Origin of the sequence: Crocosphaera sp. XPORK-15E, from assembly GCF_034931425.1 — a bacterium.
Lineage (GTDB): Bacteria > Cyanobacteriota > Cyanobacteriia > Cyanobacteriales > Microcystaceae > UHCC-0190.
In genome coordinates this window covers 168,931-223,945 of record NZ_JAYGHQ010000009.1, presented here as the reverse complement: position 1 = coordinate 223,945, position 55,015 = coordinate 168,931, and the positions used below count along the sequence as shown (strand labels likewise).

At 39.8% G+C, this 55,015-nt stretch carries 70 protein-coding genes (2 of these 70 running past the window's edge); 20 read left to right on the top strand and 50 right to left on the bottom strand.

Going from position 1 to position 55,015, the window contains the following annotated elements:
• Positions 1-375 carry the 3' end of a DNA mismatch repair endonuclease MutL gene (gene mutL, locus VB691_RS11785; RefSeq protein ID WP_323291685.1) on the top strand. The gene continues 1,278 nt to the left of window position 1, outside the view, so 375 of the gene's 1,653 nt are visible here — the last part of the coding sequence; its start codon lies beyond the left edge, outside the window; it ends in the stop codon at positions 373-375.
• A gap of 216 nt (positions 376-591) precedes the next feature.
• On the opposite strand, the gene VB691_RS11780 is transcribed toward mutL, so the two are convergent.
• Both VB691_RS11780 and VB691_RS11775 read right to left on the bottom strand, forming a co-directional pair.
• Positions 592-810: a hypothetical protein gene (locus VB691_RS11780; protein WP_323291684.1), complete on the bottom strand. Its 219-nt coding sequence runs from the start codon at positions 808-810 to the stop codon at positions 592-594.
• Between the two features lie 19 nt (positions 811-829).
• Positions 830-1,879, bottom strand: a complete 1,050-nt coding sequence (locus VB691_RS11775) for a DUF3474 domain-containing protein (protein WP_323291683.1) — start codon at positions 1,877-1,879, stop codon at positions 830-832.
• 223 nt (positions 1,880-2,102) lie between these two features.
• On the opposite strand from VB691_RS11775, the gene VB691_RS11770 reads away from it, so the two are divergent.
• The 3 genes from VB691_RS11770 to VB691_RS11760 all read left to right on the top strand — a co-directional run bounded on the left by VB691_RS11770 (position 2,103) and on the right by VB691_RS11760 (position 2,895).
• Positions 2,103-2,300 carry a hypothetical protein gene (locus VB691_RS11770; protein WP_323291682.1) on the top strand — a complete coding sequence of 66 codons (198 nt, stop codon included), beginning with the start codon at positions 2,103-2,105 and terminating at the stop codon, positions 2,298-2,300.
• Between the two features lie 84 nt (positions 2,301-2,384).
• The gene (locus VB691_RS11765) at positions 2,385-2,717 is read left to right on the top strand and encodes a type II toxin-antitoxin system RelE/ParE family toxin (protein WP_323291681.1); all 333 of its coding nucleotides are present in this window, start codon (positions 2,385-2,387) and stop codon (positions 2,715-2,717) included.
• Positions 2,707-2,895, top strand: a complete 189-nt coding sequence (locus tag VB691_RS11760; RefSeq protein ID WP_323291680.1) for a hypothetical protein — start codon at positions 2,707-2,709, stop codon at positions 2,893-2,895. Before VB691_RS11765 ends, VB691_RS11760 begins: the two co-directional genes overlap by 11 nt.
• A 76-nt stretch (positions 2,896-2,971) precedes the next feature.
• Here VB691_RS11760 and VB691_RS11755 read toward each other — a convergent pair whose 3' ends face one another.
• The 12 genes from VB691_RS11755 to VB691_RS11700 all read right to left on the bottom strand — a co-directional run bounded on the left by VB691_RS11755 (position 2,972) and on the right by VB691_RS11700 (position 12,608).
• The gene (locus VB691_RS11755) at positions 2,972-3,220 is read right to left on the bottom strand and encodes a hemolysin XhlA family protein (protein ID WP_323291679.1); all 249 of its coding nucleotides are present in this window, start codon (positions 3,218-3,220) and stop codon (positions 2,972-2,974) included.
• 111 nt (positions 3,221-3,331) lie between these two features.
• Positions 3,332-4,381, bottom strand: coding sequence for a Rieske 2Fe-2S domain-containing protein (locus tag VB691_RS11750; protein ID WP_323291678.1), 1,050 nt, complete (start codon positions 4,379-4,381; stop codon positions 3,332-3,334).
• Positions 4,382-4,568: 187 nt separating this feature from the next.
• On the bottom strand, positions 4,569-5,165 hold the full coding sequence (locus VB691_RS11745; RefSeq protein WP_323291677.1) for a Uma2 family endonuclease: 597 nt from the start codon (positions 5,163-5,165) through the stop codon (positions 4,569-4,571).
• A 42-nt stretch (positions 5,166-5,207) separates the two neighbouring features.
• Positions 5,208-5,651: an SRPBCC family protein gene (locus VB691_RS11740; RefSeq protein WP_323291676.1), complete on the bottom strand. Its 444-nt coding sequence runs from the start codon at positions 5,649-5,651 to the stop codon at positions 5,208-5,210.
• 57 nt (positions 5,652-5,708) lie between these two features.
• Positions 5,709-7,181, bottom strand: coding sequence for a 9,9'-di-cis-zeta-carotene desaturase (gene zds / locus VB691_RS11735; protein ID WP_323291675.1), 1,473 nt, complete (start codon positions 7,179-7,181; stop codon positions 5,709-5,711).
• A gap of 141 nt (positions 7,182-7,322) precedes the next feature.
• The gene (locus VB691_RS11730) at positions 7,323-8,069 is read right to left on the bottom strand and encodes a DUF6920 family protein (protein ID WP_323291674.1); all 747 of its coding nucleotides are present in this window, start codon (positions 8,067-8,069) and stop codon (positions 7,323-7,325) included.
• Between the two features lie 48 nt (positions 8,070-8,117).
• On the bottom strand, positions 8,118-8,933 hold the full coding sequence (locus tag VB691_RS11725) for a type II CAAX endopeptidase family protein (protein ID WP_323291673.1): 816 nt from the start codon (positions 8,931-8,933) through the stop codon (positions 8,118-8,120).
• A complete protein-coding gene (locus tag VB691_RS11720; protein ID WP_323291672.1) occupies positions 8,930-9,067 on the bottom strand; it encodes a hypothetical protein in 138 nt (45 codons plus the stop codon). The genes VB691_RS11725 and VB691_RS11720 overlap by 4 nt, the downstream gene beginning before the upstream one ends.
• 15 nt (positions 9,068-9,082) lie before the next feature.
• On the bottom strand, positions 9,083-10,654 hold the full coding sequence (locus tag VB691_RS11715) for an oleate hydratase (RefSeq protein WP_323291671.1): 1,572 nt from the start codon (positions 10,652-10,654) through the stop codon (positions 9,083-9,085).
• 87 nt (positions 10,655-10,741) lie between these two features.
• Positions 10,742-11,695, bottom strand: coding sequence for a polyphosphate kinase 2 family protein (locus tag VB691_RS11710; RefSeq protein ID WP_323291670.1), 954 nt, complete (start codon positions 11,693-11,695; stop codon positions 10,742-10,744).
• A gap of 299 nt (positions 11,696-11,994) precedes the next feature.
• On the bottom strand, positions 11,995-12,309 hold the full coding sequence (locus tag VB691_RS11705) for a HigA family addiction module antitoxin (RefSeq protein ID WP_323291669.1): 315 nt from the start codon (positions 12,307-12,309) through the stop codon (positions 11,995-11,997).
• Between the two features lie 14 nt (positions 12,310-12,323).
• Entirely contained in the window at positions 12,324-12,608 is a 285-nt protein-coding gene (locus VB691_RS11700) for a type II toxin-antitoxin system RelE/ParE family toxin (RefSeq protein ID WP_323291668.1), read from the bottom strand.
• A gap of 115 nt (positions 12,609-12,723) precedes the next feature.
• On the opposite strand from VB691_RS11700, the gene VB691_RS11695 reads away from it, so the two are divergent.
• Positions 12,724-12,849, top strand: coding sequence for a hypothetical protein (locus VB691_RS11695; protein ID WP_323291667.1), 126 nt, complete (start codon positions 12,724-12,726; stop codon positions 12,847-12,849).
• A gap of 117 nt (positions 12,850-12,966) precedes the next feature.
• Here the strand turns inward: VB691_RS11695 and VB691_RS11690 are convergent, their stop codons facing one another.
• A complete protein-coding gene (locus VB691_RS11690) occupies positions 12,967-13,974 on the bottom strand; it encodes a helix-turn-helix domain-containing protein (RefSeq protein WP_323291666.1) in 1,008 nt (335 codons plus the stop codon).
• A gap of 298 nt (positions 13,975-14,272) precedes the next feature.
• Between VB691_RS11690 and VB691_RS11685 the strand changes: the two genes are divergently transcribed.
• The 6 genes from VB691_RS11685 to VB691_RS11660 all read left to right on the top strand — a co-directional run bounded on the left by VB691_RS11685 (position 14,273) and on the right by VB691_RS11660 (position 20,584).
• Entirely contained in the window at positions 14,273-16,114 is a 1,842-nt protein-coding gene (locus VB691_RS11685; protein WP_323291665.1) for a sulfatase-like hydrolase/transferase, read from the top strand.
• Positions 16,115-16,699: 585 nt separating this feature from the next.
• The gene (locus VB691_RS11680; RefSeq protein ID WP_323291664.1) at positions 16,700-17,464 is read left to right on the top strand and encodes a hypothetical protein; all 765 of its coding nucleotides are present in this window, start codon (positions 16,700-16,702) and stop codon (positions 17,462-17,464) included.
• 197 nt (positions 17,465-17,661) lie between these two features.
• Positions 17,662-18,678, top strand: a complete 1,017-nt coding sequence (locus VB691_RS11675; protein WP_323291663.1) for an actin family protein — start codon at positions 17,662-17,664, stop codon at positions 18,676-18,678.
• A 53-nt stretch (positions 18,679-18,731) separates the two neighbouring features.
• Positions 18,732-19,082, top strand: a complete 351-nt coding sequence (locus VB691_RS11670) for an SCP2 sterol-binding domain-containing protein (RefSeq protein ID WP_323291662.1) — start codon at positions 18,732-18,734, stop codon at positions 19,080-19,082.
• A gap of 162 nt (positions 19,083-19,244) precedes the next feature.
• Positions 19,245-19,475, top strand: coding sequence for a tail fiber protein (locus tag VB691_RS11665; protein WP_323291661.1), 231 nt, complete (start codon positions 19,245-19,247; stop codon positions 19,473-19,475).
• 125 nt (positions 19,476-19,600) lie between these two features.
• A complete protein-coding gene (locus tag VB691_RS11660; protein ID WP_323291660.1) occupies positions 19,601-20,584 on the top strand; it encodes a formylglycine-generating enzyme family protein in 984 nt (327 codons plus the stop codon).
• Positions 20,585-20,670: 86 nt separating this feature from the next.
• On the opposite strand, the gene VB691_RS11655 is transcribed toward VB691_RS11660, so the two are convergent.
• The 29 genes from VB691_RS11655 to crcB all read right to left on the bottom strand — a co-directional run bounded on the left by VB691_RS11655 (position 20,671) and on the right by crcB (position 41,454).
• On the bottom strand, positions 20,671-21,246 hold the full coding sequence (locus tag VB691_RS11655; protein ID WP_323291659.1) for an HAD-IC family P-type ATPase: 576 nt from the start codon (positions 21,244-21,246) through the stop codon (positions 20,671-20,673).
• Between the two features lie 83 nt (positions 21,247-21,329).
• Positions 21,330-21,647: a hypothetical protein gene (locus VB691_RS11650; protein WP_323291658.1), complete on the bottom strand. Its 318-nt coding sequence runs from the start codon at positions 21,645-21,647 to the stop codon at positions 21,330-21,332.
• A gap of 199 nt (positions 21,648-21,846) precedes the next feature.
• Positions 21,847-22,383 (bottom strand): Dps family protein, encoded by a 537-nt coding sequence (locus VB691_RS11645; RefSeq protein ID WP_323291657.1) that lies wholly within the window; start codon positions 22,381-22,383, stop codon positions 21,847-21,849.
• A gap of 238 nt (positions 22,384-22,621) precedes the next feature.
• Positions 22,622-22,777, bottom strand: coding sequence for a lmo0937 family membrane protein (locus VB691_RS11640; protein ID WP_323291656.1), 156 nt, complete (start codon positions 22,775-22,777; stop codon positions 22,622-22,624).
• 133 nt (positions 22,778-22,910) lie between these two features.
• On the bottom strand, positions 22,911-23,411 hold the full coding sequence (locus tag VB691_RS11635) for a CsbD family protein (protein WP_323291655.1): 501 nt from the start codon (positions 23,409-23,411) through the stop codon (positions 22,911-22,913).
• 190 nt (positions 23,412-23,601) lie between these two features.
• Complete coding sequence (locus tag VB691_RS11630) at positions 23,602-24,066, bottom strand: BON domain-containing protein (protein WP_323291654.1); 465 nt, start codon at positions 24,064-24,066, stop codon at positions 23,602-23,604.
• A gap of 42 nt (positions 24,067-24,108) precedes the next feature.
• The gene (locus tag VB691_RS11625) at positions 24,109-24,729 is read right to left on the bottom strand and encodes a general stress protein (RefSeq protein ID WP_323291653.1); all 621 of its coding nucleotides are present in this window, start codon (positions 24,727-24,729) and stop codon (positions 24,109-24,111) included.
• A gap of 78 nt (positions 24,730-24,807) precedes the next feature.
• A complete protein-coding gene (locus VB691_RS11620; RefSeq protein ID WP_323291652.1) occupies positions 24,808-25,218 on the bottom strand; it encodes a CsbD family protein in 411 nt (136 codons plus the stop codon).
• A 237-nt stretch (positions 25,219-25,455) separates the two neighbouring features.
• Positions 25,456-25,638, bottom strand: coding sequence for a CsbD family protein (locus tag VB691_RS11615; RefSeq protein WP_323291651.1), 183 nt, complete (start codon positions 25,636-25,638; stop codon positions 25,456-25,458).
• A 654-nt stretch (positions 25,639-26,292) separates the two neighbouring features.
• Positions 26,293-27,945, bottom strand: coding sequence for an alpha-amylase family glycosyl hydrolase (locus tag VB691_RS11610; protein ID WP_323291650.1), 1,653 nt, complete (start codon positions 27,943-27,945; stop codon positions 26,293-26,295).
• A gap of 123 nt (positions 27,946-28,068) precedes the next feature.
• Positions 28,069-28,221 carry a lmo0937 family membrane protein gene (locus VB691_RS11605; protein WP_323291649.1) on the bottom strand — a complete coding sequence of 51 codons (153 nt, stop codon included), beginning with the start codon at positions 28,219-28,221 and terminating at the stop codon, positions 28,069-28,071.
• Positions 28,222-28,300: 79 nt separating this feature from the next.
• Positions 28,301-28,918: a general stress protein gene (locus VB691_RS11600; RefSeq protein WP_323291648.1), complete on the bottom strand. Its 618-nt coding sequence runs from the start codon at positions 28,916-28,918 to the stop codon at positions 28,301-28,303.
• A gap of 401 nt (positions 28,919-29,319) precedes the next feature.
• On the bottom strand, positions 29,320-29,475 hold the full coding sequence (locus tag VB691_RS11595; RefSeq protein WP_323291647.1) for a lmo0937 family membrane protein: 156 nt from the start codon (positions 29,473-29,475) through the stop codon (positions 29,320-29,322).
• 40 nt (positions 29,476-29,515) lie between these two features.
• The gene (locus tag VB691_RS11590) at positions 29,516-30,016 is read right to left on the bottom strand and encodes a CsbD family protein (RefSeq protein ID WP_323291646.1); all 501 of its coding nucleotides are present in this window, start codon (positions 30,014-30,016) and stop codon (positions 29,516-29,518) included.
• 243 nt (positions 30,017-30,259) lie between these two features.
• Positions 30,260-31,537 carry a PRC-barrel domain-containing protein gene (locus VB691_RS11585; protein WP_323291645.1) on the bottom strand — a complete coding sequence of 426 codons (1,278 nt, stop codon included), beginning with the start codon at positions 31,535-31,537 and terminating at the stop codon, positions 30,260-30,262.
• Positions 31,473-31,622 (bottom strand): PRC-barrel domain-containing protein, encoded by a 150-nt coding sequence (locus VB691_RS25845; RefSeq protein ID WP_416245012.1) that lies wholly within the window; start codon positions 31,620-31,622, stop codon positions 31,473-31,475. Before VB691_RS25845 ends, VB691_RS11585 begins: the two co-directional genes overlap by 65 nt.
• A gap of 33 nt (positions 31,623-31,655) precedes the next feature.
• Entirely contained in the window at positions 31,656-31,838 is a 183-nt protein-coding gene (locus tag VB691_RS11580) for a hypothetical protein (RefSeq protein ID WP_323291644.1), read from the bottom strand.
• A gap of 38 nt (positions 31,839-31,876) precedes the next feature.
• Positions 31,877-32,269 (bottom strand): phage holin family protein, encoded by a 393-nt coding sequence (locus VB691_RS11575; RefSeq protein WP_323291643.1) that lies wholly within the window; start codon positions 32,267-32,269, stop codon positions 31,877-31,879.
• 55 nt (positions 32,270-32,324) lie between these two features.
• On the bottom strand, positions 32,325-32,513 hold the full coding sequence (locus VB691_RS11570; protein ID WP_323291642.1) for a YqaE/Pmp3 family membrane protein: 189 nt from the start codon (positions 32,511-32,513) through the stop codon (positions 32,325-32,327).
• 68 nt (positions 32,514-32,581) lie between these two features.
• On the bottom strand, positions 32,582-33,427 hold the full coding sequence (locus VB691_RS11565; protein ID WP_323291641.1) for a hypothetical protein: 846 nt from the start codon (positions 33,425-33,427) through the stop codon (positions 32,582-32,584).
• A gap of 190 nt (positions 33,428-33,617) precedes the next feature.
• Complete coding sequence (locus VB691_RS11560) at positions 33,618-33,800, bottom strand: CsbD family protein (RefSeq protein WP_323291640.1); 183 nt, start codon at positions 33,798-33,800, stop codon at positions 33,618-33,620.
• Positions 33,801-34,350: 550 nt separating this feature from the next.
• Complete coding sequence (locus tag VB691_RS11555; RefSeq protein ID WP_323291639.1) at positions 34,351-35,124, bottom strand: sterol desaturase family protein; 774 nt, start codon at positions 35,122-35,124, stop codon at positions 34,351-34,353.
• 277 nt (positions 35,125-35,401) lie between these two features.
• Positions 35,402-36,454, bottom strand: coding sequence for a BON domain-containing protein (locus tag VB691_RS11550; RefSeq protein WP_323291638.1), 1,053 nt, complete (start codon positions 36,452-36,454; stop codon positions 35,402-35,404).
• A gap of 107 nt (positions 36,455-36,561) precedes the next feature.
• On the bottom strand, positions 36,562-36,978 hold the full coding sequence (locus VB691_RS11545; protein ID WP_323291637.1) for a YggT family protein: 417 nt from the start codon (positions 36,976-36,978) through the stop codon (positions 36,562-36,564).
• Positions 36,979-36,998: 20 nt separating this feature from the next.
• Entirely contained in the window at positions 36,999-37,181 is a 183-nt protein-coding gene (locus tag VB691_RS11540; RefSeq protein WP_323291636.1) for a CsbD family protein, read from the bottom strand.
• Positions 37,182-37,270: 89 nt separating this feature from the next.
• Complete coding sequence (locus tag VB691_RS11535; RefSeq protein WP_323291635.1) at positions 37,271-38,122, bottom strand: cyanophycinase; 852 nt, start codon at positions 38,120-38,122, stop codon at positions 37,271-37,273.
• Positions 38,123-38,407: 285 nt separating this feature from the next.
• Complete coding sequence (locus tag VB691_RS11530; protein WP_323291634.1) at positions 38,408-38,563, bottom strand: hypothetical protein; 156 nt, start codon at positions 38,561-38,563, stop codon at positions 38,408-38,410.
• Between the two features lie 545 nt (positions 38,564-39,108).
• Entirely contained in the window at positions 39,109-40,716 is a 1,608-nt protein-coding gene (locus VB691_RS11525; RefSeq protein WP_323291633.1) for a radical SAM protein, read from the bottom strand.
• Between the two features lie 360 nt (positions 40,717-41,076).
• Complete coding sequence (gene crcB, locus VB691_RS11520; RefSeq protein ID WP_323291632.1) at positions 41,077-41,454, bottom strand: fluoride efflux transporter CrcB; 378 nt, start codon at positions 41,452-41,454, stop codon at positions 41,077-41,079.
• Positions 41,455-41,611: 157 nt separating this feature from the next.
• Here crcB and VB691_RS11515 point away from each other — a divergent pair, with 157 nt between their 5' ends.
• The 4 genes from VB691_RS11515 to psb29 all read left to right on the top strand — a co-directional run bounded on the left by VB691_RS11515 (position 41,612) and on the right by psb29 (position 46,283).
• Positions 41,612-42,889 (top strand): cyclic nucleotide-binding domain-containing protein, encoded by a 1,278-nt coding sequence (locus tag VB691_RS11515; protein ID WP_323291631.1) that lies wholly within the window; start codon positions 41,612-41,614, stop codon positions 42,887-42,889.
• A gap of 37 nt (positions 42,890-42,926) precedes the next feature.
• Positions 42,927-43,586: a phycobilisome degradation protein NblB gene (gene nblB, locus VB691_RS11510; RefSeq protein ID WP_323291630.1), complete on the top strand. Its 660-nt coding sequence runs from the start codon at positions 42,927-42,929 to the stop codon at positions 43,584-43,586.
• A gap of 594 nt (positions 43,587-44,180) precedes the next feature.
• A complete protein-coding gene (locus VB691_RS11505; protein WP_323291629.1) occupies positions 44,181-45,254 on the top strand; it encodes a GTP-binding protein in 1,074 nt (357 codons plus the stop codon).
• 315 nt (positions 45,255-45,569) lie between these two features.
• Entirely contained in the window at positions 45,570-46,283 is a 714-nt protein-coding gene (gene psb29, locus VB691_RS11500; protein WP_323291628.1) for a photosystem II biogenesis protein Psp29, read from the top strand.
• Positions 46,284-46,375: 92 nt separating this feature from the next.
• On the opposite strand, the gene VB691_RS11495 is transcribed toward psb29, so the two are convergent.
• A complete protein-coding gene (locus VB691_RS11495; RefSeq protein ID WP_323291627.1) occupies positions 46,376-46,750 on the bottom strand; it encodes a hypothetical protein in 375 nt (124 codons plus the stop codon).
• Between the two features lie 200 nt (positions 46,751-46,950).
• Between VB691_RS11495 and VB691_RS11490 the strand changes: the two genes are divergently transcribed.
• On the top strand, positions 46,951-47,589 hold the full coding sequence (locus tag VB691_RS11490) for a M23 family metallopeptidase (RefSeq protein WP_323291783.1): 639 nt from the start codon (positions 46,951-46,953) through the stop codon (positions 47,587-47,589).
• Between the two features lie 9 nt (positions 47,590-47,598).
• Here VB691_RS11490 and VB691_RS11485 read toward each other — a convergent pair whose 3' ends face one another.
• Positions 47,599-47,859, bottom strand: a complete 261-nt coding sequence (locus VB691_RS11485; protein ID WP_323291626.1) for a MoaD/ThiS family protein — start codon at positions 47,857-47,859, stop codon at positions 47,599-47,601.
• 136 nt (positions 47,860-47,995) lie between these two features.
• Between VB691_RS11485 and VB691_RS11480 the strand changes: the two genes are divergently transcribed.
• Positions 47,996-48,532 carry a universal stress protein gene (locus tag VB691_RS11480; protein WP_323291625.1) on the top strand — a complete coding sequence of 179 codons (537 nt, stop codon included), beginning with the start codon at positions 47,996-47,998 and terminating at the stop codon, positions 48,530-48,532.
• A 101-nt stretch (positions 48,533-48,633) separates the two neighbouring features.
• Here the strand turns inward: VB691_RS11480 and VB691_RS11475 are convergent, their stop codons facing one another.
• The gene (locus VB691_RS11475) at positions 48,634-49,632 is read right to left on the bottom strand and encodes a 30S ribosomal protein S1 (protein WP_323291624.1); all 999 of its coding nucleotides are present in this window, start codon (positions 49,630-49,632) and stop codon (positions 48,634-48,636) included.
• 367 nt (positions 49,633-49,999) lie between these two features.
• Between VB691_RS11475 and VB691_RS11470 the strand changes: the two genes are divergently transcribed.
• A complete protein-coding gene (locus VB691_RS11470; RefSeq protein WP_323291623.1) occupies positions 50,000-50,377 on the top strand; it encodes a hypothetical protein in 378 nt (125 codons plus the stop codon).
• Between the two features lie 58 nt (positions 50,378-50,435).
• Here VB691_RS11470 and VB691_RS11465 read toward each other — a convergent pair whose 3' ends face one another.
• From VB691_RS11465 to VB691_RS11455, 3 genes are all read right to left on the bottom strand, one after another.
• Positions 50,436-51,593 (bottom strand): HEAT repeat domain-containing protein, encoded by a 1,158-nt coding sequence (locus tag VB691_RS11465; RefSeq protein ID WP_323291622.1) that lies wholly within the window; start codon positions 51,591-51,593, stop codon positions 50,436-50,438.
• An 87-nt stretch (positions 51,594-51,680) separates the two neighbouring features.
• A complete protein-coding gene (locus VB691_RS11460) occupies positions 51,681-52,097 on the bottom strand; it encodes a type II toxin-antitoxin system HicB family antitoxin (protein ID WP_323291621.1) in 417 nt (138 codons plus the stop codon).
• Between the two features lie 84 nt (positions 52,098-52,181).
• Positions 52,182-52,496 (bottom strand): type II toxin-antitoxin system HicA family toxin, encoded by a 315-nt coding sequence (locus tag VB691_RS11455; RefSeq protein WP_323291620.1) that lies wholly within the window; start codon positions 52,494-52,496, stop codon positions 52,182-52,184.
• Positions 52,497-52,749: 253 nt separating this feature from the next.
• Here VB691_RS11455 and VB691_RS11450 point away from each other — a divergent pair, with 253 nt between their 5' ends.
• Together VB691_RS11450 and VB691_RS11445 are read left to right on the top strand one after the other, a co-directional pair.
• Positions 52,750-54,309 carry a ferredoxin--nitrite reductase gene (locus VB691_RS11450; RefSeq protein WP_416245040.1) on the top strand — a complete coding sequence of 520 codons (1,560 nt, stop codon included), beginning with the start codon at positions 52,750-52,752 and terminating at the stop codon, positions 54,307-54,309.
• Between the two features lie 112 nt (positions 54,310-54,421).
• Positions 54,422-55,015: the start of an MFS transporter gene (locus tag VB691_RS11445; RefSeq protein WP_323291619.1), read on the top strand. Its footprint extends 990 nt past the window's final position; only the first 594 of its 1,584 coding nucleotides appear in the window; its start codon is at positions 54,422-54,424; its stop codon lies beyond the right edge, outside the window.

Here is a 55,015-nt window from a genome sequence, read left to right as displayed (position 1 = left end):
CAATTATCTCAATCTCAAGTGGAACAATTACAACGCATAGGCTTAGAAATTGACTTATTTGGGGAACAAATGTGGACAGTAAGGACGGTTCCTCAAATTTTATCACAACGGGAGGATTGTTCAGCAGCTTTGCTAGAATTAAGTTTAGGAGGAGATTTAGAAACTGCCCAAGTTGCCACTGCTTGTCGGAGTGCCATTCGTAACGGTACACCTTTAAATTTAGCTGAAATGCAAGACCTTTTAGATAGTTGGAAAAAAACCCGTAATCCTCGCACTTGTCCTCATGGTAGGCCAATTTATTTATCTTTGGAAGAATCTTCTTTGTCTCGCTTTTTTCGTCGTCATTGGGTAATTGGGAAAAGTCATGGCATTTAATAATGAATAATTAATAATTAATAATTACTTCTCTCTCAAATGAGAAGATTGACAGAATTGCATATTTTATTATGATAAATAGAGGGCGGGGGCATAGCATTAGTAATCTTACTCTTAAAACCATTAACTTATTATCGCCATGCCCGTTATCTTTGGTATCAGGGTTTAACATTGTCGGGTTTAATATGAGGATTAGGGTTTAACGGTGTTAAACCCCTACAGGTAACAATTAATATTCGTCTTCAATTGACATAATATCTGATTATTCAGGCAAGCAATCACTTGATTATCTTGCCAACTAAACTCTGCCATTTCTTTCGGTAAACCCCATATTTCTTGTCCCCCTACCACAGAGTCAGGATGATAAACATCAATATTAGATATCCAACTTCCTACTATTTTATTGTGACTCACTAAAGCAGGAGGATAGACCATGGGGTTAACCGAAATTCAACTAAAACTGCCGAGGTTCATAATAAACTTTGCCACCATCATCAGGGACAACATGACAATTGTCATAGCCCCGAATAAAGGCATCAACAATGGAGCGATCCGACTTACGATAATAGTCTCCTAAAATCGGTTTAATGGCTTCTGTCGCTTCTTTTAAGTGATAATGAGGCATGGTTAAAAAGATATGATGAGCCACATGGGTTCCGATATTATGATGAATATCATTGATCAACCCATAATCATGATCAACCGTAGATAAAGCACCTTTCAAGAAATACCAATCTTGACCACGATACCAAGGAATATCAGGATCACTATGGTGTAAAAAGGTCACTAAATCTAACCACATTACAAAGACAATGTATGGGCCAAGATAGTATTTAAGCAACCATAAAAAGCCCCATTGATAGGTCAAAAATCCTAATAACCCAACCATACCAATTAAGCAGAAGGTACTGGTGAGAATATCCCATTTTTCGGAGGGACGGAATAAATCACTATTAGGGTCAAAATGACTACCTTTTCGCCCAGGGGAACGCTTAAACAAGTAGAGAGGATAAACAAATAAAACCAGTTTAAAACGGGCGAATTTTTCTAACCATCCCATCTCATTATATTTGGCTTCAGTAATAGGATACCAACTTTCATCGGTGTCAATATTTCCCGTATTTTTATGATGGGTACGGTGACTAATACGCCAACCATGAAAGGGAACTAAAATGGGAGTATGGGATAAATGTCCGATCAGATTATTTAACCATTTGTAGCGAGAAAATGAACCATGGCCGCAATCATGTCCGACTACAAATAATGCCCAAAACATGGTTCCTTGCATCACCCAAAAGATGGGCCAAAAAAACCAAGAATCTAAACTATGGGCGATCGCATAAAGGACACAAACAATAAAAATGTCCCAAACAAAATAAGAGAGGGACTTCAGAGGAGAAGATTCAAAACAATGGGGGGGAATTGCTTCTTTGACATCTTGTAAGGTAAAAGGAAGGTCAACGACTTTGGGTTGCGGCTTATCCGCAATCATAGGTTGCTGCATTCGGTTCTGGATCTCCTGTTTAAAGAGTGTTTGAGGAAAAAGGCTTAATTTTTCTTAACCTGGTTCATTATATTACATTAAGGACTGACGCTTTTTAAGCTAAATCTAATATATAATTTTGTTAAAGTCAGAACAATCACGCCTTTCTTGGACTAATCAAGCAGTACAAAATGCTTGACCAAAGTAAAATACTTGTCAAAATTTAGAGTGGGGCATTACCCAAGTGAAGCCAGAGTTAAACCCAAAATCTTTACAATTGACTGCCGAGGAGTGGTTTAATCTTGGTTATGACAAATGGCAATCAGGAGACAAGCAAGGTGCGATCGCTGACTACAATCAAGCAGCACAACTTTACTCGCAGCAAAACAATATGGAATGGTACCTTAAAGCCCTCGAAAATATCAAAAAACTTGAAAAATGATTTTGGAGAAGTTTATTCTCATGACTATTCGCCAAACTACAATCCCTAAATTACAAGAACTACGTACAAAAAAAATTAAATCTCATGGTATGGAGGATTGAGTATTACAATGAAGTTATCGAGGAATCAGTCCTCAATTTACCATCTGGTCTGCTTGCTCGATATTTAAGGCTAACTGATTTAATGATAGAGTTCGGGCCGAATCTTGGTATACCTCATACCCGCGCTATGACAGAAGGACTTTTTGAGTTGCGTGTCAAAGGGAAAGAAGGGATCGCCAGAGTTTTTTATTGTACCATTGTTCAAAGACGGATCGTTATGCTTCATGTCTTTATCAAAAAATCGCAGAAGACACCCAAAAAGGAACTAGAAATAGCTAAACGAAGATTGAAAGAGGTTTTAAGAAATGACTCATGATGAATTGAAAAAAACTGCACTGCAAAAACCAGAAGTGAAAGCTGAATATGAAGCATTGGGTACTGAATTTGAACGCTTGCACCAAATTTTACAGGAACGCCAAGATGCCAAACTTACTCAAACACAGATTGATGAGTATATAGAAATGAAACCGCCTCAAGAAACAGTATTGCCCTGACTGGCTATAACAAGAAAAACTTAGGAGACAAGCAAGGGGCGATCGCAGACTATAATCAAAATTAAGTGATATTAGGTTAAGGATTACCTGAAAAAAAGAACCTCAGCACAAAACCACCAACTGCTGTTAGTAAAATGCCTATAAGAGTCCAAATTTGCGCTCTAGTTGACCCTTTGAGTTCCTTGACATCTTCTTTGAGGTTTTTTACTTCTGTCTTGATTTCTGCCAGTTCCACTTCAATGGTATTAAGTTTCTCTAACTTTTCGTTGATCTGCTTTAAAATTTCCTCTAAAGAGTAAGTTACTGTGATGGGGGTTTGACTCATAGCTTAAACTCCTATTAGATAAATTTTATGGTGGGTTACGGTGGATAATTAATTAACAAATTAGCTGCATAGCTTATCACCACCTAACCAACCCTACACAATGATTTAATATTAACTTCTCCACCGTAATATTGTAGGTTCAACCGGATTTTTAAAAGGTCGATTTTCTGCTTGAGCTTTTTGATATTCTTGTTTTAGACGAAAATACCATTTTGCTTGAGTATCCGCATCATCAATTAACATTAAAGCAGGATCGTACATCAACCCTTCTTGTTGTTGAATGACCACATCCCGATCTTGATAGAGAAATTTACGAGTTAAAAAGCTTAATAAAGGTTTGAATGCACCCATCCAAGGAATCGTCCAATACATACTTTGAAACGCCTCACATTGGGTTTCATCAATGGGGGTAATAGTCGTTAATAAACAAGCAGAATAGCGATCGCCTCTTAAAATTTCTGTTCGTACACTGGGCAACTCAAAGACAATTTCAATCGAGACTTTATTGCCTAAAATCTTATAAGGACGCGCACTGACGGGCATATCATAAGGAACAAGACGAAACCCTTGGGGTACAGGTTCATAATTCTTCTCTTTTACCGTAAACTTACGGCGGCCACTACGCCACCACCAAGAACTATGGATATAGGGGCCGTGGGCCGGGTCCATTAATCCAATGATGGCATGATCTATATGACAATCAAAATGGATAATTTCCGAGATTCCTGGCTCAACTTTACCAAAATCAGGAATAGTCGGTACTGGGGGAATAGTTGCGGGGTCAATTTCTTTTTTGGTGTCTTCCGCAAAATAAACCCAAATATTACCTTGAACTTCTCGACAGGGATAAGTCGGAACCCGAATGCGACTAATATCTAAGTCATCATATTCTGTTAAGGAAGGAATTACGCTACAACGTCCGTCATTGGTACTAAATTGCCAACCATGATAACGACAACATACGTCATCCCCATCCATCCATCCATATTGTAGGGGAATGCCTCGATGGGGGCAAATATCGCGCATGGCAAACACTTCCCCATCTTTACGCCGTCCAACTAAAACGGGTTCACCAAGCATCTTTTTATGTACCATTTTACCTGGTTTCAGTTGTTGGCTAGGTAAGGCGACATACCAACAGTTACGCAATAGGGTTGTCATGCAGCAGTTTTCCTCCTTTCAAGGCTGTTGACGGCGTTGGCTTGGATTTTGTGCCAAGTCAACTAAGGTCAGATCATACAGGATTTAACGGGGTTTAACCCCTACCACAATTGATTGTAGGGACATAATACCATTATGTCCTCATCCCAGGGGAAAAGGGGACATTTACGATATCTCGGATAAATTCTTAACTTTCTTCTTGGTCTAATAATTCAAAATTCACTCGTTTATATAAATCCTGTAAGGAAATTTCCCACTCAACAGAGGCAAATTTTAAAATAGCATTTTCTCCTGTATAAAAGTTTAATGACCATTCATTTTCTGATTTCTTAACATATTGGTCTACGGAATAACTATATTGCTCAATTAAAATATATTCTTGAAAAGTGGGAAGAGAACGATAATATTGAAATTTATCTCCTCGATCATAACCTTTCGTTGATTTTGATAACACTTCAATAATAACTTGAGGATTGATTATATTTGAAGTTCCCTTTCCATGATAAATCGGTTCGCCTTTAATTACCATGACATCAGGATAGGTATAAAAATTATGTTCAGATAACCATAAACGTACTCCCTCCATATAAATGTCATAATCTTGATTATTAATAGTTAAAGGAAATTGTCGGCAAAAATTCAAACAAATTTTGTTATGATTCGTTGTTCCACCTACCATTGGTATAATTTCTCCATTATGATATTCGTTTTTATATTCAGCAGTTTCTTCTAATTTCAAATATTCTTCTGGAGTGTAATATTTTTTCTCAGTTTCCACTAGCATTTTCTCTGTCTCCTTGGTTATTATCTATTAACAAATAATCCTTTACTGTTGTTTTGCTTTCATAGCATAATCCCTAAATCTTTCTAAGTCTGCCATAATAGTTGACTCAACAATTCTCCCTAAAAATAAATTGTCCATTAACTTACCTAACCACCCTGGAATACCATAAGCAACACTTAAACGAACAATACTACTACCTTGTCGATCATAAAAGCGAATTGCCCCACGATTCGGTAATCCATCAACAGATTCCCATTGTATAATTTGGTTAGGAGTTACTTTTAAAATCTTCGATAACCAAGTAAATTCAAAGCCACTACTGGCTAATTTCCAACGGGATAATTCGGGATTTTCCTCTAATATTTGAACAGAATCAATCCATTTCATCCATTTAGGCATTTGTTCAAGATCTGACCATAAACTCCAAACTAAATCTATGGGAGCATCAACTTCAATTTGTACGCTATGTTCTAACCAATTAGACATATTATTACCGAGTTATTATGATAGGGTAGGGTGGGCATTGCCCACCATCTTAGTATTTTAGCGAATTGTTGAAACTTGGGGGGAAGTTTTCAGATTTTCAGCTTGCGCTAAGATCACTTTAGCCGCTTGTTTCCCTGAAATGGTTGCTCCTTCCATACTATCAATATAATCCTGTTGGGTGTAACTTCCTGCTAAGAAGAAATTAGCGATCGGGGTTGCTTGAGAAGGGCGATAAACGTCCATTCCTGGGGCTTCTCGATAGAGAGATTGAGCTAATTTTACCACACTATACCAGGTCATATTTAGTTCCCGTGATGATGGAAAAAGTTCCTGAACTTGTTTTAAAACATGGTTAGCAATATCCTCATTTTTGGCTTTAATAAATGGATCACCAGGAGTTAAAACTAATTGTAAAAGCGATCCCTGTCCTTCTTTGTAATAATTCCCAGGACTACTTAAGGCTAAATCAGAAAAACAGGAAAAATCAGCATCCGCAGTATACAATAAATTATCAATTCCTGCTGCTTCTTTTAATTGCTTCCGTTTCGCTTCATCTTGTAATTCTGTGACCCAACCATCAAAGCGCAATTGTACCGTTGCCACCGGAACAGCTTCTAATTTATAAATGTTATCGAAGGTCGCCCATTTACGCCAACCATCGGGAATTAATCGCTGAATTCCTGGTACATCACAAGCACAAACATAAGCATCTGCGGTAATAGTTTCTTCTCTTTCTCCCTCAGCCACAATTATGCCATTTACTTCAGTTTTATCCCCAGTTTCTTGATATAAAATCTCTCTAACTCGTCGCCTTGTATGAATTTTCACCCCACGACTTTCTAAATAATTAACAATTGGTTTATGGAGATATTCATGGGGAGAACCCTCTAACATTCTTAAGATAGATGCTTCTGTTTTGGTAGCAAAAAATAGGAAAATTGTCAACATACAACGGGCAGAAATATTTTCCGTATCAATAAACCCTAACGCATAAGCGATGGGGTTCCACATTTTTTGCAAACTGCCATCATTTCCCCCATGATTCCTAAACCAATCAGCAAAACTGATAGAATCAAGATCGCGGATGGTTTTCATGGCCCCTTCAAAGTCAATTAACCCTCGAACAATAGGACTTGTCCCTAATGCCAAAGAATTAGCCATTTTATCAATAGTAGACAGTTGAGAGGTGGTAAAAAAGGCTTTTAAGCCATGAAATGGCGCACCGGTGAGGAAGCGAAAATCTAATTCTCCTACTTTACCCCCACGATTAATAAAAATGTGAGTATGTTCCTTTAAGCGTAAATTATCGATCGCCCCGACTTTTTCCATCAGGGCAAAAAGATTATAATAACAACCAAAAAAGACGTGCAACCCCATTTCGATGTGATTACCGTCATTATCCACCCAACTACCGACTTTTCCGCCTACAAAGGGACGAGATTCAAAGATTTCCACTTCGCACCCTGCATCTACTAACTCGATAGCTGTGGCCATTCCTGCTAAACCTGCACCAACGATCGCAACTCGCATTCTATCTTCCTTGTCTCATTTTCTTTACATATTGTAATAGACAAGGAACAATCTCTCCTGGTGATTTACTGGATCATACTTTGTAAATTTTGTCAAGAAGCAAAACTCATTTAAACGGCCAAAACTTAATTAAAGAGGCGATCACCGATAGATTGCGTCATCAATGGTGACTCGGAAAAACTCACCCTCCGACTCAAATCGCTCAGTGCCAAAGTACCACCCAATGCGTAGACGAGTCGGAATGGTGTAGCCGCAAAATGTGCCTTCCCCCTCTACAATGCCACCGAAGTCCAGATAATGAAACTCAGCACCTTCTGGATTGCCCCACCGTGGTAATTTAAGAGTATTGAGCCGACCTGTTTGATCAAGGGTTAAATCAAGTTCCCCTCTCTCGCCCTGCACGACAAAACTCGAATGTAGGTGCGATGAATCCATTTTTGTCCATGAGACATCATCACCACAGAAAACAGACGGCAATAACGTTGATTCTGTCTGGAGACGACCAACAGTAGACAGGGTAATATCAGAACCAGTCGCCGTCATAACTGGAAATAGCCCTAAAAGCTTCCACTGCATAGCCCCTACGCCGTCTATGATGCGATCTGATCCCCAAATTGGGAAACCGTTCAGCCATGCCGTAGCACTCCAAATCAGCCCACGTTCCCAGCAAATGACTTGCTCTGCTTTGAAGGGAATCCATTTCTTTAATTTTATCTCGCCGTGCATAAGTAATCGAACCGCAGAAGCGATCGCGGTTCCAGGAGCGATCGCGTGTTCGAGATACTGTCTTGCTGTTTCTGGTAGGTGAGAAAATTCATAAGAGTGGAATACACGATCTTTAGATATGGCTGAATTCCAAAGCGTATTGAGAGAAATTTGTTTAGTCATTATTGCCTCTAGTATTTTAAATTCAGAAGACAAATCTAGATCATTTATCTATTTTCTGGTGTTAAACAGAAGGTATTTCTTACGAGTATATGCTATTCCCAAAATGACAGATACTATTAGCTCAAAGGAGAAAACTATAATTACTTTCCAATTCAAATTTAGCTGCAAGGCTCCATTATTACCTATATATAAAGCTAACCCAATACATCCATTAAACCAGGCATGACTTAATATACAGAAAAATAAGTTATTTGTGTATTTATATAGAGTTGTAAAGCTTGAACTTACAATTATTACTGAAAATAGATACAATCCAAATGGGAATGAAGTTTGAACTGTCCCTTTGATAAACCATAATGGCAAATGCCATATACTCCATATAATTCCCACAATAAGGACAGAAGGTAAATAATTAACTACCTTTTCTAATTTAGGTTGCAAAATCCCACGCCAACCTAATTCTTCTAATCCACCTCCAATTATAAGGAGTGGTAAATTAATAACCAGAGAGAGAATGGATATAGGATTCTTGATTCCAAAAGAAATCCAAATCATAAATAAACGCCAGAATGAGAATAATCCAAATATCAGCCACACTTTTCTATCTAGTTTTTTACCAAAGACAAACCCAACAAAAGATTCTTCACAAAAATCTTCCTTGAACTGTCGATAAATAATATAAGAACTAATTGCTGGACCCAACCCACCAATTAAGTTCGGTATCCAAAATAAAGGCTCACCATACCAAAGAGCATTAAAATATCTATTCCCGATGATAATAATTAGCCAGCATAACCATGTTATAGAAAAAGTGTAAAGTAGAAAAAGTCCGATTTGCTTTAGCGATCGCCTCTTTGGTTTCATGTTTTTATTGTTAAATGAAGTTCTTTTTTAAGTATGACATCTCCGTCAAAAGCGATCGCAGTATCCAAAACGCTGGCATTAGGGGATACCGTCACATTCCCCCCAAAAGCCAGAATTAATTGTGGCCATTTCATCGATTTCATCCTTACTCAATTAAACGCTTTGATCAAAGCCTCAAACTCCACTCGCAGTGATTTGTCATGAGCCGAGATGGGAGGAATCTGGTGATCTATACTTAGAAATTGATAGACTGCTATCTGAGCAGCCCGCACCGAATACTCAACCGTAAAGACTACATCATTAGGAATTTCCACAAACTGGCTGATCAAAGCTAGGTTTTTCGAGCTATGAGGAATCGGCAAGGGCCGATCCTTCCGTAAACGAGGCATAAACATACTGGTGATGTAGGGCATTCTGCAAGGAATACAATTAGCCGATTCCAGCACATCAAGATCGAATCGTAAATGACCGCAGAGTTCTTGAAGAATTTCTTGACCGTTGCAGTCGCTCATTGGTTTAGGAACAAAATTACCTACTTTATCGGGGAAAAGAGCATATCCCCAAAATACCTGGATATCGGCCGGCTGATTGGCAAAATGGGGTTGATATGCTGATACAATAGACATGAGCCAATTTGAGTCTTTAAAAGTTACGAGTCCGCCAGTTCCCGGTTCGTTGCCACTAAATTTGGTGATCTTGTCAAAGAATGAGGGATTTTTAAGGGTGACAGTGAAAGATTCCCAACAAGACTCAGCAATACTACTATTAAAAGCCGAAGGATTCCCGAAATCTGGGTTTTCCGCCGCCAGTTTTTCCCACACACTCCAACTTTTGCAATCCTGTTTGGTCAGCTTTTTGGGTGCATTCGTCATTGACCCCAAACTTGAAGCATCGGTCATCGAACCGTTTTGCAGAAAAACAAGATCCCCGTCTTTAACCGGGAGGGTTTTACTTTGACCATTCTGCTGATAATGAATACCTGTCACCACCAACTTACCCTTTTCGGTGTTGTGATCAAGCTCCGTCACCTGAGAATCTAGGATAAAATGAACATCTTGGGCTGCCAGCCAACTCTGGATCGGCAGAACTAAAGAATCATACTGATTATAAATGGTTCGCTTAACCCCCGCGAGGGTTTCAATGCGAGAGAATTCAAGCATAAAGCGATGCAAGTAACGCTTAAATTCAATGGCACTATGCCAGGGCTGGAATGCAAACGTAGTAGACCACATATACCAGAATTCTGTCTCGAAAAATTCAGGGGAAAGCCAATCTGTGATACAACTGGCCCCCAATTCATCCTCATCAGCAAGGCTTAGTTTCAGCAATTCTCGACGATTTTGCATGGAAAAGCCCATCGAACCCACAGCAACTATTGCTCTGCGACTGTCCACCAGACGCGCCAGACAATTTGACTGGTGCTGCTCATTAAACTCCATCGTTTCGTCAAATACCGTTTTACCCGGTGAATTTAGAGAGGGAATCGACTTGAAAAGATCCCAAGTACATTCGTAATTGTCAGTCGTAAACATCCGCCCCCCCCGCATCGAATAACCGTCTACAGGGTTTCCTATTCCATCCAAACTCCCTCCTAGGATGGGTTTTGCTTCTAGAATAAAAATATTTTCGCCCCTGATGCCGCCGTCTCGAATCATGAAGGCTGCGGCCGCTAATGAGCCGATACCACCGCCCAACAAATAGGCCTTAGATTCCTTATTCATGTCAATTAATTCTCCGATGAGTTTGGTTTAATTTAGAGCTTGTATCTGATGTTAAAAACCCGATCTTTAGGTAAAAAGCAGCAATCTTTACTCATTACTTTCAAGTATTGCCTTCGCTTGCAAAAGCTCTTGATATTGTTCGTCGCTGACATCTGGATACTTGAGGTTTAGTTCCTTTAACTGGGTGTAAATGATGCCAGCTACAACTAGACGAGTAAACCATTTGTGATCGGCGGGGATAATATACCAAGGAGCATATTCTGTACTGGTGTGATTGAACATATCCTCATAGACACTCATATAGTCATCCCAAAAGCTACGCTCTTTCGCATCATTTACAGAGAATTTCCAATTCTTTTCAGGGCGATTAATCCGTTCTAGAAAACGTTCTTTCTGCTCCTCTTTGGATACATTGAGGAAAAATTTAAGGATGATCGTCCCGTTATTAACCAGATGCTTCTCAAAGTTGTTGATTTCTTCAAAGCGACGCTTCCAAATATCATTATCAACTAAACTAACAGAGAGCGGTCGCTGCTCTAGGATTTCTGGATGTACTCTTGTTACTAATATTTCTTCGTAATAAGATCGATTAAAAATGCCAATTCGTCCTCTTTCGGGTAAAGCCTTAGAACATCGCCACAAATAGTCATGATTTAACTCTTTTGTAGATGGTGCTTTAAAGCTATGCACCTGACATCCTTGAGGATTAATACCCGACATAACGTGTTTAATGGTACTGTCTTTACCAGCCGCATCCATAGCCTGAAAGATGATTAGCACAGCATGGGTGTTTTCGGCATAGAGAATATCCTGATATTTAGCTAACGCCTTAATACCTTCCTTTAAATGACCTTTAGCTTTTGACTTTTTGAGGTAATCAGCTTTGTAGCCTGGATCATAGTCTTTTGCAAGAGAAATTTTCCGTTTTTGTGGCACAAAAATCTGTTCTGGTGGCACAATAAAAGGACGAATCAAATCATCAAGTTTTTTGATAGGAAATGGGTTTAAGGATGAATCAGTGTGATTATGTTTATCGGTCATGATTTTAACTCTCAAATATTAAGTTAATATCTGGGGTAAGCGATCAAGAATCTTTATCTATGCTATCGAAATTCTAACATAGTTTTTTCAGAAATAGATTAAATTTACTTTCTGTTGATTTTCGAGACTTTAATACTTACCGCCAGAAAAATCGTCATCCTTTTGAGAATTTGATGTCTATTAACTAAAGTAATGTTAGAAATTGGCGATCGCCTAAAAATCACAACTCACAGGAATAGCGATCGCCCTTTAATATTCACAACCAGCGATCGCATTCCCCATACCCAAAATTTAGCTATCTAAACTTGAACTAACGGCTGATTGTTTATAGATGAACGAGGTTGAATCGTCTTTTGAATTTCTTCTCCTGCTAACTCTTCGGCTAGGCGTAATTCATAGGCTTTTTGCAAATTAAGCCATAGTTCTCCACCAGTGCCAAACCATCGTCCTAGACGTAGTGCCGTGTCAGCAGTAATACCTCTTTGCCCTTTGAGAATTTGCGTAATCCGATTTGTGGGTATATGGAGCGATCTCGCTAGTTCTGACGCACTAATTCCAAGTTCTTCTAATTCATCAGATAAGATTTCGCCAGCGTGAATTGCAGGTCTTGCCATAGTTGTTTTCTCCTTTAGTGATAATCGACAATTTCGATATTAAATGGGCGATTTTCTGTTTCTGTCCACTCAAAACAAATACGCCATTTGTCATTTATGCGGATGCTGTACTGCCCTTTTCTATCTCCGCCTAATACCTCAAAACGGTTACTTGGTAAAGCCATTAAAGATTCTTTGTTAGGTGCGGCTTCTAGGATTTCTAGGCGTTTGTATGCTTGTCTTTCAAATGCCTGAAATTCTTTGACACGATCGCCAGTAGCAAATTTGGCTGTGCGTTTGTCTTTATATTTTTGAGGCATAGGCAAGCGTTATGTGTTACGTCAAGCATAACATTTATATCGCAATTTCGCAAAAAATCAACCAGCGATCACAATACTGCAAAACATACAATTGATCGGCGATCGCCTAAAAATCATGACTCACAGTAATAGCGATCGCAACTTTACCTCTTCACCTCCCAAAAACGATCGCCTAAAAACCACGAATCACAAAAATAGCGATCGCCACCTACAATCAATAAACACCCCAAAAATCGGATAAGTACGGTGAATAATAATCAATTTGGTGCGTTGCATTCCTTAATCCAACCGACAGATCGGCGATCGCTATTCCTTTAATTATTGTCGAAGTTCTTTCTAAATCAATTTTTAAACAACTCTAAAATATTTTTGAAGGAAGTTTTCCAAATAGCTTCTGATAATCTCTTGCTAATTGCCCTCGATGAAAAAAGCCTAATTTTTCAGCAATTTCATAAATTAATGGGGGGTGATAATTTTGATTAAGACATTGATGTAAAGCATTGAGACGAAGTTGTTTGAAATACTGCTTCGGAGAAATTTGATAAAAGTCTTTAAAAACATATTCTAAGGTTCGTTGACTCACCTCTAATGCTTGACAAATATCTGAAGTGGTTAGGTCAGAATACAGACTATTTTTCATCATTTCTTCTGTTTGTTTCAAAATAGAGGTTCGTCTGATAGTATTTTTTTTCGGCTTAACATCTTGGGCTTCTGCTAAAGTTAAAAGAAAATTTTTGACGATTTCTTCTTTTAATTGTTGTTTGATAAATTTTAGACTTATTGCTTTTCTTCGCAAGGCTATTTGTTGAGATTCTAAGTCAAAAGATAGTTGATAAAGCTGATGACAGGATTGTTGTAAACTACGAATTTTTTCAGGTGAGCAAGTCAGTATCGAACACTGAGAATAATTTAAAAAGTTTTTCGCTTCTGGTAAATCTAAAGTTTGACAGGATTGATTGAGATAATCCTCATGTACATAAAGCTGAAACCGATGAGAAAAAGGGGTTTGAAGCACCTCAAATTCTTTTTTAGGGGGGATAATTCCAATATAATTATTTTCTACTTGATACAAATTTTGGAAAAAAACACGTTTAGCCTGAACAGGAATCCCAAATAACCACATATTGGCATGGATGAGTCCCTCCTGCTTATTTAAACAATTACGTTGAGACAACTCTAACATAACCTGCTCTGTGATTAACTTTGAAATATAGCCTTCAAAATTCCCCCCACTGAGTTGTAAAGCATCCATTTCTAAGAATTCTCGCATCTTACAAAAGTCAAAAAAGTCACAATAATATTCACTTTTAAAAGTGATCTCATTAGACTCAATCAAAATATTGGTTTTGTTGTCAAAAAGAAACATTGGACATAACTCCTTGTTATCAAGTAAACTAACTTTTTTTCTCATCAATCGCAAAACTTGCGTTTTTTAGATCATCTGGGCAAAGGGGGTGAGGTAACATGGCTTGCAGGAAAGTTGCTTGACCAAATTTTGCCCAAAATCCTGGGGAAACTTCCTCTAGTGTGCATGATCAAGTTTCTATATCATTCACGACGAAGATACAGCAGAGGATTAAAGATTCTCCCCATAATTTCACTATTGTCAGTGATCTTAGTTGTAATTTGATTTTTCTTTACCTTTTAGACAGAGGAGACTCACCGTGGCAAAAAAATTTAATGGTACAATCGCCCTCGACATTCGGGATTCCGTACCCGACTGGGAACCTTACGCAGAACCAAAAGCCCCAGAAGGCTCACCGAACATTCTTTACCTCGTCATTGACGATACTGGCTTCGGTGCTTGGGAGATGTTTGGCGGCAAGATTAAAATGCCGAATTTAGACCGTATTGCCAAAAAAGGCTTAATTTATACCAATTTCCATACTACCGCCCTCTGTTCTCCCACCCGCTCATCTTTACTGAATGGGCGTAATGCTACCAGTAACGGGATGTCCTGTATCGAAGAAGCGACTACGGGTTTCCCCGGCAATAATGGACGTATTCCTTTTGAAAATGCCATGATTCCAGCCGTATTGAGTGAAAGGGGTTGGTGTACCTTCGCCTTGGGTAAATGGCATTTACTCCCCGAAGAAGAAGCAAATATGGCAGCGAGTAAGCGTCATTGGCCCCTCGGTCGTGGTTTTGAACGCTATTATGGCTTTTTAGGCGGAGAAACGGATCAATGGTATCCGGACCTTGTTTATGATAATCATCTCATTGAACCCCCCTATGGTCCTGATATGGAGGACACCGAGAACGGCTATCATCTCTCCAAAGACTTAGTAGATAAGGCGATTTCCTTTATCCAAGATACAACAGCGATCGCCCCTAATAAACCTTGGATGATGTATTTCTCACCGGGTGCGAATCATGCCCCCCATCAAATTTGGCCGCAGAAAATTCTCGATTACGAATATAACACGATTTTAGATTACTCTGATAATCCCAAGGATGTCTCTTTTGAGATCACTAGCGTCTTTTCAGAAGGTTATGAGAAATATCGGGAAGATGTTCTCGCCAAAATGAAAGAATTGGGCATTTTTGGGGATGAAGTCACCGAACCCTCAAAGATTAATCCTCATGGTGAGGGAGAGCTTGCACAAGATAACCCTGACCACACTAAGATCGAAGGAGTTCCAGAAGGTAAGAAGTGGCCTCAGACTGACTGGGTAAGACCTTGGGACGGCTTAGAGAAACAAGAAAAAGCTTTATTTGTGCGGATGGCAGAGATTTATGCCGCTTTTTCCACCTATACCGATGAGCAAATTGGTCGTTTACTAGACTTTCTCGAAGAAACGGGTCAAATGGATAACACTATCATTATTGCAGTAGCAGATAATGGTGCAAGTGCAGAAGGGGGACCCAACGGTTCAGTCAATGAAAACCTGTTCTTTAACGATGTTCCTGATGATTTTGACAAGAACTTTGCACTTCTCCAAGATTTAGGCACACTCAAGACCTATAATCACTATCCTAGCGGTTGGGCTTGGGGATTTGATACGCCTTTCAAATACTGGAAACGTTGGTCTGGTTACGAAGGAGGTGCAGCCACTCCCTTTATGATATGTGGCCCTGGAATTAAGGAGTCGCGGGTAGCAGATACAGGCATTCGCAAACAATACATCCATGCAGTGGATTTGGTCCCAACCCTTTACGAAATGTGTGGTGTTGAACCCCCAGATGTCGTTAAAGGTTATACTCAAAACCCCATTGAGGGTATTAGCTTTGCCTATACTTTCGATCCGCAATATGCTCAACCTGAGTATCAATTTGCTTACAAACTCTCTGACGAGCAAAAACCCAAAGACGAACAGGGAAAACCCAAGAAAGTGCGAGAAACTCAGTTCTACTCTATGTTAGGCACACGGGGAGTCTGGTATAAAGGTTGGCACGCTAACACTGTCCACGCTCCTGCACCCTCTGATTGGAGTAATTTTGAGAAGGATATCTGGGAATTGTACTGTATGGATGGGGATGAAGAAGTGACATACTCCCGACGCTGACCGAAGCGGTACAGCGCGGGCTTCTCAACCGTTCGGCTGACGCTCACGGCGAAGCCTCACGGCGAGAGATTTCCTGCTTCATTGGTCGCATCTAGATATCATGTAGAACACAACACCCCCGATAACGATACCTCCACAGGCAGATTTACTTGACGTGATATCCCACCGCCAAGAAACAGAACGATTCATTATCCTGTTGCCTTTGTACTACGAGAATTTTACTCGTTGATAGTAGACAAAAATACTTGTCATTTCTCAACAAAACCCCATATTCTCAGTTTTCAAGGCTTCGGCCGTGAGATCAGCGTTCGACTGAGCGCTCACGCCGAAGTCCGAACGGTACAAAACAATTCCCCTAGCTATGCACTGTTCACCTGTTACCAGTTCGTTTGTGTCATCGGGCGGGCTGTTGACCAATTCCATTATAAACCACCTAGCTTCGTTGTCAATCTCGGCCCCTGCTCTCATCCCGACCCCAACAAGTTCGCTATGGGGCGGGGCTTCTCGCAGGGAAAGCTAAATTTAGAACCAGATCCCACTCAATCTCGCAACTTAGCTGAAGACTACCCCAACAAGCTCGAACAAATGAAGAATCGGTGGTTCGTGCAAGCAGGATTATACAATGGTGCGCCCCTAGACGATCGCTCTGCGGCTCAGGTATTGGGTGGAGAACGTCCTCAATTACGTCCCCCGGCATTTTCTGAAACAGACGGAAAAGATGCTACCTTCAGCTATACCTATTATCCCGGTGGCTCAGAAATTCCTGAAGCGGTTGCCCCTAATATTCGCACTCGTTCCTATGCGATCGAAGCTACTGTCTCCAATGCAGGAGCAGAGATCAAAGGGGTTCTCATGGCTCATGGAGGACGTTTTGGTGGCCATAGTTTCTATATCCATGAGGGCAAACTCTGTTATGTTTATAACTGGTTAGGACAACAGCAACAGAAGATCACTTGTCCACTCCCCAGTCTTAATAGCCAGGAGATGACACTCAAAGTTGAATTTGCCAAAGAAAAAACAATCGCTCCTCCTGATGAAAATTTGGGTAGCAGTACAGTAGGAAACGTAAAACTGTATATCAATAACATAGAGCAAACTACCACTCTTCTTGAAGGAACATTCACTGGCTATTTTGATAAATTCCTAACTCAACCGGGTAAGTTTGCCTTATCTGGTGAAGGCTTCAATATTGGTCGAGATGCAGGTCAACCTGTGTCAACAGACTACGAAAACGACGTACCTTATGAGTTTGAAGGAGCAAAACTGAAAAAAGTAATCGTCACGATTCAAAATGATGCAGGTGCGATCGATTACGAAAAAGAACTCAGAGGAATGTTAATGCGCGATTAATTCTATCTAGTAGGGGCATAACCGTGTTATGCCCTTTCTTGAAACATTTTCCAAAAGGAACAAATACCATGAAACCAGATGCCAATGTTGTCGGTACAGTTGGCTAATTTTTCAACCCGAACTGAGGTTATCTTAGGTCAGTGTTTGCTCGTTCGTTCATCCTTAAACATCATCCATTAATTATTGAGACTCAAAAAATGCAAACACCAATTGTTATCCACAATGAAAGCGGTTACATCCGTGCTGGACTTTCCAGTGACGATACCCCTAAAGTGATCTTTCGTCCCAATTCTGTTACAGGGACAAATCCCTTAGAAAAAGATGTCATTGTTAACTGGGAAGCCATGAAACAAGTCTGGAAACATACATTTGATCAGTTGGGTGTTAATCCTGCTAATCATCCTGTATTGATGACAGAAGCTCCATTAAATTTCAAAAGAAATCGAGAAGAAACCGTTCGTATTTTATTTGAAACCTTTAATGTGCCTGCTGTTTTCCTAATAATGGATTCCGTCCTAGGATTATATGCTTGCGATCGCACAACAGGTGTTGTATTAAGCTTAGGAGAAGAAGTTAGTTACGTTGTACCCGTCTATGAAGGGTTCTCCTTCCCCCACGCTATCGTTCGTATTGATATTGGTGGGACAAACTTAAAAAGTTACCTTGCTAAGTTGTTGTCTGAGCGGGGTTATTCTTTATCTCCTACCGCTAATAACAGTGATTTAGAGCAAATTAAAGAAAAACTATGCTACATTGCATTAGATTATGCTCGGGAACAGAGCAATCCTCCTGCCGACCAAACTTTTACAACTTCAACTGGTAAAACTATCAAGATTGGTAAGGAACGATTTCAAGTCCCTGAAGCACTTCTGCAACCTCGATTGTTGGGTATGCAATTCGCAGGGATTCATGAGACTATTGAACTCAGCATCTTTAATTGCGACCTTGTGATGCGCTCCAGCCTTTATAAAAACATAGTGGTAGTGGGTAGCAATACTAAGTTTCAAGGGTTAGACACTCGCCTGCAAAAAGAAGTGATTACCTTTGCACGAGCAGGTGCTACCGTTAACATAATTGTCAGCCCTGAACCTGAAAATGCAGTCTGGCGAGGAGGAGATAAACTTGCTCCTTTACTTGATGAGTATGGTTCGTGGATTACAAAAGATGAATATACTCAATATGGGGCTACTATCGTTCATCGAAAGTGTTTTTAGACGTTTAAGATTTTGACAAAGTAAACTCACTCTATTTTAAGGAGAAAAAAACAATGGCTATAGATATCCAAAAGTTTTTTAATCAGCAACTGCCCTCTGGCATGGCGAAACATCCTGACTCCGCCAAGGCTATTGGGGGGACGTTCCAACTCAATATTACGGGCGGAGGTGGCGGACAATGGTTCATTGACGCATCAGACAGTGGGCCAAGGTGTCAACCAGGTAAAGGTGATCACGGCTCTGCCGACGTTACGGTTACAATAGCTACCGAGGATTTTCAAAAAATGATGGAAGATCCCAAAAATAATGTGATGCAACTGTTTTTTAGTGGCAAGCTAAAAATTGAAGGCAGTCAAATGCTGTTGCAGAAATTCCCTGATCTTTTACTTTTAGGTTTTAGCTAACAGCCCCCCTAACGTCCTTTGTGTCTAAGGTGAATTCCTCGGATGTTTCATTAGCCCGTAGGGGGCAAATTGCCCAGCTTACTATTAATTAGCTAATGGTTTTATTGCATCCCTCAGTATTTTGACACAGTAAACTCATTCTATTTTAAGGAGAAAAAAACAATGGCTATGATTGGTGAAATCAAATTATGGGGAGGAGAATTTGCTCCCAAAGGTTGGCGATTCTGCGATGGCTCAAAACTAGAGATCTGGAGTGCGCAACCCCTTGCTTCGATTCTTGGCAATAATTACAGATCATTGGGTGGACAAACTTTTGAACTGCCCAACCTAGAACCAGTACAAGGTGTACGATATATCATCTGCTTAGAAGGTGAATTTCCAGAGAAAGCCTGATTAGTCCGTAGTCTGTAGGGTGGGCAATGCTCACCTTGCCATCAATTCCTCTGAAAATATTAATAATTGCTTTTTTCTGATTCTGACAATTTGGATTAACCATAACTGAATAACTGATAACTGAAATGACTACCTCTTTACAAGGATCTCAAAAACCCTCATCCCCTCCTGGTAAACCTCCCCATAAAGATATGGTATGGATTCCTGAGCGCACTTTCGAGATGGGAGCAAACAACTCAAAATATCCAGAAGAAGCACCTGCCCACACCGTCACCGTTAGTGGATTCTGGATGGATAAGTATTTAGTCACTAACAAACAATTTCAAAAATTCGTCAAAGAAACAGGCTATGTTACCTTTGCTGAAAAACCGCCGAAAGCAGAAGACTATCCTGATGCTGATCCCTCAATGTTAGTACCCGGATCGGCAGTATTTATTAAGCCTGATCGCCCTGTCGATCCCCGGACTTTATGTTGGTGGCAGTATATCCCTGGTGCTTACTGGAGGCATCCTGAAGGTCCCAATAGTTCCATTAAAAATCGGGAAAATCACCCCGTCGTGCATATTGTCTATGAAGATGCCCTTGCTTATGCTAAATGGGCAGGAAAAGAACTACCAACGGAGGCACAGTGGGAATTAGCAGCACGAGGAGGCTTAGATGGCGCAAACTTCGCTTGGGGTAGTGAATTTATGCCCAACGGTAAGGTAATGGCAAACACCTGGCAAGGAAGGTTTCCTTGGGAAAATCTGAAACCCCACCCACCGGGGACAGAAGCCGTTGGTAGCTATCCACCCAATGGCTATGAACTCTACGACATGATTGGTAATGCTTGGGAATGGACAACTGATTGGTATCGGGAGAAACATCCAGAAAACCCCGCAAAAGCTTGCTGTACCCCTAAAAATCCTCAAGGCGGAACAGAAGCAGATAGCTATAACCGCAAGTTATTACCCTCGACGCAGAAACCGCGCAAGGTACTCAAAGGAGGTTCTTTTCTCTGTGCGCCCAACTACTGCGCCCGTTACCGTCCCGCCGCTCGATACCCAGAGGATATTGATACCTCCACTAACCACATTGGTTTTCGGACGATTGTTTCTCATTCTAATTAGTTGTTTGTTTTGGGTAAAAAGGGAGCAAAATGGTTTAGTGCGATCGCCTAAAAATCACGACTCATAGGAATAGCGATCGCCTGAATTTAATCATGCAAACGCACTCGCCGTAACAACATGGCATTAATTGAAACAACGACCGTCGAAATGCTCATTAGGACTGCACCCACTGCTGGCGATAAGATAATACCAAACGGTGCTGCAATTCCTGCCGCCAAGGGAATGCCAATGACGTTGTATCCAGTCGCCCAAAACAAATTTTGGATCATTTTGTTGTAGGTGGCTTTTGCCAGTTTCAGCGCATAAGTGGCATCCAGTGGATCGCTTTTTACTAAAACTAAATCAGCCGACTCGATCGCCACATTGGTTCCAGCACCGATCGCCAATCCTAAATCTGCCTCAGTTAATGCAGGTGCATCATTAATGCCATCACCCACAAAAGCAGTCGGCTGTTCAGCTTTGAGCTTACGAATCAACGCAGCTTTATCCTCTGGCAAAACACGGGCATAGTAGCGATCGAGATGTAAATCCTCAGCAACAGTCTTTGCAACGGCTTCGGCATCCCCTGTAATCATCACCACCTGTACGCCCATTTTCTGTAATTTTTTCACCGCTTCCCCAAAACCCACCACCCACAATTGCCACATCGACGGCGATATCATTGCTTAAAGTTGGAAAGGTCGTTTTTGGGGTCGAGTCAATCCAATAGGAAATCGGTTTACCAGTTAAAGAATTCATGGGTGTTTCATGTGTTGGTTATGGTGTGCCACAGTTCTTTTAATCTCTGCTTGACAACTCCTTCTTTGCGGGCAGTGGCGGCTCCAGCTTTAGCAAATTGACCCATAGCTTTCTCTTGCTTTTGCTCTAGGGGAATTGTATTGCTGCTTTGGGCTTCAGATTTTGTTTTTTTATACCAGTTGTTTGCGCCGTTGAGTTGCTGCTTGATTTTGTCGTAGCGATCGCCATAACGCAAGGACAGTCTTTCATCTAATTCAGAAATCCATGTTCTGAGACGGGCATACTGTGCCTGAAGCCTTGTAGATAGATCGACATTTAATATCATTGGTTGTTTCCCTTCGTGATTCAGTGGTTGAAATTTTTCGCCAGACACCGAAACTATCAGCTTGAGGCAGATCTTGCACCTGATGTTAAAAACCCGATTTTTAACTAAAAGGCAACGAATTTAATAGGGTTTCAACCAATAAAAATCGGTTTTTTTGGACTTTTTAGTGATGGTGCAAGATCTGAGTTGAGGCTGTTTACTAAACCCCTACCATCTTTTTGTCAACCTTCGGCTTCAAACCATCTGCTTCAACGGCTTCTCCCTCAATGAAAGAACGCAGCATCCAAGCTATCTGTTCATGCTGCTCCATTAAACCTGTGAGAAAGTCAGCAGTTCCGTCATCCTTAAAATCATTGCTACATTTCTCAACCTGTTCACGCAAATTCCGCACCACTTGTTGATGATCTTCTAGCAATTGCGATACCATCTCAGTGGCTGTAGGAACATTACCCGGATGCTCTTTTAGAGAACAGATTTTGAGAAATCCTTCCATCGTTCCTACGGGATATCCCCCTAATGTTCTGATCCGTTCTGCAATAACATCGACATTGATCGTCAAAGCTTCGTAATGCTCCTGCCATAGTTTATGCAGAGTCATGAATTGTGGCCCCACCACATCCCAATGATATTTCTTCGTTTTGACCAGTAACACATAGGTATCTGCCAAACCTTGATTGAGTAGATGGATCACACCTTGACGCTGTTTGTCACTCAGTCCAATATTAATTGTTTTCATGGATAAATCTCCTTGATTTATAGTAATGGTCAAACTTTTTTACTTGTTTCTGAGACTTTATGTGTCGCTGTTTTCGCATTAGATTATCCCAGAATAAAAAACCACAAATCCCCGACTTTTAAAGCCTAAAACCCTGATAAATTCGTTAATATTTCGCAAAAAGTCGGGGATTTTAGACTAGGTGAAAGATCTCAGGATAGATATCGCAGCTTGTTTGCAAGACAAGCCACAATAGTTATTAGCCAATTCTTCGCCCTGTCATTAAGTTATAGACAATGGCAATTAACGCTAAAACCAAAAGTATATGAATTAAGCTACCCCCAATGTTAATTGAGAATCCTAACACCCAAAAGATGAAAAGTATAACAGCAACAGTCCAGATTAGATTAGACATAATTTCCTCTTATTGAGATAAAAATCACGAAAATAAAATCAGAATCAAAGATTGTTTTCTCTACAAAAACATTTTGATATTTTTTAAACAACTACCCATTATTCAAGAGATTTAAGTGTTGTTTAATCGATCTTTAATTAAAGATGTCTTGAACACCCTCTTTCACATCTTCTACTGCATTACGAGCTTGACTTTCGGTTTGTTTGGCTTTTCCAGCAAATTGATCTCCACGGTTTCCTGTAACGTTACCTCTCGTTTCTTGAACTTTGCCTTCAATATTTTTGGTAACAGCTTTTGCTCTCCCTTGTAACTGCATTTTGTCTTTCACATCTTCGGCTGTATTACGAGCCTGACTTTCAATTTGTTTGGCTTTTCCCATCATCTGATCTTTTGGATCACCAGTGAGGTTGCCTACTGCTTCTTGGGCTTTGCCTTCAATATTTTTCCCTGTTGCTTTGGCTTTTCCAAATCCCCATACAGCTATTAGCTGAGTATCAGATGGACTGATAGATGAGATGGAAGAAGTTGCTGCCCAACTATTCGTAGTTCCAAAATCAAAAGCTATAGTAATTGCCAGCATGAAAGCTAAAATTATGGTAACAAAAAACTTACGGATCTGTGTAAAAGAAATCATTTTTTAAAACTCCAAAAAAGAATTTGATCGATCAATAATATATTGATCATAAATACAGGATCGTTTCATTACTATGAGACAGTCATGAATCTAAGGGTTAGACTTACTTTTGAAAATGCTAATATATTCATGACTGACTTTTTAGCCATTAGTAAGTAAGTAGGCGGTCATAAATAAACGAATGTTCGTTTTATGGTTTCACAACAGCTTTTACCATAACGGTATTAACGCCTTTAATTTCCATTGCTAATGGTTCAATTTTATTGAGTTCATCCTGTGTTTTTACCGTCCCCGATACAGTAACATCGCTTTTCTTAGCCGTGACGGTAAGCCTACCACGAGGGATATTTGCCTCTAGTTTACTACGCACTTCATTAGCCAAATCTCCCTCAGCACGTTCTTGGGCGTCGCCTCCTATATTATTGCGCTGCTCCCGCGCTCGGATGTCTGAATCTAGCTGTTGTCGGCGCGTATCACTTTGAGCGTCATCTTTAATGGTTTTAACCTCTTCTTTTGTGGAAGCCTGCCCATTTTTGTCTGTGGTATTGGGGGCATCGGATGTTGTTTTAGTGCTTGCACAACCCGATACAGTTACCATCAACAAAACGCTGAGTAGTAAGGGCAGGGTAGAGCTTATTTTTGTGAGCTTATTCATATTGCCATCCTTAATTTTAGTATCAAATAACTCCTCAATTTTCTAGACTCGTGAGTGACGACTAGAAACTGTTGTCGTAGTCTGCACCGACTCCCTAGGTAAATCGTAAGCATACCAATCATCAATGCTATGCTTATCGAAAATTGACTTAGCCAGGTCGATATCGGCTTCTGAGCCTTCAACCATGACCAGATAATCACCATCAGAAACGCGATCGCTATAGATCTTTGCCCGATCTGCGGGAATACCTAAGCCTACGAGTCCACCGGCCAAAGTACCCGCAGCAGCACCGATGACTGTGCCTGAAATAGTTGTAGCGATCGCAGTTGCGGCCGCACCGGCCAACATTATTGGGCCAATACCAGGAATAGCGGCAATACCCAGTCCGACTAATAAACCTGTTATACCTCCGACAGCACCACCAGCAACAGTTCCTTTTGCTGCTGTTTGTGGAACTTCTTTTTCATTGCTATCTAAGTTACCGACATCTCTCAGTCGATTACTTGTATTAGCTCCGGTAACTTCAGTATAGCGATTCATATCATGCCCAACTACTGAAACTCGATCCATCAAAAAACCATTTTCTTTTAATTCACGCAGGGCGATTTCAGTTGCTTCATAACTTGGAAATATACCCACGGCCCGTCGTTGTTGTAAAATCATTGCTTTCTCCTAAAATTTATTATTTGTTCTTGGTTGAATTTGTCAATTGAAGTAATCAATTTTTCAAGTTAATGAGCATTAGTTGAAATTCTCACGAGCTTGAGCTTCTATAGCTTTTGTTCCTTCAAGATCTTCTTTTGCTACTTGCTTAGTTTTTCCACCAGGTTCATAGTCGGGATTAACAATACTGTTATTGAGTCCTTCTAGAGTTTGTGCTTTAAATTGTTTGGCTTTTCCAGCAGATTGAGTTTCGAGATCGCCTGTTATGTTGCCTATTGTTTCTTGCGCTTTGCCTTCAATCTCTTTCGCTGTTGAATTTCCCCCGCCCCACATAGCTATTAGTTGCGTATTAGATGGACTAATAGATGAGATAGAAGAAGTTGCAGCCCAAGCATTGGTAGTTCCAAAATCAAAAGCTACTGTAATTGCGAGCATGGTAGCTAACACTATGGTAACAAAAAAGCGACGAATTTTGTGAAATGAAATCATTGTTTTTACTCCAAAAAAGAATTTGATATATCAACAATAATTTACCGAGGCTCAGATTTTGAACCAGCCTAAATCATCAAGATTGTTGAAGGAAGAAAAGGTAAAGGAAAAAAGTATTTTTATTCATTTTTTACCCCTTACCCTTTGTTTTTAGCCAATTAAATGAGAGGGGTCTAATTATTGCTCAGCAATGGTGGTGCGAAGCATTCTTTTGACAGAAGTGTGACAAATAATTGACTAATCAACAATTTTTTTTGCTTCATCTTTTACATCTTCAACAGTGTGACGAACTTTCGCCTCTGCCTGTTTCGCTTTGCCCTCTGACTGATCTTTGGGATCGCCTGTCACATTGCCTGCTGTTTCTTGAATTTTGCCTTCGACATTTTTGGCGGTTGCCTTAGCTCTATCTTTTAAACTCATGATGTGTTCCTTGTTGAATTGGTTATTGAATTTATTGAATCTAAGGACTACTTACATAAGTCCTGTTAGAAACTTTTTCATGGTTTTATTATAACAGAGAAATTACCTAATTTTACAAAATAGTTTACACAAAATAATAAAGTGTTTTAATTCATAGCTAATTTAGGCTCACTTGAAAGCCATAAAAATAATCAAATTTAACGCAAAATATAGATAAACGGACAAAAAACAAAATAAAACGGAATAATAACCACTTTAATGCTACTTGTATAAAGTAATTTTTTGATTTAATATAGTTGGACAAACTTAGACAATATATTGATATTTGTCTGATATTTTCTTAATTATTTTACAGATATTTTTAGACAAACTTTTTCTTATTTTAATCCAACTGAATGCAAGCAAATTGAGTTAGATTTTGGTAATTTTTCTTGCTTTCTTAGTTAAATATTGTGGCACAGCCATAATCAGATCTTGCACCATTATCCAAAAGTCCAAAAATCCCAATTTTTAGAGGCAGCAAACCAATCATGATTTGGTTGTCGTTTAGGAAAAAATCGGGTTTTTAAGATCGGTTTTCATTTGGATATAAAAAAAGATCAAAGTCAACATTCTCCCCGCCTTTCTACAGCGAGGGAGTGTCAAATGGACTACTTATTGCCAGATGAAGACTTTCGCCTCATATTCTGATAAATCAGTCATGATATTGTTATCATTAGTCTCGATTTCATAATTGTGTGTCCATTCGTGCCAAATACCATTAGCTGGAAAATTAGTCACCCGATAGCCCGCCAAGAAATTGTCTGAGAAATTCGCAATAACCACTATGCGGGAACCTTTTTCATTCCAACGACAATAAGCTAATACTTGATTGTCTAGATCTTCGTGAAAAAAGTCGATGTTTTCATGATAAAAAGCATGATTATTCTTGCGTAAATCAATTAAACCCTTGTAATATTCAAACAAACTACGATTGGAATCATTCTCTAATAAATTCCAGTCAATCTTAGAGGGTTCAATGGTTTTAGACTTATATTCCCCAAACTCCTCACCCATCCAGATCATGGGTACACCAACAGCCGTCATCATGAGTGCGGCTCCCAGTTTTGCTCGTTTAAAAGCCGAATCATCAAATATCTCTCGATTAGCAAACTCCGTCATTAAATGATTATGGTCATGATTAGTCAGATAGTTGACTACGTTGGTAACACCCAGAAATCCTTGACGTTTGCAGTCGAGTACATTTTTGAGTTCCTCAATGTCAAAGCGATCACCACACAAATGGGCCAGAATGCAATGATAAAAACTTTCATGCCAGCAACCATCCATGGGGCCGTCATAACCAGTAATGCTGTTATTTTCAGGAATACATTCGGCGACATTGTAAAATGGCTTAGAACCCGCTACAAGTTTTGTTTGTTCAACAATCCAGTGCATAAAATCGTAATTGCCAATTTGTCGAGCAGCATCGTAGCGAATACCGTCAGTGTGATACTCCTCAATCCAAAAACGCACATTATCGCCAATAAATTTACGAGCCGGATAAGTGCCTAAATTCTCGTCATAATGTTCATAATTGAATTCTGGCCCCCAATTGTTTTCAGGATCTTTAGGATCATGACGATACCAGTAATCGTGATCAATCTGAGTCAGGGGACTAGCAGATTCTGAATGATTATAAATTCCGTCAATTAACACGCGAATGCCTCTAGCATGACATTCATCAATCAAGTGTTTAAGATCTTCAGTTGAACCATAACTATTTTCTGCGGCAAAGAAATGGCGCGGATTGTAACCCCAACCATAGTCACCAGGATACTCTTGCACGGGCATGAGTTCAATGGCATTAATTCCCAAATCACAGAGATAATCAAGTTTTTCGAGAGCGTGTTTAAATTTCCCGCGCCGCTTCTCATCAGATTCACCCCCCGAAAAGTCGGCAACGTGCATCTCATAAATGACTAAAGCATGATCGGGAGGCAATGGTTTGTCATCGTGTTGCCAAACATAAGTATCAACAATACGTTGGCCATCTTTGATTCGCAGGACACCATTTTGAGTTGCATTATCAACATCAGTGGCATAAGGATCAACAATATCTATCCATTGATCGGGTTCCAAAAACCAGCTTTTTGACTGAACTCGAAATTTATATTGATAAATGCCGTCTGTTAGTTCAACCTGAATTTTGAAGTTGCCTTGATCATCTTTTTTCATCGGGATTTCTTCCCAGTTAGAAAATGAACCGATCAATGAAACTGCCTTATTATAGGGAGCAAAAAGTTGAAATTCGATCTTGGTTGCCATGTTTTTCGTTCCTAAATAGAAGATTGATCTCTAAGTATTGGTCAGGAAACAAGCCATGATCTAAAGATCATGGCTTGCTTGGAAGTCAAAATCTTTTTGCTTGCCAACAAGCCAAAATGGTTATTAAATGCGTCGTCTTATCAGTAAGTTGTAGACAATGCCAATTAGCACCAAAACTAAAAGGAGGTGGATTAAACTACCACCAATATGAATGGAGAATCCTAACAACCAGAGGATGAAAAGTATAACAACAGCAGTCCAAACGAGATCTAACATAATTACCTCCTTTATTTAGATAAAAGTGATTTAAACATTATTCAATCGATAAAAGAATTAATTAACTTTTATCAATTTTCTAGACCCGTGAGGGATAATTAGAAATTGCTATCGGAGTCTGCACCGAATCATCAGCTAAATCATAGATGTACCATTCCTCAATGCCATGCCTTGATAAAACTGACTCAGCTAGACCTATATCAGCGTTTGAGCCTTCAACCATGACCAGATAATCACCGCGCAAAATGCGATCGCTATAGAACTTAGCCCGATCTACTGGTATACCTAAGCCCACAAGTCCACCGGCCAAACTACCCGCAGCCGCACCGATAACAGTGCCGGAAAGAGCCGTGGCGATAGTAGTGGCCGCAGCACCTGCCAGCATGATTGGACCAACACCAGGAATGGCGACAATACCGAGTCCGATTAATAAACCCGTTAAACCGCCTACAGTGCCACCAGCAACTGATCCTTTTGCGGCTGTTTGTCCAACTTCATGTTCATTGGTATCCAAGTTGCCCACATCAATCAGTCGATTAGTTGTATTAGCTCCTGTCTCCTCTGTTTGGCGATTCATATCACGCCCCACAACTAAAACTTGCTCCATCAAAAAACCATTTTCTTTTAATTCACGCAAGGCCCTTTCAGTTGCTTCGTAATTTGAGAATGTACCGACAGCGCGTTGTGTTAATATCATTGCTTTCTCCTAAAATTTATTATCGAAAAGATGAGTGGATTCTTCTAAAGTTGTTCGTTATAGTCTTAATTGACTTCTGAAATATCATGGATTTTTTCTAAAACTGCTCATTGGAACAGAACCTTAAAAGGGAATCCCGCTAAGTTAAGGTGAAAACCCTTTCTCTATCAGCTTTTGGGGTTAGGTGTTAGGGGTTAGGGAATTACAAGACTTCAACCGAAAAATTGAGATGTGACGCTCTTTCGACGCATTTGCCCTAACCCCCAACCCCTAGCCCCTAACCCCTGTCATCACTAGCTTTTTTGCTTAAGTTAGCGGCATTCCCTTAAAAGGGTTTGCTAATTATCGCAACTTGTTGGCAAGTCAGATTTTTTTTGCTTACAAACAAGCCACAATAGTTATTAGCCAATTGTTCGCCCTGTCACTAAGTTATAGACAATGGCAATTAACGCTAAAACCAAAAGCAGATGGACTAAACTACCCCCAATGTTCATTGAAAATCCTAACAACCAGAAGATGACAAGTATAACAGCGACAGTCCAAAGAAGATTAGACATAATTCACTCCATTTAGATAAAAGTAATGAAAATTTGAGCTTTAATTGAAGACATTTTCAACTGTATCTTTTACATCCTCTACTGCATTACGAGCTTGACTTTCAGCTTGTTTAGCTTTTCCAGCTACTTGATCTCCAAGGTTCCCCGTAACGTTACCTCTTGCTTCTTGAGCTTTACCTTCAATGTTTTTTGTGACGGCTTTAGCTCTCCCTGTTAACTTCATGTTGTCTTTCATATCTTCGGCTGCATTACGAGCATGACTTTCGATTTGTTTGGCTTTTCCCATCATCTGATCTTTGGGATCACCAGTCAGGTTTCCAACTGCTTCTTGGGTTTTGCCTTCAATATTTTTTGCAGTTGCTTTTGCTTTTCCCCATCCCCACATAGCTATTAGCTGGGTATTAGATGGACTGATAGATGAGGTGGAAGAAGTTGCAGCCCAACTATTCGTAGTTCCAAAATCAAAAGCGATGGTAATTGCCAGCATGATAGTTAAAATCATGGTAACAAAAAAGCGGCGAATTTGCTGAAATGAAATCATTTGTTTTACTCCAAAAAAGAATTTGATCGATTGATGATAATTTGCTGAGGCTCATATTTTGAACCAGCCTAAATTATGGTTTTTAAACTCATGATTTCCTCCTGATTGAATTAATTGAATTTGAGAACTATTTATCAGCAGTTGTCGTTAACAATTCTGCTATTGATTAAACATCAATGAATTGATTGAATACGATACCAAACATAAAGAGCTAGGCTATAAGTGAAGCTTCATCGACTTGACCTAAAGGGCGGCTCTACCAGCCTGGGGGGCCCGCAAATCTTCTAAGGATAGTTTGGGTTTTTCGTTGTAAACCGAATTAAGCAGTAGATCGAGAACCTGAGACTGACGGGCAGCAGCGATCGCCTGATGAGTAATTAACTCACCCACATTAAGAATGACCTGATCGCGCTGATCGAGAATAACGCGGTTCACAGCACGGCCTAGGGAGCCTTTAATGCGTTGCTCCTCGATTGCCTGAGTCCCACGAGCCTGTATCTCGCTGGCTGTCTCTTTCACTTGTGTCCAAAGACCTTTGGCTCCCGCTTGAATCTGCTCTCCTGTATGTCGGGTTGTGGATTTGATCTGATAGCCGGCCCTGGTCATGACATTACTCGTGCTGTCTCGCGCGGCTTCACCTGTCGATAAACCAACCGCCTGTAGTAATGCTTGCTCTTGATGGTAGGTCTTAGCTCGTTCAATCACTCGTGCCGTGACGATTTGACCAGGTGCAGCGATGATTGAGCCTCCATCGGTGCTAACGACTTGCTGAACCCTTCTGCCTTGTGTCTGGTCAACGGTTAAACCAGCCACCGCATTGCCCACCTGTTGACCAAGTTTGTCCGAAAATCTGCCACCTGTTGCCCGATACAACTGCTCTAAAATGCCTAAATAGACTGCCGAATTAGCGATCGCCTCAGTGACTGTCTGCCCCCGAAGCACAAAGGATTGCCCATCGGGTGCTAAAACTTCATGCTCTGCGGTTCTACCTACCACAAAAGCTTTTTGCTCCTCTGGATCGATAATAGAATTGGCGATCGAGGTTGTTGCACTCCGCCCAAAATCCTGGATCTTATCTCCTGTGACTTGAGCAGTTTCCTGAACCTTATCACTGACAGTCTGCATAGCTGCTCTCATTCCTCCCACTTGCTCTTCCATGAGTTGGGCTGTCTGAATCGGCACAAATACCACATCTCTACCAATTTTGAGGGTTTGGATGGCTGGCACAAAGGAACGTCCAGAATAGGCATCTGCAAATAGACCGCCAGAAACTTCATATCCTTCAACCTCACCTGTCCTCTCATCGAAGTAAAGGTCAATCATAACTCCCAAATCTCGTCCATCTATCGTCAGGATGCGAGTCCCTTTGAGGATATTATTATGGTCTAAGATGTTGAGAATTTTTGGAATCTCAGTTGCTTTGGCGATCGCATCTTTAGATGCTGTAATTACCGCATCAGTTCCAATGGCTTGAACATCTTTTAACAACAAACCCAAGCAGTTGATTGCTATCTTGGTCAAAAATTAAATCTTCAACGGTTTCAAATTTTTCACCCATGTCATAGGAAACAATAGGCTTGCCAATGATATCTCTGCCCTTATACATTCCGTGTAAACTCCCATATTTAGATTAAGCAAATTACTCATCATTGAAACGAAGTTGTTGTTGTGACTGCTCGTTCAGTCTATAGTCCCGACCGAAGCCGGGTATCATGTTAATGACCCCAAAGTATTCGAGTGATAGGGCTGCCGCGATCGCAAATATCAGAAATAGTCCAGCATACCAGCTACTATTTGACTGTTTTCCGACTAGCCTTGGCATAATTTTTTCCCCCTTAATATTTTCAAAGTTTGAGGATTTTAGCTATTGCTGGTTACAGAGGAAGATTGACCAATGTTTTTTTCAGCAAAATAGTTATTGAGGAAAGTGCTGGCAAATGATAGGATAACCGGCCCAAAAATGAATGCTAATAAGCCATTCACCACAAAGCCAGGGACTAACAGAGATGCTAACCAAAAGCAAACGCCGTTGACCACGAATGAAAATAGCCCTAGGGTCACGAAATTAATCGGTAGGGACAATGTAGAAAGAACTGGTCGAATGACGGAATTGACCATTCCGATAGCAACACCTGCTAGTAATGCTGCCAAAAAGGTAGCAATGTCTACCCCTGGCACAACTAAATCAACGATTAGTAAGCCCAATGCTGTTGCTAAGGTAGTAACGAGATATCCAATGATATTATTGTTCATGTTTTTAATCCAATAAACGACTTGAAAAAAGAGTTTTGGTTGAGAAATGCCAATTTTATTGATTAACTGGCTTGTTGAGTTCTTGATCTTGTTTAACGATCGCCCAAACTGCATGGATACTGCCTGGTATCCAACCGAGTAGGGTCAGCCCAATGTTGATAAACAGGGTCGAACTGACCCCAAAGGTTAGAAAAACACCGACGGGCGGAACCAAGATGCCGAGAGCTATGTGCAGTAATTTCATGGTTTTTAATCCTCTGTGTAGATAAGAAATATGTATTCATCCGTTTGTTCTGGTGTGCCACAGTTGTTCTAATTTTTGTTTGATAACTCTTTCTCTGTGGGGGTTGGCTGTTCCATCGGTAGTAAATTGCCTCTACCAAATCGCCACAGCAAGATCAGACCTAAACCGAACAGATTGACCAGGAAAACGACTAATCCTCCGAAAAATGGAATTAGTGTCAAAACTGTCAGAATTGCCAAACCGACTAAGAACTGTTGCTGTAACGCTCTGTCCCTATTATTGATTAGGCATTGACCGACAAAAAGTGCTACACCTAATGACCCGACTAGAGCAGTGATAACCGCCGTCAGACTCAGGAGTGGAATCAGAGGAATACCAATGAGTGTTATCGCTAGAAACACGCTGGCAAAGAAAAAGGAGACAATCGCCCCGACCCCCCATAGACCAGTTAAACCGGGGTTTTGACGCAATTTTGTGGCCAAATTAGGCAAAAATTGTGGGCTAGTATGCAAAATAATTAGACCGAGAATAGCTCCTACTACGGCGGCACTAACTCTAAAAATGGCACTGAAAAAATAATAAGCGAAGAAACTCCTTCGACCTCGATCATAACCATACATCATGCCATGTCGATCGCTAAATGTGGCTTTCTCACCACCAATGATCACACCTGGTTCCTCTAGTATTTTGCCGCCAAAGGAGTAAGTGTCACCATCCACCCGCGCTCCTGTTTTTAGTATGACATCTCCACCAAAGGCAACAGCAGTATCCAAAACTCTGGCATTAGGTGATACCGTAACATTCCCCCCAAAAGCCAGGGCGTTTTCGACAACTTGATTCTCTGGTACGGTTACACTGCCACCAAAGCGAATGATGTTGGTATTGTTGACATTGATATCAGTCTGTGCAAGCACATTGCCCGCAAATATCAAGCATAAGGTTGCGATAAAAGCCAGGATCAATTGTTGCCATTTCATAGATTTCATCCTTATGAACGACAAGACCGAATAATGAGGGTTAGGGGTTAGGTTTTATCAATGAATAATTGATAATTGATAATTAATAATTATTCATTACTCATTACTCATTATTAATTATTATCGATTAATCAATCACTTTTTTGACTTCATCTTTCACATCTTCGACCGTGTGACGAACTCTCGCCTCTGCCTGTTTTGCTCTGCCCTCAGACTGAGCTTTGGGATCGCCAGTCAGATCCCCTGCGGCTTCTTGAAGTTTGCCTTCGATATTTTTGGCGGTTGCCTTAGCTCTATCTTTTAAACTCATGATGCGCTCCTTATGGATGTTTATTATTGAAATTTATTGAATTTGAGAACTGCTTCGCTGAGTCCAGTTAACAACTTTGTCTTCTGCTATTATCCTAACGGGTTTATTTGGTTTTTGCAATAAATTTACAATAAGTAATAAAAACTTAAGATTGATGGCTGATTTAAGCTAATTGAAATATGGACAAACATGGACAAATATCTAATACAAAAAAGCATTTTTCTAGTAAATATATATATTTTATAATCACTTGAAGCATTATATACAAAGCTGTTTGGTCTTTTTTTTGAAATTTAAAATAATCAAATTTAAACTTTTAAATTATATAAAAAATTTTGATTTTTACAACTTTTTTATTGTACGAAATCGTACATAACTAAAGAAAAATATATTAATTTTTGCCTCCATAAATTTCAACAATTGACAATGAACAATGGACAATTGACAATTACCTCTACCTAAAAGGTAGAGGATTGAAAATAAGGAAAATTTTTTTAATTTCTCCCCTTAAAAGAGGAGGTTTTAAACCAAATTAACCAATTGTCAATTGTCAATTGTCAATTGTCAATTGATCAAGTTTCCTCTCATAATCAGGATCTTGAGTGCCTAACAGTTTGTCCCAGAACGTGAAATATAGACCGTAATGCACGGTGTACTTGAGATGATGAATAGAATGATGGGCAGGCCCAATAAACCATTTACCGAGCCAATGATGAGGAAACGATAAGGGTAAGCGATCAATCCCAAGATGATTTAACACTGCCCAAACCGTCATGGTAGTAAGTACGGCAATTAACGTAATAAAATGCAATGGAAGCACAAAGACAATACCCACCAGAAAGACAGACTGAACTATTGCTTCTGGTGGATCAAAGGCAAAAGAAGTCCAAGGGGTAGGATAACGCGATCGATGATGTCCCTGATGTAACCACGGAAAAAGTGACGGGTGGTGAAACAAGCGATGAGTGAAATAAAAATAGGTATCCTGGAGAACCGCCACCGCCCCATAACTAACAGCCAAATACCACAGCCCATACTGTTGAGGGTTGCTGTATAAGCGGGTAAGGCCCCAACTATATGCTGAGAGAACAAACCCCGCCGCCACTGCAAACACCCCCGCCGAGAAAATAGAGAGTTTAATATCTTGTTGAATCGATCGCCAGGAAGGAGACAGATGCTGCGGACTTTGATTGACAAGAGACTGACTGAAGGGCGAATAAAAGAACCAATAGGTTCCCCCCGCCACCAAAAAATACCGTGCCAGAATAATCCCAAAAAACGCGATACCGTAGAACCAAAATGAGTGGTCTATCAATTCAATCACCTTCCTATTCCTGAGCTTTCAATTATTTATAACCGAATGCCGCGTTCGTTAAGGTGAAATCCCTTTCTCTATCTAGGCTTCCGTGAGGCTTCGACGGTGAGCTCAGCCGAACCGCGTCAGCCCAACGGTGTTAGGGGTTGGGTGATAGGGAATTACAACACTTCAACCGAAAAATTGAGATGTGACGCTCTTTCTACCCATTTGCCCTAACCCCTAACCCCTAACCCCTGTCATCACTAGCTTTTTGGCTTAAGTTAGCAGCATTCATTATAACCACCTACTTAGATTCGACAGTTGCCGTCATATCAACCTTCTCAATTCCTTTGATTGATTTGAGCAAAGGTTGAATTTGTTGCAGTTGTTCTGGTGTCGCAACAGTACCTGATACCATCACTTCACCATTTTTCACCTCAACTGTCAATTGATTGTTAGGTAGGTTGTTGTTAAACTGCGTCACGATTTCCTGTTTGAGATCCCCATCCGTTTTACTAACAGCAGAATCAGTTACACTGCCATCTGAGGGTGGAACTAACGCGCCAGAGTCATTAGATGGTTTGGAACTGGTGACACCGCCATTAGACGGGGTGGCTACTGTAGGCTTGGGAGCGGATGTGTCAGATTTCTGCGATGGTTTAGGGGATGGATTGGATGCAGAAGGCTGAGTAGGAGCCGTCTCCGTTGATTTAGGTGTTTCAGCTTGGGGTGCTGGTGCAACTGTTGCGGCAGGTTGCTCAACAACCGGAACTTTCTCAGGAGGAGGAGTAGATTCTTGAGTCTTTTCAGGTATTGACTCATTAAAAATATATACAGGCTGTTGGTTGTTCTGCTGAGTCAAAAAGTAAATTGCCCCCGCGCTTAGGCCTGCTACACAGGCGATAATTACACCAATTAGTATTCCTTTAGCTGTATTGTTGTCGGTACGGGACTCCCGCACATCTCGGCGATGCTCCTCTGCTGACTGGATATTGCCGTGAGAGTCTTCATGCTCAGTGTGGAGATTTCCTTGAGGATCTGTATACTCATTGTGGACATTCCCTTGAGCATCTGTATACTTCGTGTGAAGATTTCCTTGAGCGTCTTGATACTCAGTGTGAAGATTTCCTTGAGCGTCTTGATACTCAGTGTGGACATTCCCCTGATGATCTCTATACTCATTGTGGAGATTTCCTTGAGGATCTTTATACTCATTGTGGAGATTTCCTTGAGCGTCTTTATACTCAGTGTGGAGATTCCCTTGAGGATCTTTATATTCAGTGTGGAGATTCCCTTGAGGATCTTTGTATTCCCGATGGATGACCTGAGTGGATTTTGTGCGATCGTTGGTGTTCATTATTTTACCTTCCCTACTTTTTATTTAAGTATGGTATGTGAGTGTTTAAAATCAAGTCTATTAATGGGTTTGAACAGTATCAGAATTGTATAATTTGTGCTAAAAATTTACGATTCGTGATAAAAGATGAGTCTGACTACCGAAACCACAACATAGCCCAACAGAGCATAGGCTGCGATCGCAATCACAATGTTGACATCAAATATGTTGGCTCCACCATCGGTCGCGGGACTAATGAATAAGGTAGAAAATGGAGCAATGAAAGGTTCAGATAGACGATTAATCAACTGGGCAAATTGGTTTTGAGGATTAGCACCAAACAAACGCAGTAAAAACCTGATTCCTAACAATATTTCCAGCATTCCTGTCAGCCAGAAAATGCTATTAACTATCCAAACAAAGACAGCATTCCGTCTGGCAGAGCGTAAGCGTTTCTCCTCTTGATTAAGTCGGAAAGACTCCTCCTCATGTTGCAGTTCCTGTCGTCGCTCAAGATTGGTTTCATCATGCCGATTATGATTCATTGTTTTTAGCTTTTTTTAGCCTAGTCAATCATTTTTTTGACTTCCTCTTTCACGTTTTCGATAGTGTGGCGAACTCTTGCCTCTGCCTGTTTTTCCTTGCCCTCTGCTTGAGCTTTGGGATCACCAGTCAGATCACCCACTGCTTCTTGAACTTTACCTTCGATATTTTTGGCGGTTGCCTGGGCTCTATCTGTTAAACTCATGATGCACTCCTAATTAAATTTGTTAAGTTTGAAAACTGTTACAGTCAGAAGTAGGGGCGAAAGGCCCTGCGCCCCTACAGAAATCAAGTCTACGCGGTTTGCAAAACAGGGCTTTCAGCTTCTTTTTTAGAGATATCTAATGAGACTGGCTTGCGGGTTTTCAAGTTAAAGCGGAACCCTTGAGGTAAGATGTGTAACTTGACTCCACATACGGCCATCGCTTCATCTTTGAGCAGTTCATCCAAATTGTCATAAGTTGCGTCTGATTCATCAACAACGGTTACAGCACCACGCCCCACCACCGTCAACTCGTCACCGTCCACAATCATTGCTGTATCTTCGTCAATGCCAAAGCCTAAGTCAGCTGGCTGCTGTAAAAGGGCGGAAATCAGGCGGCCTAACCTTCCTCGCTGGGCAAAATGCTGATCGATCACCACTGAGTGTATAAATCCCATTCCCTCACCCATCTCTATCGCGTCCATGCGTGGGTTGGTTTCGGAGTCCCCCTCAACAATCATAAGATCAGGCATCATCGCAGCCCCGGCACTTGTTCCACCGATCACCATTCCCTCTTTATGGCGTTGGTGAAGTAAGGCATCTAGCTTAGTTCCCTTGATGTATTCAAGGATACGAGCTTGATCACCCCCTGTAAAAAACGCTCCCGTGGCATTTTCAAGGATTTCTAAGTTTTTGGGGTCATCCCCATCATCCTTGTGAATAGTATTGAGGACAGTCACCTCCTCGACACCGAGTCGCTCAAATACTCGGATATAGTCTTCTCCAGACTCACGAGGCTCGCTTGTTGCCGCCGTTAATACGGCAATTTTAGCGTCAGTCCCCCCGGCAGCGCGAACAAACTCTCGCAAGATTTTACAATCTCCTTCTTTGTCCTCTGCTCCACCAATGATAACTAATTTCCCTCGTCCTTTTATGGATTCCATATAAAAACTCCTTGTTACACTAAAAGGGTATTAATATTCAAAAAGTTGATGAAAATTAACATCTAGTGTTAATTTTGCCTTCTTTTTGACTAGAATATTTTGTTGCTTAACCGAGCCGTATTGAGGTGGGAAATACTCAGATCTTGCATCAACACTGAAAAGCTAAAAAAATCCTATTTTTAAAGACTGAAACCCTGATTCTTTCGTTGAAATTTAGGCGAAAAATCGGATTTTTGGTCAGGTGCAAGATCTGAGAAATACTCACCCTCATACATTGATTACAACTTAGAAAACACCCATCAGCACAGCAGTTGTAAATAACAAAAACATCGCCATGACAATCATGAAGATCGTAAAGTAAGGAGCATGATTCATTTTCTCCAAATATTCGTTTCTTTTGCGATCTTTTTCGCTTAGGGGTTTAAAGTGCATATCGTGCATAATACTTACTCTCCATTTCTCACTAAAAGTTATCCGTCACTCTAATTCACTGCTCACTTTCAACTGTTTACTGTTCACGAATTAGATGACTTATCTTTATTTCCAAAGTTTTGACCTTATGAGCCTGTTTTTTGCTTTTAAATGATTTCCAGAAGTCTTGTTTTTAACTAGAAACACTATGATATTTAATGTACACTGACCGGTTTAGGCTCATTGCCCAATGTCATCATGTTCATACCTCCATGCTAGACGATGGAACTACAATTAAACCTTAGTTCTTGTAAATATTTGTTAAATTAGGAAAGGGCAATAGGAAACATCTCGACTTAGTTCGATAGGAAAGGGTTTCAGTCTTTGTGATATTTCTTAATATAGCGTTGTTTATTTATTCTCAGATCTTGCACTAACACCGAAAAGCTAAAAAAATCCGATTTTAAAACCATGAAACCCTGATTCTTTTGTTGAAATTCAGGCAAAAAATCCGATTTTTGGTTCAGGTGAAAGATCTAAATATGTCCAATTACTAAGACGAGGAAATGCTTTAATTAGTCATTATTTAACATAGCTGTTTCCAAATGCTTAATTAATGTGGTTTGGGGTAAGGGGCCTTTTAAATGATGCCAAGGTAAGATTTGCTCGGTTTTCCAGTTATCATAAACATAGAATTCTAAGGTGGGTAATTGTCCTTTTAATTCTTTAAAAGCTCGTTTATAACTACCTAAAGTGTCTCCATAATGTCTGGTTAATTCTAAGAGTTTACATAAACGGCGATCGCCTCTTGAAATTAAAGCTTGAATTACTGACCAATTATAACTTTCAGGACGAAATTCTATGGCTTTTTTCTGTAACTGTTTTTCTAAATATTTAAGCCGTTTTTTGGCTTTTTCATCCACTCCAAACCATTGAAATGGTGTATGAGATTTGGGAACAAAGGTACTGCAACCAAAGGTTAATCTTAAGCCTGGGGCAGCTTTTTTGATAGCATCTAACATCATAATTGTTTGTTCAATATCTGTATCTTCTTCCCCTGGAATTCCTACCATTCCATATAATTTCATGTTGTTTAAACCGCCTAATTTTGCATTAATAGCAGCTTGAATGATTTCTTCATTAGTTAGTTTTTTGTTGATAATTTTCCTGATTTTTTCTGACCCACTTTCAACGGCAATAGTTACCGATCTTGTGCCTCTATTTGCTAAAGTTTGAGCTAATTTTTCTGTTACTGTATTAGTTCTTACGGAGGCAATACTAACACGAATATCATCATATTTAGGTTGAGATAAATAGTCTAACAAGCTTTCAAATTCAGGATGTTGGGTAACAGATGCCCCTAATAAACCGATTCTATTAGTAATAGTTAATCCTTTTTCAATTGCCGGAATTAAAGACTGTTCTAAACTAGCAGTCCGAAAGGGTAAAGTTAGATAACTTGCCAAACAAAAACGACACATTTCTGGACAACTTCTTACCACTTCTACCATATAGATATTTTCCCAAGCAGCTTTTTCTGTGACGACAGTTGAAGCAGATAAAATATTACCCCGATAGGTTTGTTTTTCAATGATATTAGGAATATTATTATCGATAGGTGTAATCGATTTAATTTCTCCATCAAGACTATGATAAGTTACTTCATATAAACTAGGAATATAAATCCCTGGAATAGTAGCTAAATGGCGTAATTTTGTTGCTCTATCTGCATTTCTAACTTCTTGATAAGCTAGAATAAAATCATTGATTAAATTTTCCCCATCCCCCAATAAAATGATATCAAAAAAAACAGCAAACGGTTCAGGATTTGCGGTTAAAACTGGGCCACCACCAAACACTAAAGGATGATTATTATTTCGTTGATTACTGTGAAGGGGAATATCTAAAGATTCAAGTATATTAAGAATATTGACATAATCTAATTCCCAAGAAAAAGAAAAGCCTAACAGTTCAGGATTTCTGGGCAAAGGTTCTTGAATATCTGTAAATAAACGACTCACAGAAATATCCGAATTAGTGGCAAACCTTGCCCAAATAAGTTGATATCCTAAGCTAGTAATTCCCACACTATATTCATTGGGAAAGGCGAAAATAAGGGGAATAGCATCTGAATTAGGAGAAACAGGGTTAAATAATAAACGTTCTTGGTTAAATAGAGTCATCAATAAAATTGTGTGAGGTCTTACTTAAATCTTATGATAACATTTTTTAAGGTTAACCTTATTATAGCAATATAAAATTTGTAGGGGCATGGCATTAGAAAATGATTGACTCCTCTCCTAAATATAAATCCTCTCCCCATGCCCAATCTTTATTTTAAGTCTGTGATCATGATGATTTAATTGTCTAAACCCCATTGATTTTGTTCAACAATTGACAATTGACAATTACCTCTACCTTTTAGGTAGAGGATTGAAAATAAGGAAAATTTTTTTAATTTCTCCCCTTAAAAGAGGAGGTTTTAAACCAAATTAACCAATTGTCAATTGTCAATTGTCAATTGTCCATTGATAAGTACCTAATCAAAATTTTCTCACTATTAAAATCGCCGAAAAAGTCGCAGCAAACCCCCAAAACAAACTCATGAATGTATAGACAAATAAAAGCAAATATTCATTATTGCGTAATAATAGATTATTCTCTAACGAAAAAGAAGAAAAAGTCGTAAACCCACCACAAAAACCCGTTGCCAAAAATAGTCCCAAATAAGGATGAATAGTAAACCGTTCAATTAAACCAATAACAACCCCAATAATTAAACATCCAATCACATTAACCGTCAAAGTTCCCCAAGGAAACATCGTCTCCAATTGCTCATTAATAATTGTACTAATTAAATAGCGAGAACAACTCCCTAAACCCCCACCCAAAAACACTAATAATAACGATATTGTCTGCATTTTGTCTTTGTAACCTCAATTCCCACCATTTTAAGCCGCTAATAACCCAAGATAACCTAAATATTCGCAATCATTCTTTACCTTAGAACAGAGAATATTCTCTTATCCTGGTAGACAGATCGAAACCTCAATTTATGCCACTTAATTAAGGGCAATTATGGCCATGTCTGCCTTCTTACAAGGAATGTTAGGGGCTTCTAGTTTAGCAATAGGAGCATCCGTTGGGGTATACCTGAAACCCAGTCGCACCCTATCAGCGGCCATTATGGCCTTTGGCAGTGGCACATTAATTGCAGCGATCGCCTTTGAAATTGCCCGAAAAGTCTACGAAGAAACAGGATTTTTGCCCCTAACCATCGGCTTTGCTATCGGTGGGGTCTTATTTACTACTTTAAGTCAATATATCGATGAACATGGAGGCTTTCTCCGCAACCCGGCTTCTAGTCGTCGCTATTTACTTGAAAAACAACAAGAACAAACACAAGAACCCAATATACTGCAACGCCTTTCCCAAGTAGAAGTCATCCAGCAACTTCCCGAAACCGAAAAAGAAGCGATCGCCAACCTCGTCACCCCCAGTTATATTAAACCCGGACAAGCCATCTGTCGGGAAGGGGAACCAGGAGATTACTTTTATATGATTGCCCAAGGAGAAGCAGAAGTCATCAAAGGGAAAAAAATCCTCACCGTGTTGGGGCCGGGGGAAATTTTTGGAGAAATGTCCCTGTTAACCGGAGAAAGTCGCTCGGCCACTGTTATCTCCCGCACTCCTATGGAATTGTATCAATTAAATCAAGAGAACTTTGGCCAAGTTTTGACGCTATCGCCTCATTTAGCCTTAGCCTTAAGTCGTACCCTAGCCAGACGACTCCGCCATTCCGTAGACTCCCATATCGCCGCCCAGGAAAATTTAGATCGGTGGCGAGAGCAGTTAATGGAACAAGTGGAACTCGATCGCCTGTTACGAGAAGACACAAATACCCTCAAAAGCTTAGTCAAACGCTCTGCTCCCCTCGCTATTTTGGTGGGAACCCTTTTAGATAATATTCCCGAAGCCACCGTCATTGGCATGAATTCAGGGGCGCAACATTTAGGCTGGTCATTTTTACTAGCCGTCTTTATTTCTAACTTTCCAGAGGCATTAAGCAGTGCTGCTGGCATGAAACAAGCTGGAACCCCAAAAAGCCAAATTCTGCTGCTCTGGTTTGGGGTGGTGCTGCTAAGCGGTATCATCGCCATGCTCGGTTATTATTTACAGGATAATACTTCATTATTGGTGATTGGCACGGCTCAAGCGATCGCCGGAGGAGCCATTTTAGCCATGTTAGCCAGTACCATGATGCCAGAAGCCTACGAATTAGGCGGTAGTTCCGTATCTTATTCGACTATTGCCGGATTTTTATTAGGGTTTTTAATTGCTATGATTTCTAAATAAACAAAATCCTTGGTTAATTTAATTCAAAATCATCCCTATGAATCTCACCCCTGCTGATGTACAATCCATGTTAATTTCTGAAAACCTTGGCGATCGCCTCAAAGGGGTTAATTTATTGCGTCAAATTGACCCAAAATTGGCCTTTACCCTAATTCAACCTTTAGTGACGGATAGCAATGAACGGGTACGCTATGCAGCGGTGAGTCAATTAGATACCCTAGGGAAACAAGATTTAGACATTACTTTACAATTGTTACGCGATCGCCTACAAAATGACACCGAACTCGATGTTAAAGCCGCCGCTGCTGATGTGATTGGTGGACTACAATTAACCGAAGCCTATGATGACTTAAAAGATCTCTATCATCAAACCACTTATTGGTTATTACAATTAAGCATTATTGCTACCTTAGGAGAATTGGGAGAACCCAGAGCCTTAGAATTACTCCAAGAAGCCTTAAAATCTGACAATGATTTAGTGAGAATTTCAGCCGTCGGTGCCTTGGGAGAGTTGGGAAACCCGGAAGCGGTGGCAATTTTAAGTCCATTCGTCAAAGATGAAGATTGGCAAATTCGTTATCGACTGGTTCAAGCTTTAGGAAGATTAGGGGGCGAACAAGCTCAAACCCTGCTTCAAGAATTAACTCAAGATCCCTTTGAACAAGTGGCGAAAGAAGCTCAAGATAATCTTAAGTGACAGCCTTTGCTAACACTTGTGATGTACTCCCGACGCTCATCGAAGCGATAGAGCGCGGGACTCCTGACGAATTAGATGAAGTCCAATCTAATCCATCAATGCACAAAATGTGCTTTTTGTCAAATCGAGTTTTTTTCTGGCAATAAAAATTAACATCAGTCAAAGGACAGTTGAGAAGTTTTTCGGGGGGTTTTTATTGAGTTTTGTTTCTTTTTTCTTGATCTTCCATCAGGGTTAACGAAATAATCAGACTTAAGATGCCATCTCTTAGGACTCATTTTGCAATGCAAATAATCCCCCCATTATGAAAATTCTAGTATAGCGCTTAAATCCCATGAATTCGTTAATAGTTGAGAATTATTAGCAATAAAATATTAATTTTTGTAAAGTTATGTAAAATATAAATAAAGGTAACATCAAAATTTTAAAACTAATTGACCAACAACCAAAAGATTTACTTATCAAAGATGTCTATTTATAATTTATTGTTCAAAATTCAAGGGTCAAAAATTCACATTTTTCGTCATAATTAAAGAGTAAGGTGAAAACTTCACCTTAGTTTATTTTCGTCGATGTTTCGTATACGGGAAGATTATGCAAACAGTTGATAGACAGTCAGGAAACCCAGAAGGCATGGAGGCCCCTAAACACGGCTTACCAGTCACCATTATTACAGGGTTTCTGGGGAGTGGAAAAACAACCCTACTCAATCATATTCTCACCAACCAAGAAGGCATAAAAACGGCTGTTTTGGTCAATGAATTTGGAGAAATTGGCATTGATAATGAACTCATTGTCACCACAGAAGACAACATGGTGGAATTAAACAATGGTTGTGTTTGCTGTACCATTAACGAAGATTTAATTCAAGCTGTCTACAAAATTTTGGAACGCGCTGACAAAATCGATTATCTAGTAGTTGAAACCACAGGATTAGCCGATCCGTTACCTGTTGCACTGACATTTTTAGGCACAGAATTACGAGATATGACGCGACTTGATTCTATTGTTACGATGGTAGATTGTGCCAACTTTAGTCTTGATTTATTTAATTCAGAAGCAGCCCACAGTCAAATTGCTTATGGAGATATTATTGTTCTGAACAAAACTGATTTAGTGGATGAAGGGGATGTAGATGCTTTAGAAATTCGCATCCGAGATATAAAAGAGTCTGCCAGAATTTTACGGACAGAAAAGTCTCAAGTTCCCTTACCTTTAATTCTGAGTGTGGGATTATTTGAATCAGATAAATATTTTGAGACTGAAGAAGAAGAACATAAGCATGAGCATGAACATCACGAGCATGAACATCACGATCATGAACATGAACATCATTCCCATCACTTAGAAAATGATGGCTTTACATCCATTTCTTTCCAGAGTGATAAACCATTTTCAATTCGTAAGTTTCAGTATTTTCTAGATAACCAATTACCGGCGAATGTGTTTCGTGCAAAAGGAATTATGTGGTTTAATGAAAGTCCGAAACGTCATATTTTTCACCTCAGTGGAAAAAGGTTTACTATTGAAGATGACGAATGGAAAGGTAGTCCCAAAAATCAATTAGTCTTGATCGGACAAAATCTGGATGAGGACAAATTATATGAACAGATTGAAAACTGTGTCTCTCTACCATCAACACAACGAGGTAAAGGGTTTGGGAAATAAAATTAATTCCCTAAAATTGTCATAAATTGTTTAAGGGGTGATCAATTTTTACCAAAGCCATTCGGGCTTGAAACACCCCTGTTTTAAAGTTTATCGCCATAGTCAAGTGAGATTGTCTATAAACTCTCTGATGGGAGCAATATTCTCTCACGGATTAGCTTTTTTTCTAACTCCTATCGCCTAAGAGTCGATGCCAATAAACCTATAGTTAATTATGGATAACTATTTCTTGTCTTGGTGAAGCTCTTGGCAAAGAAGTCTTTAAAGGGGACAATAGATTTTAGCTACTATCTAAATTTACCTCAAGTTTGTTTTGTGAATAATATTCGTACTGTTTCTGACACTAAGCGTGAGTTCTACCATTATCATATTCGACCGATTAATTCGGTTTATCGCCGATTTGTCGAAGAATTATTGGTGGAGATGCATTTACTCTCGGTGAATGTTAATTTTCGCTATGATGCTATTTATGCTTTGGGAGTAGTCACATCGTTTGAGCGGTTTATCCAAGGTTATCAGCCAGAAACGGATAAAGGGTCGATTTTTAACGCAATCTGTCAAGCGGTTGGCGGCAATAGCGAACAATATCGTCACGATGCTCAAACCCTATTAAACCAAGGGAAAGAGATGTCTGTTGAAGATTTTACCAATCAAATGGAGGGAGCAGCTAGGGGTGAATCTGGAGACGGGAGCATATTTGGGACATTACAGGCGATCGCCCAAAATCCTCAATTCAAATACAGTCGATTATTTGCGGTGGGTTTATATACGCTCCTAATCGGGATTGATTCAGATTTAGTTAAAAACGAAGAAAATCGGAATCAAATCCTCGATCAAGTCTCTGAAGCGTTCAATTTATCTTCAGAAAAATTTCAAAAAGACCTCGATCTCTATCGCAGTAATCTCGATAAAATGCAACAATTATTAACGGTTATTGAGGAAACCCTAGAAGCTGATCGCAAGAAACGAGAATCAGCAAGTAGTGAGAAACTGAAAGAAATCTCAGACAATAAAGAATCAGCAAGTTAGGCTGTTTAATGCTCAGCTTCACCCTGAAGGGTGGAGCTATCCAATTATGCAAAGGTCAATGTCCATCTTAGCGTAAGTCCGGTAGCACATTGTTAGGTACTTTGTCGTCCTAATTCATAAATACCACAGGCCATGCAAGCCAGCATTCCCATACTAACAGACCAACTTTGACCTAAGCCTAATTCTACTCCCCAATTACAAAATCCACCGATAACTAAAAAAGGAATAATGCTGAATAAAGAAGCATAAAAAGCATTTTGAGACTCTCGCGCTTGACGGGTTCTTTCAAATTCTTCGATAGAAGTATAAAGCGATCGCTCAGCAAAATTAAACCAACGATTTAAGCCTTCAATAACCCATTCTCTCAGAGAAGAAAACCCCAAATAAAGGGAAAAAGACCATAAACAAGCACCAGCAATCATCGCAGTATTGAGGGAAAATCGAAAAGGAATAAAATCAATGACCATAAGTTTTATCAATTGTCAAGCAAAGATTTGTGAATCGTCTATAAATTTTAACAAAACTCTGTCAAAGTAAGCAAAATCAATAATTTTCTGGAATTCCTCAAAACACCCCACCTTGCCTAACTACCAAATTAAAGGCAAAAATGATTATGATGCAACAATTAGCCCAGTTCGGGCTAAATTCAATTGGTGTGAGTGATGTTATGAATCAGTGGTTCAATTTTGTAAGACGGAAACCTAAATCTTGCCGTCCCCAACGTCTTTGGTTACTATTCTTAGGAATGGTTACATTTTTATTACCTGTCAGTCTCAATGGGTGGTTAGAGACTCCCTTACAAGCTCAATATGCACCAGCGACTAATTCCACGAACATTTGGCGATCTGCTTCCTTTCCCGTGGAAAACTTTCAAAGCTATACCTCTGGGTTTGGTTATCGAACTTCTCCTGTCACTGGTCAATCTCAATTTCATCAGGGCTTAGATCTGGCGGCCCCATTAGGTAGTTATGTCCGTAATTGGTGGGAAGGACGGGTGATCAGTTTATCCGATCATACAGCCTGTGGCACCATGATTCAGATTCAATCAGGCCAGTGGACTCACGTCTATTGTCATTTGATGGGATCGGTAGAAGATAGCCCCCAAGGACGTTATTTAATTGATCGAGAGGGGGGAATTGTGTTATGGCAAGGCCAAGATGTTCCTGTGGGTGCTAGAATTGGTCGTGTTGGTATGACCGGCCGCACAACGGGGCCTCATCTTCATTGGGGATTAAAATACGGGGGTCAATATCTTGATCCTGCCTTAGTCTTGCGAGAAATGTTTCGAGGTCAAACGTCCTCTTAAAATTTAGGTTTATCCTCCACTGACAGGAGGAATTAATACTAATTCATCTCCATCTTTGAGGCAGGTATCACCGTCAACAAACTGTAAATTTACTCCAAACCTTGTTAAATCTCGCCATTTTGCTAAGGGGGGATGTTCTCTAACTAACTCATCTAAAACATTGCTTAAGGTTGTTTCTGGGGGAAACTGTCGCCGTAATTCCGGCACACCATAAGCTTCCTGATAAATAGCAAAGAGTTTAATTGTAATGGTAATGAAAGCTTGAGACATAAATTCACCCAAAATAATCCCTAAAAACTGAATAATTGCTTTTTTTGAACTATTAACTTTTCTATCAAAATTGATCCATATTCTGCAAAATATGTCAAGCTAAAAGTAGGATTATAGTTGTTTATCAGGGGGGACTATGGGGAACCAAGTTCACAATCGGGAAGTCCTTAGCCAACCAGATTTAGCTGCTCCTATTTATCAAAAAGTTTTAGTCGCGGTTGATCATGTTGCCGTAAGTACGGAAGTTTTTGGAACGGCTTTAAACTTAGCCAAAGCTCAGGGAAGTGAGTTAATGATTTTTACCACGATTTCTGAACAGACTCCAGGAACGATGGACTTACCCATTTATTCAGAAATGGCCGGTTATGGGGCAATTTATACCCAAGAAATGGTAGAATTAGAGGAAAAATTAAGTCAAGATAATCTAGAAGAATTGCAAACCTGGCTCAAAAGATTAGCACAACAAGGAATTAGTCAAGGCATTAAAACCAAATCGGATTATGCTTATGGAGAACCAGGGCAGCAAATTTGCGCCTTAGCCAAAAAATGGGACGCTGACTTAATTATTATTGGTCGTCGTGGCCGGAGTGGCTTATCAGAGTTATTGTTAGGTAGTGTGAGTAATTATGTGATTCATCACGCACCCTGTTCTATTTTAGTTGTACAACACTAGGACTTACTTACCTAGGAGTAGAGGTAATTTATGAATTACCCCTACAGGCACTAAAAAAAGAGGGTCATCCCCTCTTTATAATAAGGATTGACGGTTGTTTCCTAGTCTTCTGTGGCCGCAACCGCTAATTCTTCATCCGGTTCTAATGCCGAAGGAATATCCTCTAGATTTTCTTCTTGGGGCATTTCTTTGCCTTCTGCCTCAGCTAAGAGCTTCAGACGGTATTTTTCCGCCATTTCTTCTGCTTTCTCAAACACTAAATCCCGATTTTTGAGCATATCACCAGGTTCGGGTTCTAGTTGTTTCGTAGACAGAGAAATACGTCCTCTTTCTGCATCTAAATCAATGATCATCACCTTCAGTTCATCATTGACCCCAAAGACACTGTGAGGAGTATCAATGTGGTCATGGGAAATTTCAGAAATGTGCAGCAGTCCACTCACGCCGCCAATATCGATAAAGGCCCCATAAGGTTTGATACCACGAACGGAACCAATGACCACTTGGCCCACTTCTAACCCGTTCATCTTACGTTCTACCAGCGCACGACGATGACTGAGAACTAAGCGGTTGCGCTCTTCATCCACTTCCAGAAATTTTAAAGGAAGTTCTGTGTTAACTAAGTCTTCTTTCGCCTCACGGGTGCTAATATGAGATCCTGGAATAAAGCCCCGTAATCCTTCAATTCTGACCAAGGCACCGCCTCGGTTAGTGGCAAAGACGAGAGAGCGCACCGTTGCATCTTCTGCCTGTAGTTGACGTACCCGTTCCCAAGCTCGCATATACTCAATGCGACGAATAGAGAGGGTTAGCTGTCCGTCTTCATTTTCATCAGTCAGAATGAAAAATTCCCTAGTTTCATTCGGCTGGAGAACGTCTTTAGGGTCATCAACCCGATTAATTGACATTTCCTGAATGGGAATGTAGGCGGCTGTTTTTGCCCCAATGTCAATTAATGCACCCCTCGGTTCCATACTGAATACTGTCCCAGGAACAACATCCCCAGGACTAAAATGATAATCGTATTTGTCGAGCAGTGCGGCAAAATCTTCGTGAGTGAAACCAATGTCTTTAGTCGCTGTTGTTTTCTGAGTTACCATGTACCTTTGTTTACCTATATCTGATCTCCGATAATTGGCGGTGCCTCCTGTTAATGTACAGTTGCCAATTTTAGGGGGTTCAACCGACTCATTAAACTGAATCAAGTTGGGACCCTAAGCGCATGAAACTGCCACAAGCACTATCCTTCTCACCCTAGGTGACAAGGATAGTCAAAAGAAGATTGAGTTTGTTTTAGTCAATCAGTTTCAGGATACAGATTCTTTATTATAAATTATAGTTGATAAATTGAACATCTTGCACATCATATAATAATTATCTGTCCCGATGAAGCAAGAATCTCCCACTACATTGCCTGGCAATTAGCGGTGAGAGTGTCAACCTAGTAAAAAATATCCACGACACAGAATGTCCCAAACCGAACCAAATCAGCCACCCCATCAAGATGAAGACTTTGAAGCTGCCTTGATGACAGTAGAGCGATCGCTGATAGATCTTCAACAACGCTACAGGGAGACTCAGCAAGCCCAAAAACGTAAACTTGAATTAGAGGAACGTTTAAACGCCGTATCACCAGAATTATTGTCAGAGGTGCAAGAGATAAGAGATGAACTACAACAGTTATCCATAACCTTAGAAAGTAATTTATTGATTGATGGAGAGGTTAAAACCTTGTTTTGGGAAGGGGTACGTCAGGGGATATTAGGAGAGGTTTTTTGGCAAATTTTGCGGTTTGGAGGGTTAGGGGTTTTATTCGGATGGTTATTGAAGACTTGGGCAGGATAAATTACTCTTTCTCGTTCTATTAGAATCGGATTTGTGATCAAAAATTATCTATTTTTGATTAAGAATTAGACAATTTTTTTAAGGCTGCGATCGCGTGTAATTTTACTGATTTTTCTGGATCTTCAGCGAGTTTATTGAGGGCATAAATTGCGCTAGTATTTCCTAATTCTCCTAAAGATACAGCTACGGATTGTTTTATTGTTTTATTGTTAATAACGGCCTTATTTGAAGATAAAAAATCTATTAATATTTGAGTTGCTTGAAGTTTTAAATGCTCATTTTTTTGTATGCCTAATATGGTAATAATTTCTTGGCAAATTTCTAATTCTTCTCTTAATAATGCTTGTTGTAAATAGTTTAAAGCTTGAGGGGTTTCTGTCCAATTTAATGCTTTTATTACTTCTTTTTTTAGCATTAGGGGAGTCAGTTCAGAATTAAGAACCTGAGATAAAATTTCAGTTGCTTCATCATCTTTCATTCTTCCTAATGCGGCAGCAGCTTGTTGACAGACTTCTAAGTTAAGATCATAAAGTAAAGGTTTTAGATATTTAACTAACTCAAATTCTTCCTTAAATTCTGGTTGCATTCCTAGGGCGATAATGGCTTCTTTCCGAACAGAAATAATAGGATCTTTTAATGCTTTTATCAAGACAGGAATTAGTTGAGAATCATGAAAACTTCCCAAAGATTCAATGGCGATCGCTCGAATTTCTGGGTTAGGATCATCTACTATTTTTAAGAGGGGTAAAATGGTTTCTGAATGACGAATTTGTGCTAACGCTTTCACAGCTAATAACTTAGAGGAATCATCCATTAATAATTGTTCTAAGTTGGTAATAGCAACAATTCCCATATTTCCTAATGCTTCTGCTGCCATTGTTAAGAGTTCTTCTTCTTCTGTTGTTTGTAGTAAGTTAACGAAAGAAATTATGATTTTTGTGTCGTTAAATTTTCCTAAAATACGTCCCACAAACCAACGATATTCTGTATCAAATTCTTCATTTTCTAAGATTTTTAATAATGGATCAATGATAGAATTTCCTAATTTTGGCAACAGATTTGCTACTTCCCAACGTTGTTGAAAATCTCCAGTTTCTAGAAGATATAATCCTAATTGAATGGGATCAAATTCTTGGATTTTGGAACTATAAACAGCCGACGTAAATTGTTGTAATGTTAGGTTATTATCCATAGAAAAAGTCGGTTTATAATTCATTGATTTTTAGATTATTTATACTCTCAGAAAAATAATTGCTGAAAAGTTTGGCATAAACTTGAAGAAGATCAAGAAATCAAGAAAAGATTACTTAATACTTTGATTTGCTGCTTTTGTTAAAACATCCTCCATCCAACGATTAATACTTTTACCTTCTTTTGTTGCAGCAATGGTGATTTTTCGGTGAGTTTCTGGAGTTGTCCGAAAATGAAACTTACCAGAAAATGGCTTATCAGGAGATTGCCCTATTTCCTCACAAAATTCTAAATAATCATCAATAGAATTATAAAACTCTTGACGTGCTTCTTCAATAGTTTGTCCTTGAAATGTAATAACATCTTTAATATCAAGAACACGACCAAACAATATACTACTGTCAAGATCGATATCAATATGACCAGTATAGCCCTTGTAAGTTAACATCGTTTGCATTTTTCCTTTTCGTTGAAACGGCACAATTGAACTAGATAAGTAATTAAGTAACATTAAAGTTAAATGATTCATTTAGAAATATCTGGGGATTTTTTTTGAGTAGGAGGAAACTATTGCTAGTTCCCCCAAAAAGTGGACATCATAAATATGGTTTTGTTATCGAGATTCAGGCGTTACACCAGCATTTTCTAAAAAGTCTCGAACGCTTTTAATAGCAGCTTTACAGACTTCTTTTTGTGGATGAGGTTCATGAAATACTGCCCTTTCTCCATTAAGAAAAACCCGCACTCTTGATCCTCTTCCTTGACTGACGGTTGCTCCCAACGCAATTAAAAGATTTTCTATCTCTGTCCAAGTAATATCTGCTCGAACAGGGTTTGTATAGATAGCTTCTAAAGTACGATGCTGTTTGCTGTTTAACCCTTCTGCCATGATTTCTCTAACAGTTGCTTGTACAACAAGTGCCTGCATAAACCCCCAGATTGATGTACCTCCTTAATGGTATCAAAAAATAATACCATTGCCTACAATTAGTACGAATAAACCTTATATAAGGTTTATTCGTACTAATTGTAGGACAAAATACCATTCCCTCTCCTCAAGGGAGTAAGAAATGCAAAAAATACATATTTAAAATGCAAAAAGCGCATTTTAGGTCATGCTTTGTGACATTAGATACAAATTGTCTAGGGTTGAAGGGATTAAATGGGAACAACTTGACCCGATGGAGGTTTTTCCTGTGGTTCAAAGTATTCAACCTCAAACCACCGTATCTTTAAACAAATTTGAAAAATTTAAGGCAGAAAAAGATGGACTAGCGATCAAAGATGAACTGGAATACTTAGCTCAGATCGGTTGGGAAGCCATGGACAAAACCGATCTTGAACATCGCCTTAAATGGCTTGGGGTCTTTTATCGCCCCGTTACCCCCGGCAAGTTCATGTTAAGAATGCGGATGCCTAATGGCATTTTAACCAGTGAACAAATGCGAGTTCTCGGTAACATTGTACAAAGATATGGCGACGATGGAAGTGCTGACATTACCACCAGGCAAAATCTGCAATTAAGGGGTATTCGTTTAGAAGATATTCCCGATATTTTCAGTCGTCTGAAAGCTGTTGAGATGACTTCTGTGCAGTCGGGAATGGACAATGTAAGGAATATTACAGGATCACCTGTTGCGGGGTTAGATCAGGATGAATTAATTGATACCCGTGAGTTAGTTCAAAAAGTGCAAGACATGATTACCAACAACGGCGAAGGTAATTATGATTTTACTAATCTACCCCGTAAATTCAATATTGCCATTGAAGGGGGACGGGATAACTCAGTCCATGCAGAAATTAACGACATTGCCTTTGTCCCTGCCTATAAAAATGGTGAATTAGGGTTTAATGTGGTAGTTGGTGGCTTTTTCTCTGCCAAACGGTGTGAAGCGGCTATTCCTCTTAATGTTTGGGTAACTCCCACAGTAGGCGCAGTAGTAGGTTTATGCCATGCCATTTTAACCGTTTATCGGGAGCATGGCTTAAGAGCAAACCGTCAAAAAGCCCGTTTAATGTGGTTAATTGATGAATGGGGAATTAATAAATTTCGGTCTGAAGTGGAAGCAGAATTAGGTTATGCTTTAGCTACAGAAGCGGAAAAAGATGCCATTGACTGGGAAAAACGAGATCATTTGGGGATCTTCCCTCAAAAACAAACAGGCTTAAATTATGTCGGGTTACATATTCCTGTGGGTCGGTTTTCTGCCCAAGATATGTTAGATTTAGCGAGAATTGCTGAAGTCTATGGCAGTGGAGAGATACGCTTAACCGTTGAGCAAAATGTCATTATTCCTAACATTGCTGAGGACAACTTAGAGACATTTTTAGGGGAACCGATCTTAGAAAAATTTACCATCAACCCAAAACCCTTACAACGGGCCTTAATTTCCTGTACGGGGGCGCAATTTTGTAACTTTGCTTTAGTAGAAACAAAAAACCGCGCTGTTGCTTTGGCTAAGACTTTGGATGAAACCTTAGATATACCCCAAACCGTGCGAATTCATTGGACAGGATGTCCTAACTCCTGCGGACAACCCCAAGTGGCAGATATTGGCTTAATGGGAACTAAAGTCCGCAAAGATGGCAAAACTGTCGAAGGGGTTGACCTGTATATGGGGGGAAAAGTGGGCAAAGATGCTCATTTAGGAACTTGTGTGCAAAAAGGTATTGCCTGTGATGATTTATTACCTGTTTTGTCCAAGATTTTAATCGAGAATTTTGGAGCAAAACCGAAATGAATTTAGAATTTAGAATTCTAAATTGATAAAGGCTTAACGGTTTCGGGTTTAACAGTGTTAAACCCCTACGGGAACAATTAACAACTATTTTCATCGAGAGGAAAATAAATAAATGCTTGGAGAAATGTGGTCACTACGTGGACGGTATAAAATCCTCCACCTAACTTGGTTTGCTTTCTTTCTGTCTTTTGTTGTCTGGTTTAACCTTGCACCTTTGGCAACTCAAGTTAAGGCTGACTTTGGCTTAGAAGAAGGTCAAATCAGAACCCTGGCTATTTGTAACGTTGCTTTGACAGTTCCGGCCCGGATTATTATTGGGATGTTGTTAGATAAATATGGCCCCAGAATCACTTATACTTTGCTGTTAATCTATGCAGCCATTCCCTGTTTAATTTTTGCCACAGCACAGAACTTTAGTCAGTTAGTAATTAGTCGTCTGGCCTTAAGTATTGTGGGTGCAGGGTTTGTCATTGGTATTCGGATGGTAGCAGAATGGTTTCCTCCCAAAGAAATTGGTATCGCCGAAGGAATTTATGGCGGTTGGGGTAACTTTGGCTCTGCGGCGGCGGCCTTTACCTTACCTGCCATCGGCGGTTGGTTGGCTTTTGGTGCCATGACTCCCGCAGGTGTTCCCCTGTTAAACTGGCGAGTTTGTATCGCTGGAACGGGTATTATTGCGGCTCTCTACGGCATTTTTTACTATAAC

Excerpts from the sequence above, each read along its gene's own strand:
- VB691_RS11470 (WP_323291623.1), top strand. The coding sequence starts at position 50,000 with ATGTCCCAAACCGAACCAAATCAGCCACCCCATCAAGATGAAGACTTT.
- VB691_RS11505 (WP_323291629.1), top strand. The coding sequence starts at position 44,181 with ATGCAAACAGTTGATAGACAGTCAGGAAACCCAGAAGGCATGGAGGCC.
- VB691_RS11570 (WP_323291642.1), bottom strand. The coding sequence starts at position 32,513 with ATGAAATTACTGCACATAGCTCTCGGCATCTTGGTTCCGCCCGTCGGT.
- VB691_RS11635 (WP_323291655.1), bottom strand. The coding sequence starts at position 23,411 with ATGATTTCTTTTACACAGATCCGTAAGTTTTTTGTTACCATAATTTTA.
- VB691_RS11765 (WP_323291681.1), top strand. The coding sequence starts at position 2,385 with ATGGTATGGAGGATTGAGTATTACAATGAAGTTATCGAGGAATCAGTC.
- nblB (WP_323291630.1), top strand. The coding sequence starts at position 42,927 with ATGAATCTCACCCCTGCTGATGTACAATCCATGTTAATTTCTGAAAAC.
- VB691_RS11755 (WP_323291679.1), bottom strand. The coding sequence starts at position 3,220 with ATGAGTCAAACCCCCATCACAGTAACTTACTCTTTAGAGGAAATTTTA.
- VB691_RS11455 (WP_323291620.1), bottom strand. The coding sequence starts at position 52,496 with ATGCAGGCACTTGTTGTACAAGCAACTGTTAGAGAAATCATGGCAGAA.
- VB691_RS11450 (WP_416245040.1), top strand. The coding sequence starts at position 52,750 with ATGGAGGTTTTTCCTGTGGTTCAAAGTATTCAACCTCAAACCACCGTA.
- VB691_RS11600 (WP_323291648.1), bottom strand. The coding sequence starts at position 28,918 with ATGATATTAACACAACGCGCTGTCGGTACATTCTCAAATTACGAAGCA.
- VB691_RS11665 (WP_323291661.1), top strand. The coding sequence starts at position 19,245 with ATGGCTATGATTGGTGAAATCAAATTATGGGGAGGAGAATTTGCTCCC.
- VB691_RS11725 (WP_323291673.1), bottom strand. The coding sequence starts at position 8,933 with ATGAAACCAAAGAGGCGATCGCTAAAGCAAATCGGACTTTTTCTACTT.
- VB691_RS11535 (WP_323291635.1), bottom strand. The coding sequence starts at position 38,122 with ATGGAATCCATAAAAGGACGAGGGAAATTAGTTATCATTGGTGGAGCA.
- VB691_RS25845 (WP_416245012.1), bottom strand. The coding sequence starts at position 31,622 with ATGTATAAGGGCAGAGATATCATTGGCAAGCCTATTGTTTCCTATGAC.
- VB691_RS11560 (WP_323291640.1), bottom strand. The coding sequence starts at position 33,800 with ATGAGTTTAAAAGATAGAGCTAAGGCAACCGCCAAAAATATCGAAGGC.
- VB691_RS11630 (WP_323291654.1), bottom strand. The coding sequence starts at position 24,066 with ATGAATAAGCTCACAAAAATAAGCTCTACCCTGCCCTTACTACTCAGC.
- VB691_RS11595 (WP_323291647.1), bottom strand. The coding sequence starts at position 29,475 with ATGTCTAATCTTCTTTGGACTGTCGCTGTTATACTTGTCATCTTCTGG.
- VB691_RS11720 (WP_323291672.1), bottom strand. The coding sequence starts at position 9,067 with ATGAAATGGCCACAATTAATTCTGGCTTTTGGGGGGAATGTGACGGTA.
- VB691_RS11480 (WP_323291625.1), top strand. The coding sequence starts at position 47,996 with ATGGGGAACCAAGTTCACAATCGGGAAGTCCTTAGCCAACCAGATTTA.
- VB691_RS11580 (WP_323291644.1), bottom strand. The coding sequence starts at position 31,838 with ATGCCAAGGCTAGTCGGAAAACAGTCAAATAGTAGCTGGTATGCTGGA.
- VB691_RS11750 (WP_323291678.1), bottom strand. The coding sequence starts at position 4,381 with ATGACAACCCTATTGCGTAACTGTTGGTATGTCGCCTTACCTAGCCAA.
- VB691_RS11620 (WP_323291652.1), bottom strand. The coding sequence starts at position 25,218 with ATGATTTCATTTCACAAAATTCGTCGCTTTTTTGTTACCATAGTGTTA.
- VB691_RS11625 (WP_323291653.1), bottom strand. The coding sequence starts at position 24,729 with ATGATTTTACAACAACGACGGGCCGTGGGTATATTTCCAAGTTATGAA.
- VB691_RS11690 (WP_323291666.1), bottom strand. The coding sequence starts at position 13,974 with ATGTTTCTTTTTGACAACAAAACCAATATTTTGATTGAGTCTAATGAG.
- VB691_RS11485 (WP_323291626.1), bottom strand. The coding sequence starts at position 47,859 with ATGTCTCAAGCTTTCATTACCATTACAATTAAACTCTTTGCTATTTAT.
- VB691_RS11640 (WP_323291656.1), bottom strand. The coding sequence starts at position 22,777 with ATGTCTAATCTAATCTGGACTGTTGCTGTTATACTTTTCATCTTTTGG.
- VB691_RS11575 (WP_323291643.1), bottom strand. The coding sequence starts at position 32,269 with ATGAACAATAATATCATTGGATATCTCGTTACTACCTTAGCAACAGCA.
- VB691_RS11660 (WP_323291660.1), top strand. The coding sequence starts at position 19,601 with ATGACTACCTCTTTACAAGGATCTCAAAAACCCTCATCCCCTCCTGGT.
- VB691_RS11780 (WP_323291684.1), bottom strand. The coding sequence starts at position 810 with ATGGTCTATCCTCCTGCTTTAGTGAGTCACAATAAAATAGTAGGAAGT.
- VB691_RS11760 (WP_323291680.1), top strand. The coding sequence starts at position 2,707 with ATGACTCATGATGAATTGAAAAAAACTGCACTGCAAAAACCAGAAGTG.
- VB691_RS11615 (WP_323291651.1), bottom strand. The coding sequence starts at position 25,638 with ATGAGTTTAAAAGATAGAGCTAAGGCAACCGCCAAAAATGTCGAAGGC.
- VB691_RS11645 (WP_323291657.1), bottom strand. The coding sequence starts at position 22,383 with ATGAAAACAATTAATATTGGACTGAGTGACAAACAGCGTCAAGGTGTG.
- VB691_RS11655 (WP_323291659.1), bottom strand. The coding sequence starts at position 21,246 with ATGATATCGCCGTCGATGTGGCAATTGTGGGTGGTGGGTTTTGGGGAA.
- VB691_RS11495 (WP_323291627.1), bottom strand. The coding sequence starts at position 46,750 with ATGGTCATTGATTTTATTCCTTTTCGATTTTCCCTCAATACTGCGATG.
- VB691_RS11710 (WP_323291670.1), bottom strand. The coding sequence starts at position 11,695 with ATGACCGATAAACATAATCACACTGATTCATCCTTAAACCCATTTCCT.
- VB691_RS11590 (WP_323291646.1), bottom strand. The coding sequence starts at position 30,016 with ATGATTTCATTTCAGCAAATTCGCCGCTTTTTTGTTACCATGATTTTA.
- VB691_RS11460 (WP_323291621.1), bottom strand. The coding sequence starts at position 52,097 with ATGAATCATTTAACTTTAATGTTACTTAATTACTTATCTAGTTCAATT.
- zds (WP_323291675.1), bottom strand. The coding sequence starts at position 7,181 with ATGCGAGTTGCGATCGTTGGTGCAGGTTTAGCAGGAATGGCCACAGCT.
- VB691_RS11775 (WP_323291683.1), bottom strand. The coding sequence starts at position 1,879 with ATGCAGCAACCTATGATTGCGGATAAGCCGCAACCCAAAGTCGTTGAC.
- VB691_RS11745 (WP_323291677.1), bottom strand. The coding sequence starts at position 5,165 with ATGCTAGTGGAAACTGAGAAAAAATATTACACTCCAGAAGAATATTTG.
- VB691_RS11540 (WP_323291636.1), bottom strand. The coding sequence starts at position 37,181 with ATGAGTTTAACAGATAGAGCCCAGGCAACCGCCAAAAATATCGAAGGT.
- crcB (WP_323291632.1), bottom strand. The coding sequence starts at position 41,454 with ATGCAGACAATATCGTTATTATTAGTGTTTTTGGGTGGGGGTTTAGGG.
- VB691_RS11475 (WP_323291624.1), bottom strand. The coding sequence starts at position 49,632 with ATGGTAACTCAGAAAACAACAGCGACTAAAGACATTGGTTTCACTCAC.
- VB691_RS11675 (WP_323291663.1), top strand. The coding sequence starts at position 17,662 with ATGCAAACACCAATTGTTATCCACAATGAAAGCGGTTACATCCGTGCT.
- VB691_RS11610 (WP_323291650.1), bottom strand. The coding sequence starts at position 27,945 with ATGGCAACCAAGATCGAATTTCAACTTTTTGCTCCCTATAATAAGGCA.
- VB691_RS11680 (WP_323291664.1), top strand. The coding sequence starts at position 16,700 with ATGAAGAATCGGTGGTTCGTGCAAGCAGGATTATACAATGGTGCGCCC.
- VB691_RS11715 (WP_323291671.1), bottom strand. The coding sequence starts at position 10,654 with ATGAATAAGGAATCTAAGGCCTATTTGTTGGGCGGTGGTATCGGCTCA.
- VB691_RS11705 (WP_323291669.1), bottom strand. The coding sequence starts at position 12,309 with ATGGCAAGACCTGCAATTCACGCTGGCGAAATCTTATCTGATGAATTA.
- VB691_RS11695 (WP_323291667.1), top strand. The coding sequence starts at position 12,724 with ATGACTCACAGTAATAGCGATCGCAACTTTACCTCTTCACCTCCCAAA.
- VB691_RS11550 (WP_323291638.1), bottom strand. The coding sequence starts at position 36,454 with ATGAACACCAACGATCGCACAAAATCCACTCAGGTCATCCATCGGGAA.
- VB691_RS11670 (WP_323291662.1), top strand. The coding sequence starts at position 18,732 with ATGGCTATAGATATCCAAAAGTTTTTTAATCAGCAACTGCCCTCTGGC.
- VB691_RS11730 (WP_323291674.1), bottom strand. The coding sequence starts at position 8,069 with ATGACTAAACAAATTTCTCTCAATACGCTTTGGAATTCAGCCATATCT.
- VB691_RS11700 (WP_323291668.1), bottom strand. The coding sequence starts at position 12,608 with ATGCCTCAAAAATATAAAGACAAACGCACAGCCAAATTTGCTACTGGC.
- VB691_RS11515 (WP_323291631.1), top strand. The coding sequence starts at position 41,612 with ATGGCCATGTCTGCCTTCTTACAAGGAATGTTAGGGGCTTCTAGTTTA.
- VB691_RS11465 (WP_323291622.1), bottom strand. The coding sequence starts at position 51,593 with ATGAATTATAAACCGACTTTTTCTATGGATAATAACCTAACATTACAA.
- VB691_RS11545 (WP_323291637.1), bottom strand. The coding sequence starts at position 36,978 with ATGAATCATAATCGGCATGATGAAACCAATCTTGAGCGACGACAGGAA.
- VB691_RS11740 (WP_323291676.1), bottom strand. The coding sequence starts at position 5,651 with ATGTCTAATTGGTTAGAACATAGCGTACAAATTGAAGTTGATGCTCCC.
- VB691_RS11490 (WP_323291783.1), top strand. The coding sequence starts at position 46,951 with ATGAATCAGTGGTTCAATTTTGTAAGACGGAAACCTAAATCTTGCCGT.
- VB691_RS11605 (WP_323291649.1), bottom strand. The coding sequence starts at position 28,221 with ATGTTAGATCTCGTTTGGACTGCTGTTGTTATACTTTTCATCCTCTGG.
- VB691_RS11650 (WP_323291658.1), bottom strand. The coding sequence starts at position 21,647 with ATGATATTAAATGTCGATCTATCTACAAGGCTTCAGGCACAGTATGCC.
- VB691_RS11525 (WP_323291633.1), bottom strand. The coding sequence starts at position 40,716 with ATGACTCTATTTAACCAAGAACGTTTATTATTTAACCCTGTTTCTCCT.
- VB691_RS11530 (WP_323291634.1), bottom strand. The coding sequence starts at position 38,563 with ATGCACGATATGCACTTTAAACCCCTAAGCGAAAAAGATCGCAAAAGA.